Raw genomic sequence first — 57,671 nt, forward strand, 5'->3', positions numbered from 1 at the left:
AAAAGAACTGTCAGCTTATGTAGGACTGATTCCTAATAGTCATGACAGTGGAGAAACCAAAAGAGTGGGAAGAATTACTAAAAGAGGGAATGTATATTTGAAATATATCCTTGTGGAGGTCAGTTGGATGTGTATCAGATATGATGCCTCCTTGTTATTGGCTTATAAGGCTGCCATCAAAAAGATGGAACCTAATAAAGCTATCGTCAAGGTAGCCAGAAAATTACTGAACAGAATTCGATTTGTACTAAAGAATAAAGAACCCTATCGAATCAATCAGGGTCTGTAGAGAACATATATCTATTAAACCATTATCAGGTGGGGTAACGCTTGAGGCCGTCTGTGACCTCTAATAAAGAGTGTTCACTATTTTGAGTTTGCGTCCCACACCTATATAACATAATAGCTAACTTGTGACTCTCCATTGGAGATGTTCACTCATAGAAGATTGGTTTATAGTTAAAAAAAGTTCTGTTGAAATATGGATAAGCTTGCAGCTTACCCACATTCCAACAGAACAATAACAACTATTGCCTATTATTTAAATAAACCAAAAAAAATCAACTCGAAGCTTGTTTTTCAACATAGAAGACGACCTCTTCTATTTTCAGGCAATCTCCATCATTTTACTCTCCCAAACCTCATTCAGTTTCACTAATGCTGCTTTGGTTTGTTCGTAGTCAATGTTTGTTTTTTGCAGTGTCTGACTATCACCAAAAATCGTTGGGTCAGCTAATTTTTCCTCTAAAAGCGTTTTCTTTTTTTCTAAATCAGTAATTTTTGCCTCTATCTCTTCAATCTCACGCTCCAGTTTCTTGATTTCGTTCTGATTTTTATTGTTTACTGCTGCCACCGGAGCAGGTTTTTCTTCTTTTTTCACAGGTGCAGGCGGAGGTGGCGGTGCGGACTGTTTATTATTTTTGTTTTCCTCTACCCAGGTTTCGTATTCGTCATAAGTACCCGGATATTCTTTAATCTGGTAGTCTTCAATGTACCAGATTTTATTGGCTACCTGACTTACAAAGTGACGGTCATGGGAAACAACTACATACGTACCTTCATACTGGTCTAAAGCCTGAATCAGGATATTGACCGACTGCATATCCAAGTGGTTGGTAGGCTCATCGAGCAGCAAAAAGTTTGCTTCTGAAATTAATACTTTTGCCAAAGCAACCCTTGACTTCTCCCCTCCCGAAAGTACCTTGATTTTCTTGAAAACATCTTCTCCCTGAAACAGAAAACAGCCCAGAACCAATCGCAATTCCTGCTCTGTTTTGGCCGAATCTGCATATTTCAATTCTTCGAGCAAGGTTTCATCCATATGCAAAGACTCTAACTGATGCTGTGCAAAGAAAGAGAAATTAACATTATGCCCTAACTTTCTGGTACCCTGTATCTGCTCTGTTCCGGCAATGATTCTCAACAAGGTTGATTTACCCTTACCATTAGCTCCAATCAAAGCAATTTTATCACCTCTTTCAATATGAACGGTACTGTCTTTCAGAATCACCTTCTCGCCATAAGCTTTATTAACGTGCTCTAATGCCATCACATGCCGCCCCGGATTCACACTAAATCTGAACTTGAAGTGAACACGTGCATTGGCATCAATTACATCATCAATCAGTTCTAATTTATTCAATGCTTTTACACGGGATTGTACCTGACGGGATTTAGAGGCTTTGGCTTTGAAACGCTCAATAAAACGTTCGGTCTGGCGTATCTGTGCCTGCTGGTTTTCAAAAGCACTCTTCTGAATCTCGCTTCTCAGGGCTTTTTCTTCTACAAAAAATGAATAATTGCCCGGATAAGACCATAGTTTATTCTGTGTTACCTCAACAGTCGTATTACACACATTATCCAAGAACTCACGGTCGTGAGACACAACTACTACCGAATTTTCGTAGTTCACAATATATTTCTCAACCCACTGAATCGATGGTAAGTCCAGGTGGTTGGTAGGCTCATCTAATAATAATAGCGATGGTTTTTGCAGAAGCAATTTGGCGAGCATTACACGCATACGCCAACCTCCCGAAAACTCTTTCAAAGGTTTATGCAACTCTTCGGTCTTGAAGCCTAACCCTTCTAATATTTCCTCTGCTTTCGACTGAATCGTGTACCCCCCCAGATGGTCAAACTCTTCTTGCAGATGCCCTAATTTATCTACCAGTTCATCCCGATAATTTACTTCCATTTCATGGAGCACCTTATCAATCTCTATTTGCAGGTAGTTTTCACGCTCAAAAGCCTGCATCGCTACTGCTAAAATAGAATCCTGCGTTTGGTAAGACAATAAGTCCTGATTTAAGAAACCGATGGTTGTATCCCCCGATTTAGAGATGCTACCCCCGTCAGGTTGGTATTCACCTACAATCAGCCTCAATAGGGTTGATTTACCCATCCCGTTCAGACCAATCAGTCCAATCCTGTCTTTAGGCTTAATCTGTAAATTTGCTCCATCAAAGATGGCTCTTCCACCAAAATAAAACGATAAATTATTAATTGTAAGCATTTAAAAATTCTATTAAATCACCGGCAAGCCGATGCAATTTTCTTTGGGTATGTTTTTATTCGTCAATATATCTTTTCAGAATCGGGCCATAACTGTCAATTCTTCTGTCTCTCAGGTAAGGCCAGGTGGTACGATATTTATCTGTCAGTGCCAGGTCTATTTCCTGCACATGTACTTCTTCTTTGTCGTGAGAGGCCAGATACAGGAGGCTTCCAAATGGATTAGCTACAAAACTACCTCCCCAGAATTGCTGGTCGGCCTCACGTCCTACTCTGTTTACCGAAACCACATGTACCCCATTGGCTACTGCATGGCTTCGCTGAATGGTCTGCCAGGCATTGTATTGTTCAATATTGGCTTCATTTTCTTTTTCATTGGTATCCCAACCGATGGCTGTAGGGAAAAACAGCACTTCTGCACCCATCAGAGAGGTAATGCGTGATGCCTCAGGGTACCATTGGTCCCAGCAGATTAGTACGCCTATTCTCGCAAATTTGGTATCAAACACTTTATAACCTAAATCGCCGGGTGTGAAGTAAAATTTCTCATAATATCCGGGGTCGTCAGGAATGTGCATTTTACGGTATTTACCCAGATAAGTACCATCGGCATCAATCACAGCAGTAGTATTATGATACAGTCCGGCGGCCCGTTTTTCAAACAATGAGGCAATAATTACCACATTATGCTCTTTGGCTACTGCCGATAAACTCATGGTAGTAGGCCCCGGAATGGCTTCTGCTAATTTAAAGTTGTCGTGGTCTTCTACATCACAAAAGTAAAGAGAAGTAAAGAGTTCTTGCAGACAAACAATGTTTGCACCATTTTCTGCCGCTTTCTTAATCCCTGCTATGGCTTTGTTTGTATTTTCGGTTACATCGGCCGAACAAGACATTTGTACTAAGCCAACCTTAATTTTTTTCATGTACTATGCGTTCTGTGAACTGCAAAATTACTAAAAAAATATCAGAATATTGTAGTTAGTATCCGGCTTGCTGAATCTTCTTGCTGTATTTATCAACTACATTTGGCTATACTTTCAAGTTTAAGAAGGAATATATTAAAAATTGATTATTCATTAATTTCAGCAATACGATTTCCGCAACGACGAACCGGAAGAATCGCGATACAAACGAAACGTCTAAAATCAAAACCTCACATTAAACCGCTCGCCTAATCCTTTTAAATCTTCTATTACTTTTTCATTCAAAGGGATTCCGTCGGTTCTTCTGATTTTTTCTAATTCTCTTTCAGGGTCGCCCGGAATAAGTACAGGATTCCCGCTGATATGTTTGGTCTCTCTGAATCGCTTAATCCAGGTATCCATGCTTTCTTTAAACTCTTCTTTCGGGCGGAAACCATCAATACGCATAGCACCTAAAAAATGTCCTGTACCTTTACCGACCTGCTCGGCAGCTACCCCATGAAATCCGGCAGTTGCAAAAGGTGGCACCCAGGGCCCAAAATTAGCCCCTGACAAAACCCCTGAAAAAATATCTACAATAGCCCCTAAACCATAACCCTTATGGCTGCCATGCTCACGGTCGCCACCCAAAGGCAGAAGCCCTCCCCCATTTTTAATAGCGTTCGAGTCATCGGTTGCTCCTCCATTGGCATCCTGAACCCAACCAATGGGCGCAGGCAAACCTTTGCGTTGCAGTATTTCTAATTTGCCGTAAGCTACTGCCGTAGTGGCAAAATCGGCTACAAACGGGGGTTGTTCTCCGGCAGGAACCGATACTGCAATCGGGTTAGTACCTAACATTTTCTCGGTAGCAAAAGTAGGCACTACCAATGGTGCCGCATTAGTCATGGCCCATCCTATCATATCGTTCTGCAAGGCAAGCATAGAATGGTAGCCTGCAATTCCAAAGTGATTAGAGTTCTGAACCGAAATCCAGCCCGAACCATATCTTTTGGCCTTTCGCATGGCTACTTTCATGGCAAAAGGAGCTACAACTAATCCTAAGCCTTTGTCTCCGTCAATCACAGCCGTAGAAGGCGTTTCATGAATAATTCTGATTTGTGGCGTAGGATTCAGACGGCCATTGTCATATAACCTTACATAGCCTCCCAACCGGGCTGTTCCATGAGAATCGACCCCTCTTAAATCGGCTGAAACCAGTACATCAGCCGCAAGTCTGGCATCTTTGCCCGAACAACCCAGAGCTTTGAATATTTTTTCTGTAAAACTTCTTAATCTTTTTTCTTTAATCATCTTTTCAATCAGCTAACAGATAAACTTCATTACAACGCTTTTCTAACGAAAAGGCACTTGAAAATTATCTTCTCATTATTTTTTCAGCAAAGGAAAATAAAAAACGGCAAACCCAATATTTTTTCTTAAAATTGTCTTTAAAATTGGTATGTTTTCACCAATCAGTATCGTTATTGGTATAATTAATCATACCTGTTTTACCACCTTTGTTCTAAGAGCATTTTTAAATTTTGTTATTCTGACCGCGCGACGGCCGCCGAAAAGTACATATTTTTTGGATAGACAAGCGGACGTCGCACGGGCGCATTTTGCAGATGTAGCCATCGGACCGCCGAAGCGGCAGCTACATCGAAAAAATGCAACACAGTATAGCTAAAAAAGATGCCTTTGCAGGTCGAATCATAATTTTTAAAAATGCTCTAAACCTATTTGTTATGAAAAAATCTTTTTTCAGAGGCTTCCCTTTCTTTGTCTTTTTGCTGGGTATGCGAATCTTTGTTTTCTCTCAGAATCAGGTTCGTGTAGAGGCTGAAAATCAACACATTACCGTATTTCTGAATCGTGCGCAGATTGATGCAAAAGTAAAAGCAACTGTACAAACAGGTACCACCAAACTGATTATCAGCAATATAGCCTCTACCATCGATGCCAATAGTATTCAGGTAGGTGGCAAAGGAGATGTGGTAATAATGGGGGTAAAATTCAAGCATAACTACCTCGGCAATAAAAAACGGAATGTATTGGAAGATTCTATCAGAATTACCCGTACTGAGGTAGAAACGATTGATATGCTGATAAAAGTGGCCGACAACGAGCGCAATATGCTGATGGCAAATGCCAGTATTAAAAACGAAAAAGATGGCGTAACACCAGAGGATTTAAAGGAAATGCTTGATTTTTTCCGTACGAAACTGACAGAAATAGGTACCCGTCAGATGCAACTGGCCCGACAATCAAAAGAAGCTAATGATAAACTGGCTCGCTTGCAACGCCAGCTTACTTCACAAGGTGGAAATCTGAATCAACCTGCCGGAGAAATAGAGTTAACCGTATCATCTAAAGCCAATGCTACGCTTGATATTAATTTGAGTTATGTGGCTAATGCGGCAGGTTGGTCGCCTGTGTATGACATCAGAGCCAAAGATGTGCGCAGTGATATTGCCCTGGCTTACCGTGCCAATGTCTACCAGAGCACAGGTATCGACTGGAAGAATGTAAGACTGACTCTCTCAACCTCAAACCCATCGGAAGGCGGTACAAAACCGGAATTAAGTGCACAGTATGTGAGTGTTTATGAGCCAGTGCCTTTGGCGAGAGGAGGCTCAGTAGACGGACGTGCAATGTATGCTGCACCCAAAGCGGTAATGGCGGAGGAAGTCAAAGACTCGGCTGATAATTTTGCAACAACCGCAGATTTTGTCAACACCATTCAAACTACCTTAGCGGTAAATTTTGATATTACCACGCCTTACACAGTTATTTCAGGAGGAAATCCTGAAATGGTTGATATTCAGAATTTCAATCTGCCTGCTACTTACAAATATTATGCGGTTCCTAAATATGATAAAGATGCCTTTCTGACGGCAATCATCACAAACTGGGAAAAATATAATCTGCTTCCGGGTAGTGCTAATATTTATTTTGAAGGCACCTTTGTGGGTACTTCAAACATTGGGAACAGCGATACCAAAGACTCTTTACTGATTTCGTTGGGACGTGATAAAAAAATTATCACCAAAAGAGAAGTCATTGAAGAATATAAAGCAAGAAGAAATATTGGCTCTAATGTCAGAGAATCATTTGGCTACCGCATCACCTTAAGAAACACCAAAAGCGAGCCAATCGATATTGTGATAGAAGACCAGATACCTATTTCTCAGGATAGCCGCATTGAAGTAGAAACTGAAGAGATACAAGGCGCAGAATACAATAAAGAAACCGGAAAACTCATCTGGCGTTTAACTTTGCAACCATTAGATAACAAAGAACTGACGTTGAAATATAACGTAAAATATCCTAAAGGGAAAAATATTCAGGGTTTGTAATTACGTCTTAAAACTAAAAAGAAGAATAGGCTAACGGGACGTTCGCACCACATAATATATTATGAATTTAGAAAAAATCTGTCAGGATGTTATTCTGGTAGCACAAGAGGCAGGGCAGTTTATCGCCACTGAGGCCCAAAAATTCAGTACCGCATCGGTTGAATACAAGGCAGTTAATAACGTAGTATCGTACGTTGATAAGGAAACAGAAAAACTCATTGTCAGTCAGTTAGAGAAGATTCTCCCAGAAGCAGGTTTTATTACCGAAGAAGGAACTGCCGACACCAAAGACCAGAACGGCCTCAACTGGATTATAGACCCATTGGATGGTACAGCCAATTTTATCCATAACTTACCTAACTATTCGGTGAGTTTAGCTTTGGCACAAGGAAAAGATGTGTTGGTAGGGGTAGTTTATAATGTTTGTACGCAGGAAATTTTCTCTGCTACCAAGGGTGGTGGTGCTTTCAGAAATGGAGAAAAAATCAGTGTTTCGCCTAACAAGCATTTAGGAGAAAGCCTGTTAGCTACCGGATTCCCTTATTATAAATTTGACAATCAGGACAAGTATCTGAAAATATTAGAATCGCTGATGCAGAAAACACATGGTCTGCGCCGGATGGGTTCTGCCGCCATAGATTTAGCCTATGTAGCCTGTGGATATTTTGATGGTTTTTATGAATATAACCTCAATGCCTGGGATATGGCTGCGGGCATCTTGTTAATCACCGAAGCAGGTGGAATCGTTACCGATTTTTCAGGTACCGACGAGCATCTTTTCAGAGGCGATGTAGTAGCAGGTTCCGCCGTTCATGCAGAACTATTGGCCGAAATACAGCGTTATTGGAATTGAAACACCTTTTACTAAACCTACTCCCTGTTTATGACTCTTGAACAATTGAAATACCCGATTGGTGATTTTGTCTATGGCAAAAAATACACCATGCGTGATACCAAAGCACATATTAAGGTGTTAGAAAAACTCCCTCAACGGTTAAAAGCCTTGACCACCAGTCTCAGCGATGCCGAATTAGATACTCCTTACAGACCGGAGGGTTGGACAGTGCGTCAGGTAGTGCATCACATAGCTGATAGCCATATTAATATGTTTACACGCATTCGTTTTGCCCTGACTGAACAAAATCCGCCCATAAAAGGTTATGATGAAGCAGCGTGGGCGCAATTACCCGACCATCAGTTGCCTGTAAAACCTTCATTACAAATTGTGGAGGGGGTACATAAACGGATGGTGTTTTTGTTTAAAAGTCTCGATAAACAAGCATTAAAAAAGACTTATTATCATGGTGGGTATCAGAAATCTTTTGAGATTCAGGAAGTGATTGCGCTATATGCCTGGCATTCAGAACATCACTACCAACATATTTTACAAGCCTTAGGAAGAAGATGATAGAAACTATTGTTATAGGTATTGTATTTATAGGCGCATTAGCTTATTTGGGCAATACCGTAAGAAAACAGTTCACAGTAAAAAACAACGCAGGATGCGCCAAAGGCTGTGGCACATGTCAGGTCGATATGTCGAAATTTCCTACTATAAAAGAGCAGTAATAGCTTTTAAGCGCAGGAAATTATATTCGTTTGAACTACTTACATGGGTGTAAAAGTAGCTTCATCAATAATTTTATGTGCGTGTTCTTTGCCTAAATATTTATCTATCAGGTTATGTGCCAGATAAATTACGGGCGTTAAAAGTACAGCAACTGTAAATTTATAGATATAGTTATTGGTACCTGTAGTAAATACCTCGGTCAAAGTCCAGTTATTGAATACGTAAAACGCTATAAATACTACTACAAAACTATCTATTAGCTGCGAAATAAGCGTTGATCCTGTTGCTCTTAACCATATCATCTTATTTTTAGTACGGGTACGCAACCAGTGAAACACGGTAGCATCTAACACCTGCCCTACCAAAAAGGCGGTAATAGAGCCTAAAATTATGCCCAATCCCTGACGAAAAATGATTTTATAGGCATCGTTGATATTTAACGGATTGCCGGATAAATCTTTACTGTTATGGTTGACCCAGAATCCGGCAGGTGTAACAATGGTTGATATATAGATAATAATAAAGGAATAAGCAATAAGAATAGCTGTCAGGTAAGAAATCTTTCTTACACCACTCTTCCCGAAATACTCATTGATAATATCAGAAGTAATAAATACAAAAGGCCAGTTTAATACCCCAGCCGACATATTAAAATCAAATTTCTGTCCGAAAAGTGGCAATTGCATGGGCGCAATACCTAATGTTTGTTCAACCGAAAAGATTTTTGAGCCTATGATTTCTGCTACAATGGCATTAGTCAGAAAAATGCCACACAAAATGATATAAAGCGTTTGTTTCTTCGAACTGATTGAATCTGTTGTCATGGTAGTATTTAGTACATGAGTAATTGAGCTAAGGCTATTCAGCTTTATTTGTCTAAAATTAAGGGTAAATCTCTTTTTGTCAAATACCTTTCGGTTTTTTATTCGTTTATACAGCTAATTTTTAATGTCCGGATAAAATAAAAATCCCAGACAAAGTTAGCTTTCGTCTGGGATTTTCAGTTCGTTCTACCTTAACTTACGCTTTCTTTTTCTTAGAAGGCGTTTTTTCTACCGGAACAGCCGCAGGAATTTTTGCTTTCATATCAGTGATACCTTTTTCGATACCATCTTTGAAGAAAGGATAAATACCATCACCATCGCCTAAAGCCTGTGCTTTCAAAGCAAAGCCTAATGCTTCTGACGGACGACCTAATTTATCAAGAATCTGTGCTTTAATCCAGTTATTACGAAAATTCTCACGTAAGGCTAAAGATTTGTCAATTAAAGTCAAGGCTTTATTCAAATCCAATCCTTTATTCACCATGTATTCAGCTGCTTGTTGATAGGCATTAGAAGCATCGTTACTTTTTTGTGTCAGAGCCACATCCATAGCGGTGATGTTATCAACACCAATGGTTAGAGAAACTTTTGTTTTTTCCCAAGAGATATTCAAAGTAGCTGCATCGTCTTTTACATCTGAGAAATCGATGGTAAATGATTCAACCGTTGGCACTGATTGTGCTGGTGCCGTTACTCTCAATACATCGTTTGATTGGCTATAACTCTGCTCGCTTACGTTCAGGTCTTTGCTGAATATCACTGTCCAGTTAGAAGCCGAAGGAATAGACATAATGGCATATTTACCTGCTTTCAATGTTTTTCCTTGTACGGTAATATCGCTTGAGGTTTCAATTTTTGTAGCAGCATTGGCACCTGTACGATACACTTTATCGAAAGGAATTAATTTTCCAAAAATCTCACGTCCTCTTAACATAGGGCGAGAATAATCAACAGATATTTTTGCAGTGCCTACTACCTGAGAAACTGAAGCAGCGGGACTTGGGGCAGGTGCTACCTGAGCAAAAGCATAAGTTGCTGACAATAAACAACTTACCAAAAGACATGTAATTTTTTTCATTTAATTGTGATATTTCGTTGTTTTAATAAACTAATTTTCGCCGCAAATTAATAATAATTGTTGAAGTATGCACCGAAAAAAAATACTTGAATTACTGAATCAGTATAAAAGCGAAGATATAAATGAGCAAACTATGACAAAACAAGCCATTGACTTCGTAAATACACATACGAATTGCTTTGACCGGGAGTTGCTCATCGGGCATGTAACAGGTTCGGCATGGATTTTAGATAATTCAGGAGAATTTGTTTTATTGACACATCACCGGAAACTGGACAGATGGTTTCAACCGGGTGGGCATTGCGACGGAGACAGCGATGTGCTGGCTGTAGCCTTGAAAGAAGCAATTGAAGAAACAGGCGTAAGCGAGATACAGGTAGATAACGAAAGTATTTTTGATGTAGATATTCATACAATACCCGAGCGCAAAGGCATACCAGAACATCTGCATTATGATGTCCGGTTTTTATTTCGGGCAGATAAAGAATTACCTTTGCTAATAACAGAAGAATCTACCGACCTGGCATGGATTGCTTTAACTAAAGTTGAAGAATTGAATAACGAAGAGTCAATGATGAGAATGGTAAGAAAAACTTTAAAAACCGTATGAAAGTTACAGGATTTACCATCGTTCGTAATGCCATTAAATACGATTATCCTGCTGTTGAAGCCATTACTTCGGTATTACCGATGTGTGATGAATTTGTGGTAGCAGTAGGTCAATCCGAAGACAATACATTGGCATTGATTCAATCCATTAAGTCAGATAAAATCCGAATTATCGAAACTGTATGGGACGATTCTCTCAAAACTGGGGGTAGAGTCCTGGCTGTTGAGACCGATAAGGCATTGGCGGCAATCAGTGCTGATACTACCTGGGCATTTTATATTCAATGTGATGAAGTAGTGCATGAGCAATACTACCACACCATCAGACAAGCCATGCAACAATACGAGCATGATTTAACCGTAGAAGGGTTACTTTTTAAATATACCCATTTCTATGGTTCTTATAATTATGTAGCCGATTCAAGAAAATGGTATCGGAATGAAATCAGAATTATCAGACATACAAAACAGGTAGCTTCTTACCGTGATGCGCAAGGTTTCCGTAAACTGGATAATACCAAATTGCATGTAAAACCTATTAATGCCCACATTTATCATTATGGTTGGGTACGGCCACCCAAGAAAATGGCTGAAAAAGTGCGCAGTTTTCATGCCCTTTGGCATACACAGGAGGAGATTGATAAAATGCAACCTGATAATATAGACTTTGACTATTCAAAAATAGATTCACTCAGGATTTTTGAAGGTACGCACCCGAAAGTCATGCAGAAGCGTATTGAAAGTGCTACATGGAATTTTAAATTCAATGTAGCCGAAAAACGATATAGCTTAAAAAATAAAATCCTGTTTTTTATTGAAAGCCTGACAGGATGGAGAATCGGAGAATATAAGAACTATAAGACTATTTAAAGGCCACCGCATAGTGATAATATATATCGCAAAATTGTGAAACTTTGTGTATCTCGTGTACATTGTGGCAAGAAAATCATAGCCACCATGTACATTAATAACACAAGGTTTCACAATTTCAATAAATCCTACTAATTTCTTGCTACTTTAGAAGTAAAGTTCAGGTTTTCTGAAGTTACTTTCAGAATATAATTGGTTTGCCAGTAGTCAACTTTAGCAGGCAATGTAATGTTTTTCTCGGTAGTTGCCATTGACCAGATTACTTTGCCAGTCATATCTACCAGTTTATATTCAAAATTCTGTCCGGCATCATCTTTCAGTACCCATACTTTTACAGGTTCATTCTGGGTATTGGCAGGATTCGGGAATACCACCACATCTTTACCCTGTTTTTTCAGATTGGTTATTAACTGATCCAACTCAGCTATCTGATACGCTTTTTCAAAATCCGGTATGCCATATCCCACCCTATTATCAGGATTTTCGTACTGGCTGGCCGAACGAATCAGGTATTGTCTTACCTGCATATTGGTTAACTCAGGAAATGCCTGCCAGAAACTGGCGGCAAACCCGGCCATTAACGGCGAAGAAAAAGAAGTACCATTGCTATACCCTACCGAATTACCAGGAGTGCCTACTAAAGTAGTTTGACCCTGTGCGGCCAAATCCGGTTTGATTCTTCCGTCTCCCGATGGACCATAAGAACTAAAGGTAGCCACACTTCTGGTACCTGTAACTGCTCCTACTGCAATAATCGAATCGGCATCCGCCGGAGTACCAATGTATTTCCACGAACCGTTACCCTCGTTTCCTGCCGATGCTACAACCAGTATTCCGGCCTGTGCGGCCCAGTCGGCCGCTCTTGTTGCCAGTGCACGGTCGCCGTTCATATCCGAATACTTATAGTTTTGTGCGGGGTTATCAAAGGTAGAATAGCCTAAAGATGTATTAATCACATCTACACCCACACTATCAGCCATTTCGGCCCCAAATAGCCAGTTGGCTTCTTCTCGCTTGGTCTCTGAGTAAACATCCTCTGTGCGCAAGAGTACATAACTGGCTTTATAGGCCGTACCTACTATTTTTCCGCTTTCATAGGCAGCCATACAAGAGAGCACATTGGTTCCGTGCGAGTGGTCGTCATAGACATTTACCTCACGGTCAACAAAATCGAATGTACTTACCACTCTTTTATCTGCAAACAAATCCTTGAAGAAACTCAACTGGTCGGCATTCTGAAAACCTGAATCTAATACACCTATCAGCATACCTTCTCCTCTGAAACCCCTCGTGTGCATTTTGTCAGCCCCTAACATGGCTAACTGGGTTTGAGAATACCCGTTATCGGTTACCTCTTCTGAATCAAATTTATTTCTTGGCTCCGACGATTCACTTACTCCACCTGTGCGTGCATTTCTGATGTCGCCTGTACCCTCCAACCCTTTTACAAACGAAAGTTTCAGTATCTGCGTAAGAATGGCAGGTGTTGCCTGAACTAATACGGCATTTAACCAACGAGATTTGTATAAGATTTTAGCCCCTGTTTTGCTGATTTCTGTCAGATAAGCCACATTAGGCGGTAAATCACGCTCGGTGATGGCAATGTTCTGTCTGGTGCGTCTTTGAATAGAACGGTCAGATAGAAACTGCTTCGGATTGGCAACAGAATAGGTCGAATTAGCTTTGTCTTTAAATACGACCAGGTATTGATTCTGTGCAAAAGCTGACAATTGAAGCGAAAGCAATAAGCATACAAGTAAATTCTTCTTCATAGATTATCCGGTAAATACTTCAAATATAACGATACAGGCTGATATTTGTTATTTTGGAGCAAAAAAAAGTGCCAACCTCTGTGAGATTGGCACTGATTTATCTTTCTGTAGCTTAATTACAACCCGGACTAACTTTGGTCTGAAAAGTACTTCCGGCTTCAATTTTAAAGCCCGGATTCAGCACTACTATATTTTCTGCGAAATACTTATTGGTCGAATTATAATGTTTAAACAGGCTCTAACCTACTGCTTGAAACTTTTCAGAATCCAGCCACCTCCTATTACATCATCGCCTTCGTAGAAAACGGCTGCCTGACCGGGTGCAATACCTGTTACAGGTTCATGGAAGATAACTTTCATTTTCTCACCTTCCTGTACAATTTCAGCAGGTGTACCCTCGTGTTTATAACGCACCTTAGTTACCGTTTCCAGCGGTCGGTCAATCAGATTTTCGTATTTTTGCATCACCAGTTTGCCCACCATCATCCCGTCTCTTTCAAGGTCTTTTTCTTCACCCAATACCACTTCATTGGTATCTTTTCTGATTTCGGTTACAAATACGGGCTTGCCTAAAGCAATGCCTAATCCTTTTCTCTGACCGATGGTATAAAACGGATAACCTTCATGTTGACCTACTACTTTACCATCCTGCATTACAAAATTTCCACCTCTTACCCGGTCTTCCAGACCCTCTACCCTGCGTTTCAGAAAACCTCTGTAATCGTTGTCAGGCACAAAACAGATTTCGTAAGACTCTGATTTATTAACTAAATCATAAAAGCCTTTTTCGGTAGCCATAGCTCTGATTTCTGTTTTTTTCAGATGCCCTAACGGTAATTGTGTACGTGAAAGGCTCTCCTGCGATACTCCCCATAGTACATAACTCTGGTCTTTCCAGGTATCAACCCCTTTAGAAATAATATAACGACTATTCTCCTGTCTGATATTGGCATAATGCCCTGTGGCAATAAACTCACAGTCGAGCTTATCTGCTCTTCGCAAAAGGGCATCCCATTTAATATGCGTATTACACAATACGCATGGATTGGGCGTGCGCCCTTCCAGGTATTCGCCTGTAAAATGGTCGATTACATAATCGCCAAACTCATTTCTGATGTCGAGAATATAATGCGGAAAACCTAAATTTACGGCTATATTACGGGCATCGTTGATAGAATCGAGGCTACAGCAGCCCGTTTCTTTTTTGTTTCCGCCAGATGAAGCATAGTCCCATGTTTTCATGGTCATTCCTATCACTTCGTATCCTTGCTCATGTAGAAGTACAGCTGCAAGGGAGCTGTCGATACCGCCACTCATGGCGACTAAAATTCGTCCGTGTTTGCTCATGTGTATAACTGCCGCAGATTCAAAGTCTGCCGTTTTTGTGAAATAATATGCAAAATTAGTCAACAGAATTTGATTCTGAATAGTTCTGAGCTAATTTTGAGGCTCTATTTTCAATAATTTTCAGAATGGCACTTCAAACTCTTGTAAAAGTAAGTAATATCACCAATTTATCTGATGCACGTTATTGTGCAGGTATGGGCGTTGATTTGGTTGGTTTTGTGATGGATAAATTTTCTGATGATTATATGCCTGCCGAAAAACTGAAAGAGATTCAATCGTGGCTGGCAGGTGTGCAGATTGTCGGAGAAACACAATCTTCAGATTATGACGAGATAGCTGCATTGCTCCAAACCTACCAGATAGACCTGCTTCAAATCTCTGAGCCTGCTTTACTACCCAAAATAAGTGCTTTAGGTAAACCCATTATTCTTAAACTGGACAGCGACAGTACTTATCTGGAAGATTACCTGAAGCTTTATAATTCTTTTGTTACCTATTTTCTGATTGATGGGCAGGAAATGACTGAGTTCTTTTTGTATAACCTGAAAGAATATGCCTTTGATAATCCTGTTATTTTAGGTTTTGGCATTAATACTGACAATCTGCAACAGGTTTTATCAGAAATACCTATCAAAGGCATTGCTCTGAAAGGCTCACACGAAATCCGCCCCGGTTATAAAGATTATGATGAGTTGAGCGAGATTCTGGAACAATTAGAAGTTGAATAGACTTATCTAATGCCTTACAAAGTCCCGGAAAAACTAATGCTTTGATAATCAGCTATTTAATTTCTTAAATCAGCTTTAAATCCTATATTTGTTAAGCCAATATTTGATTCCGGCACCGCTCAAAAGGTAATTGAAGGATTCAGCGTTTGTAAATCGTCCTATAAATTTTCCCTTTGACATTAAAATTTTCCATTCATGTAGTTTGCTATACATAGTACCGTCTTTTGCCTATATCTTTGTTTCATCAATCACACAGCAGTGGTTGAAATAGTAAGAAAAACAAAACATAAAAATATTTAAGAAAATGGAAAAGCGATTGTATAGAATTAAAAACAGCAAAATGTTAGGTGGTGTAGCCGCCGGATTTGCCGAATATTTCAACATAGATGTAACATTGGTTAGGGTATTGTTTGTAGTAGCTTTCTTTGCTCCTATCCCTGCCATTATTCCTTACATCATTTTGTGGGTGATTATGCCAACAAAAGAATCGTTGATGACAAACAATACAATTATTATTAACCCCGAGCGGGTATAATACAAACTGACAGGCAGCGGCCTGAATCAAGCAAACACATAAACGGGGCAAGCAGATGGCTTGCCCCCTAACCAACAAGAAAATGGAAAAGAGACTTTATAGAATCAGACAAAATCAGACCCTGGGAGGAGTTTCACAAGGTTTAGCCGAATATTTTAATATAGATGTAACACTTATTCGTGTAATTTTTGTATTATTATTTTTCACTCCGTTTCCATCAATTCTCACATATGTTATTTTGTGGATAGTATTACCTGTAAAAGAAACATACGGTTATGCCGATGTACCAATAAACGAAACTATTAATTCTGAAACCTCAAACTTTACAACTATGAGCAGTCGCAATCAAAACAACAATTTGGTTGGAGGAGCCGTCCTCATCATTTTAGGTATTATTTTCTCTTTTAAAACTTTCTTTCACATTAATCTATGGAGATACATTGGTCAGATGTGGCCATTGGTTCTGGTTGGTTTGGGTGTCTGGTTAATTGTGAGAGACCGCAAAGACGATAATTTCCCTGATTATCCGAAAAACGATATAGACACAAATCTTTAATAACCCCCACTTCCCTCCCTTTCTCGTTCAGGTTCGCCCAAAAATGGGAAAGGGTTTTTATTACCCTTTTTAACCGATAAACGGGTAATACAGGGAGTTCTAAACTCTTAAAACAATGGAAAAAAGAACAAGTAATATTTTCTGGGGTGCTATCCTGATTGTGGTGGGTATCCTGTTTTTAGGCACAAATCTCGACTGGTTTGATTTGCATTGGACATTTGGCGGTATCGCCCGCTTCTGGCCTCTTCTCTTGATTCTGGCAGGTGTCTTTGCGTTTCTCAATCGCCGCCGAACTATTTACAATGCCACCTCGGCGCTTTTAATTGCCTTTGCTATCCCATTAGGAATTTTTACCTGTGTAGACGATGGCGTGAATGACTGGAAAGATGGCCACGACTGGCACGTAGATTTCGATGATGATGACGACGATGATAACGATAATCATTTCGACCACAAATCATCAAGCACAGATACAGTTGATGGAAATGGTTATAAAAACTTTTATTCTGTTCCGATTGCCACCGGAATAACCGAAACCAAATTAAAAATTGGTGGCGGAGCAGCAGAATTTGACCTCGAAGAATCAACTTCTAATCTTTTTGAAGCTTCTACTCACCTACAATACAGAAGTGGTTATGTATTGACCGAAGACCTGGCAAATGGTGTAAAAACTATTGAATTTGAGCAAAAAGGCAAAAAAGGCAACTTCCATTTTGACAGCGATGAGAATTTTGACAATGATGTGATTATCAGGCTGAATAAAGCTCCTATCTGGGATATTGATTTAGGTATAGGTGCCGGAGAGGTAGATTTCGATTTCAGTGATTATAAAGTAAAAAAACTGAACATGAATTCGGGTGCTGCCGATATTGATGTAAAATTAGGCGATAAAGTAGATAATGTAGAGGTAGATATTAACTCTGGCGTAACAAGCGTAAAACTGAGTGTTCCTGAAGGCGTAGGTTGTGAGTTAAGAATGGACGGTGCCCTGAGTTCGAAAGACCTTGATGGTTTTGAAAAAGTAGGAAGCGGGGTATGGCAAACACCGGGCTTCGATAAAGCTACCAAAAAAATCAAGGTTGATGCCGATACAGGTTTATCATCAATCAAGATTGTACGTTATTAAGATTACTTAACACAATGAAAAAGCACACAGGTTTTGAAACCTGTGTGCTTTTATTTTACCTTTGTAAGAAAACAACCCTTACATGAAAAAATATACCCTGTTTATATTCTTTGCTTTTATTTCTGTTTTTTCTTCTGCTCAAACCCTTTCACCAGATGCTACCATTAGCCTACTGACTATTGCCCCCGGCGATGAGCTATACTCTACGTTTGGACATAGTGGTATCAGAATAAAAGACCCTATGCAAGGAATAGACGTTGTATATAATTATGGTGCTTTTGATTTTGGTGCAAAAGGTTTTTATATTAAATTTTTAAGAGGAACACTACCTTACAAAATAAGTCTTGTTGATTTTGAGATTGAACTGAATGGGTATGGAAGATACCCGGGGTGGAGTCAGGAAAAAAGGCTTGTAGAGGAACAGGTTTTAAATTTATCAGAAAAACAAAAACAGGGAGTAAGCGATTTTTTGGCAACTAATTATTTGCCGGAAAACAGAGAGTATGCCTATAAATTCTTTTACGACAACTGTTCGAGTCGCCTGAGAGATGTATTGAAAAAGGTGTGTGGAGATAGTTTAAGTTTTTCAAACAAACTACATGCCGATAGTAGTTACCGGCAATGGATTGATGTGTATGCCCGCAAAAACAATAAGCTATGGGCTGATTTCGGCATGGATTTAGCAATCGGGCAACCGTCTGATTGTGTAACAGGAGCGAATGGTGCCATGTTTTTGCCTGATAACCTTAAAGACGCTTTTGATAAGGCAAAAATCAAAAAAAATGGGGTGTGGCAGCCATTAGTCGCACAAAAAACAGTAATAAATCCGGAGGTTCTGAATGATGTGGTGAAAGAAAAAGAAGCCATTACTCCGAATATGCTGTTTTGGGGCCTTCTCATAGTAACAGGTGGACTTACCTTTTTTCAACTGAAAAAAGACTATACAAACTTCTTGTTTGATAAAATACTGTTTACCATCACGGGCATTGTAGGGTGGTTAATTGTTTTCTTGTGGTTCTTTACCAATCATGGTGTTACAGAATATAATCTGAATATCATCTGGGCCTATCCTCTTTTGTTTCCAATGGCCTTATTTATCAAAAAAGATACTACTCGTACCTGGTTAGCTAAGCATTTGTTAGCTTATGGTATTATACAAATACTATTTTTGCTAAGTTGGGCATTTCTGCCACAGGAAATTAATTATTCTTTGATTCCGGTTGTGCTGATTTTAGCGATGAGAGCCTTCTTTGTTTGGTGGCGTTTGAGGAATAAATTGAGTACTTTTTAAAGATATTGATATAAACTAAATAGGGTCTTAAAAGTTTTTTGTACCAAATAATATTGGAGATAACCCCACCCTAACCCTCCCGCACGGCGGCCGCCCAACAATGGGGAGGGGACGAAAAAAGCCCCTCTCCCCACAGTTGGGGCGGCCGCCGCGCGGAGAGGGGTTGGGGTGTGGGGTCGAGGCTTCGCCAAAAATTATTTTATATTCGAGACAACCCCATTTCGTTTTATTATCATCTACAATTACTTCTTCTCAGGCAACAATACAAATTTGGCATAGTTATCGTTTAAGAACTGATTAGCGGCTTTCTTCACGCTCTCTACACTTATTTTATCAATCATTTCTTTGCTGTAACGGTTGATAAAATTCAAATCTTCGCCAGAAAAGTACTGGTCAATTAAATAGGAGTTCCAGAAACTGTTTTCTTTTACCTGTAATTCGGTTGAACGTTTTTCTTCGGCTTTTACCTTATCAATATCTGTCGATTCCGGACCATTGGTTTTGATTTTCTGAATTTCGTCCAATGCAATTTTAGCCAGTTTTTCTGCATTGGCAGGCGAGCATCCAAAGGCTATGGTAAGATTATAGGTTGGAGTTGGCAATTTATTATAAGAGGCACTGATACTTGGCGAATACACTCCCGCAGCTTCCTCCCGTAGTTTTTCTGTCAGTTTAATATCTAATACCTCAGCCAATGCATCTAAATTAACTTTTTCTTCATCAGTAAAATTAAATGTACCGTTGAATTGCAGGTTTACCGACGCTTTTTCTTCTAATCCTTTATAAACTGTTTTTTCTACTTTCCCTTTTACTTTATCAATATGCAGGTCTTTATAAGATTCTATACGCTTAGTTGACGGCAACCCACCAATATATTTCTCTAACAAAGGCTTAATTTTTTCTACTTCAAAATTACCCACAAAAACAAAGGTAAAGTCACTTAAATCACTGAATCGGTCTTTGTAGATTTCAAAGGCACGGTCAAGGTTCACCCTATCAATATCTTCCGGTTTAATTGGCATACGACGGAAGTTCTTCTGATAAAGTGTTGTTGTGATAGTATCGTTAAATACTTTTTCAGGGGTAAGCGTTTTATAGGAGTTAGCAATTAACTCTTTCTGATTTTTCAGAAAACCTTTTACCACTTCATCATCTCTTCTTGGTTGCACAATATACCCATACATCAATTGCAAAGTGGTTTCCAAATCTGTTGGTGTTGTATTTCCTGAAACCCCCTCATTTAATTCATCAATATAGGTATATACATTTGCTACCTTACCCGATAGAAATTTATCTAACTGTACATCTGATAGCTTACCAATCCCTCCTTGTGAAACAGCCGTAGTAGCCAGTTCTGCCGAAAAATAGTCTGCATCGGTATATAAAGAGGTACCGCCTTTACTTACCCCTGAGAACAAAATCTGGTCGTTTTTGAAGTTGGTTGGTTTCAGGGCAACTTTAATACCATTGCCAAAAGTCAGTTCTGTTACGCCAATTTCCTCAATCTTCTTTTCTGCTACTACTTTGGTTCCGGTTGGTACCTGTTCTAAAATTGAAGTCGCAACGGCTTCATCTTCATAAGGTTTCAAATCTGGGTTCTTCGTATTAATCAGTTCAAGAATTTTCTTCTCATCTGGCAATTTATCCTTGTCTTTTTCTGAACCGATTACCATACCTACGCTGTTATCCTCCTTCATCACTTTGGCGGCTATCGCATTTACTTCTGCTAATGTGATGCCTTCGAGGTGGGTTTTTACAAAATTATATCTGAAATCAGCATCAGTATAGGCACTTCCATGCAGGTAGTTCTGAATCATTCCGTTTACAAAAGCTGCAGATTTGGTTTTATCCTTTTCTTTATAATTTTTTTCTACACTGAGCATATAGTCTTTCTTGGCTCTTTCCAATTCGCCTTTGGTAAAACCAAAACGTTTCACACGTTCTTTCTCATCTAATACAGCTTTTATTGCCGCTTCAAGGCCATCGGCGTTCTTTGGCACGGTTATGACCTGAAAAGCATCTAAACCAGCAAGAAAAGGGCTATAGCTCATAATAGCAAACACAAATGGCGGATTTGGTTTTTTGGTAATATCCTGTAAGCGTGTAGAAATTATCTGATTAAACAGGCTCTCTGCTACATCTGTGCGATAATCGGCCTGTGTTTTGGTTTTGTCACGTGGCAACTTCGTAATAAACTGAAAGCTTGTCTGAGGAATTTCCTTGTCAACAATCAGGGCCGTTTGCGTTCCTTTAGATAATGGAATTTCATAAGTTACACGTTTAGGTCCTTTCTTATTTTCAGGAATACCGCTAAATTTCTCTTTAATCAGGTTCTCAACCTGTGCCGGGTCAAAATCGCCTACGGCTACCACCGCCATCAAATCGGGGCGATACCAGTCTTTGTAGAATTTGATAATCTGTTCCGGCTTGAACGATGTCAGTACCTCAACCTTGCCAATTGGAATCCGTTGTGCATATCTTGAATCACCTAATAAAAGTGGAAGCAACTTTTGTTGCACACGACCTTGCGCATTTTTAAATCTGGCTCTTTCTTCTTCTAATACAATGCCTCTTTCGTTATTGATTTCGGTAGTATCTAAGGTAGCATATTGCGACCAGTCGGCTAAAATCTGAAAAGCACGCTCAAACAATCTGGCTGAATCGGTGGGTACCTGTAACTGGTAGATAGTTTCATCAAAACTGGTAGAAGCATTCAAATCAGCACCAAATTTCATCCCCGACTTTTGCAGAAAATCAACTAATTGATTTTTAGGAAACTCTTTGGTACCATTAAAATTCATGTGTTCCATAAAGTGGGCAATTCCTAACTGCTGGTCGGTCTCCAGAATTGACCCGGCATTTACGACCAGACGCAACTCCATACGGTTTTTAGGTTCAGCGTTTTTCAGGATATAGTATTTAATTCCATTTTTCAGTGTGCCGGTCTTCACTGCCGGATTATTCGGAATAGGAATGTTGAGGTTCTGTGCAAATGTCTGTGAGGTCACGAGCAAAAGCAGCAGCAGGTTTTTCATCTTTTTCATAAATTATACTGAATTAAAACTTGGTTTTGATATTTATTAAAGTTCAGGAATAGAGTAAATATGGCCGGATGTTTTCCTGCCAGTTTTTTGCAAGAGTAAGGTTTTTTATTTGCTCTGCAAAATCTTTTATTGGTAATTCAAATAATGACTCGCTCTGCGGAAAGCCCAGCAATAAATCTAAATGATTTGTACCATTCGGATTAACGTTTGTAGGATAAGGTTTCCAGCTAAAATGCTCAGGGTGCTGGTCTTTAATCCGTTTTATCAGCATCAATCCATTATTCACAGCTTCAAAATCAGTACTAATTTTCACTGATAATTTTATACCATAGCACAACTCTCCTGTATATTTGCTTTCAGTCGGCACAAAAGTTATCGGCTTTATTTCCATCATCGCATTTAATAACTTTTCTATCAGCAAATTATTGTCTAACCAAGGCGCACCAATAATTGTAAACGGCATTTCGGTGCCTCTTCCTTCGCTGATATTGGTGGCTTCCAATAGTCCTAAACCGGGATATAACAAGGCAGACTGAAAACTTTGCATGGCCGGAGAGGTCGGAACAAACGGCACTCCCCAGTCAGGTTGAAAAGTATCTCTCTGCCAATGCTGGCATTTGATTATTTCAATATTGGCGTGAATACCCTTTACCTCATTCAAATACAAAGCCAATTCGCCTAAAGTACAGCTATGTCGTAAAGGGGTAGCCCAGCGACCGATAAATGAGGAACAGGTATTTTCGTCAAGAACAGGTCCTTCTGCCCTACTCAGATTCCCTGACACCGGATTGGGCCGGTCGGCAATCATTAAAGGTTTGTTAAATTTAGCACAGGCTTCTATTACATACGTCAAAGTCCATAAATACGTGTAAAATCGTGAACCAATATCTGGTATATCAAAGAGTACTATATCTATATCGGCCAAATCTTCTGCCTGTGCTACTAATTTATCACCATAAAGGCTGGTAACTGGCAACTGTGTAAGCCAATCTATGCCATCAGCCATTTTAGCACCATCAGCACCTTTGGCGTCCAGCCCATGTTCAGGAGAAAACAATTGGGTTATATTGAAGCCTTTTTGCAGCAAAGCCTGTCTTGAAGGTTGCAGAGAACTGGTAGTAGCGGCATGATTGGTAACCAAACCGATACGTTTATTTTTCCATACAGGATTTTGCGTCAACAACACATCAACACCGAATTGAATCATATTTTACGGGGTTTAAAAACTTTTATTTTTACATTAGCGTTTCAATTAAGAGCTACTACTGGCTTTACGCTATTTACTAAATACCTTTTCTTTATGTCCGGCAGATCTATTCTTAGTCGTTTATTTTCCTATTTTATTCGTGGATTACTTTTTGTAGCACCTCTTGGCTTTACATTCTTTATCTTATTAGGCGCATTTGACTTTGTTGATAACCTTATACGTATCAGGATTCCGACGAGCGACCCTAACCGTGACCTGTTTATTCCCGGGTTAGGCTCTTTAATTGTTGTTTCGGGCACCATGCTGATAGGCTTTGTTTTTTCGGTTTTACTGCCTCAGACTCTTCAGAATATTATTGAAAATGCCATCAGTCATCTGCCACTGGTACGGATTTTTTATTTTGCATTCAAAGATTTAATTTCGGCCTTTGTCGGAGACAAACGGAAATTTAATCAGGGAGCCATTGTGCTGATAAATAAAGAAGCACAAGTTTATAAAATTGGTTTTATTACACAAAATGATTTAAGCAATTTAGGCGTTAGTGATTTGGTAGCTGTGTATTTTCCGCATAGTTATGCCTTTTCAGGAAATCTGGTACTTGTTCCCAGAGAAAACGTACAGATGCTTGATTTGCCAAGTGCCGAAATCATGAAACTGATTGTTTCGGGAGGGGTATCTGTCAACGAAAAGATGTAATAAACCACATAAATTTCTGACCTTATTTCATAGCTTTTCACGGAATACCATTCCGTGTTACCACATAAATCTCATGACTCAATTAAGATTTTGTATATTACTGTTTTTTCTTTGTGTATCGTTTGGTAGTTTTTCTCAGGATGTGCATCAGAGAGAAGCACAATCGGTAGAAGAACTGATGTATAAAAAAGACCCTTCTAAAGCCCGCAGTATATTTAATAAAGACCGTTATCTGGTGCTTGAAAAAGTAAGAAGTGGTAAGCGGACAAAGTTTTATAAAGGCGATGTTTTCAGGTTCAAAACGAGAGATAACACGGTTTATGAAGACAATCTGTACGACATTACGGATTCATCATTTGTCATTACCTCATTAAACGAAGTAATGAACCGCTACGAATATGTTGAAATAAAGCTAAAAGATGTAGAACGGATTTATAAATACCCGAAAAGACCTATCCGTTTTGGGATTGCCAATTTTTCACCATTTGCTTACATCCTTATAGAGTGGGCAGCCTGGAATGTGGACCCTATCACTAATCCGAAATTAATATTGGCCGCAGGTCTGACTGCCGCCTCTCCGCTATTCACAGTACTCCAGAATGGATTAAGAAGCAAAAAACTAACAGATAATTACCGATTAAGGGTTTTTCAAAGTTTTTAATGCTTTTGAATAAACTTCGCTACGACGTCGTACTATTTTATTTGATAAGTATGATTTATCAAACTCATATTATTAATCAAATAGAATTATCTCGAAGAAAATATTCAGTTATGAAAGATTCTTTATCAGTGCAATCAAACAGATCAGATAAAACGGTCCGCCGTCGCGGCATAGTTCAAGATAAAACGGTCCGCCGTCGCGGCATATTTCAAGACTTACTCACTTAAAACCCCTTTTATCAAATCCTTACTCCAGTTTTTAATGGTGTCTGTCATGGCTTCAAACTCAATCAGGAATCCATCGTGGCCGTAAAGCGAGTTGATTAAAGCATATTTTGCGTCAGGAATATGTCTGGCAATAAATTCCTGTTCTTCGGGTGGAAATAATACATCAGAAGAAATGCCAATCACCAGTGTTTTTGATTTTATGGTACCTAAAACCTCTTCTACTTTCCCCCTGCCTCTGCCTACATCATGCGAATCGAACATTTTTGAGAGTGTCCAGTAAGAAAAGGCATTGAAGCGTTTACCTAATTTTTCACCCTGGTAATTCTGATAAGTATTGGCACGGAAGAAATCAATCTGCCCCTCGTCTCTCGATTGCGTGCGATTATAAGTAGCGTAATTACGGTAAGATAAGAGCGCTATCGAACGGGCTACTTTCATGCCGTTCATTCCGGCTTTCGGGCTTCTTTCTATCCAGGTCGGGTCGGCGGCAATAGCCATCCGTTGCGACTCGTTAAAAGCGATACCCCAGGGCGAATGAATGGCATTGGTTGAAAACAGTATCATATTTTCAATCAAATCAGGCTGCAACACCGCCCACTCAAGGGCTTGTTGCCCACCCAGAGAACCACCCAGAATGGTATTGATTTTATAGATACCGAGGTGCTGACGTAGTAAATCTAATGACCTTACTACATCTCTGATACTGATAAACGGAAAATCGTGATAGTATGGCTCGCCACTGATAGGATTTTTGCTCAGAGCATTGGTAGAACCATAATGAGAACCGATGATATTGGCACAAACAATAAAATGCTCGGTTGGGTTATAGAGTCGTTTTTCTCCAATGAGGCCGTTCCACCAGTCAGTCGGGTTAGCATTGCCCGTAAAAGCATGGCAAACCCATATCACATTATCCATTGCGGCATTTAACTGTCCGAAAGTTGTATAGGCTAACTGAAACTCAGGTAGCCATTGGCCTGATTCTAACTTAAATGGTTCGTCGTAGCGAAATATCTGTTGGTTTTCCATCGTTTTAAAGTACTTACAAAATCTACCTGATTGGCTGAAAATCAGATAACACAAAACGCATACCCCTCGGTAATACGGCAAACAAAACCAATTTTAAAACGATTTGTCTATGATTGGTTTATAAGTCCGAATGGTTTTGACCCTTCCGGTAGGTTTTGGCACCTTATCGCAAGTAGCGGGACAGGTTGCCCGAGGTTCACAGAGCCTATTCTCTCCTCTCGTCTGTATAAATCAACCCATTAGTTACAGAATGTATCTGACTGAATTGATGGTGCAAATATGGGGCTTGAATTTGTAGAAAACAAGGGTTTCAATTCCTTTTTTATTACAATGTATTTTGTCAACGCTTCTGAAAGTACTCATTTATATCCTTAATTCCATCGGGCAGGTACTTTCTGCCAACTAAAATACCATTTAAGTGCATTTCTTCCATGAGGTCTCTCGTACCGTTTTGTCCGGCAAGGTCGTTGTCAAACCATATCCATACTTTAAACTTTTTAAAAACCTTTATCCATTCTTTTTTAAAAGTCTTGGCACTTCCCAGACTCACAGCAACCATGCCATGTCTGACCAATGTCATACAATCAAAAGCACCTTCGGTAACGAAAACTTCCGCATTGCCCCGCAGGTTTTTCAAAGAATCTATATTAAAAATAGTACGGGGAATACCTGTCAGAAACTGGTATTTATTAGTTCCTTCCGATGGTTCTCCAATGGTTCGGCCTTGCAGATAGGTGATGCGGCCGTTCTGATAATAGGGAATAATAATCGGATGCTTGAAGAAAACGAGATTCCCCCTGTCGTTAACAATTCCGCTGGCCATGAGGTCGTCTATGCTATATTTCTCTTTCAGGTAATCGTTTGCCAAACCATAATTCTTTAATACAAATAACCTGAAAAGCCTGATAGTCCAGTCGTCAATACCTCTGCCTCGCAGATACTCTGCAGCCTTTCTTGCAGATTCAGTAGCTGGCAGATTCAGACAGAATCGCTGAAAATCTTCGTAGATGGCACTAAATACTGGTTGAAATACAAATGGTTTTTCTTCTACGGGCTTTCGGGTATAAATGCTTTTTATATCTATTTTCCTTGTTTTTTTAGAACCATATCCCTCGTAGTTTGGTACATACCTGTTACCCAGTTCTTCAAGAGCTGTTTTAAAATCTATCTGGCATACATCGGCATACAAATTAATTACGTCGCCACGTTTGCCACAGCCAAAACAATGAAACTCATTTTGCGGTGGAGGATAAAATACCAGCGACGGAGTATCTTCCACATGAAACGGGCAAAGCATTCTACGGGTCTGAATCACATCAAATCCTAAATCTCTTGCCACCTGTCTGATGTCTACCTCCTTAACCCGCTGTAATAAATCATTCATGTTTTTTCTTATGAATCACCGTTGGTGCTGATTGCACACCCGCATATAAAACAATATCCGCAATAGTTACCCTTGCCGGAGTATTTACCGCGTAAAGAATAGCATCGGCTACATCTTCTGGTTGTAATGGGTCAAAACCCTCATATACTTTTTCTGCACGCTTTTTATCGCCTTTAAATCTTACCAGCGAAAACTCGGTTTCTACAGCTCCCGGTGCAATATTGGTTACTTTAATTCCGTGTTGAGTCAAATCCAGACGCATCCCTTCGCTCAATGCTTCTACTGCCGCTTTTGAGGCACAATAAACCGCTCCGTTGGCATAAGTATATTTTCCGGCTACCGAGCTCAGGTTAATAATATGGCCTTTCTCCCGCTCTACCATACCCGGAATAATTGCCTTGGATACATACAACAGTCCTTGCACATTTCCGTCAATCATCATATCCCAGTCGTCTGTATCTCCATCCTGAATAGGTGACAATCCATGTGCATTTCCGGCACAATTCACCAATATATCAACGCTTTTCCATTCGTCCGCTAATGAGTTAATGGCATTTACCACCTCAACCTTGTTACTTACATCAAACTTAAGCGTAGTTACTTCTATCTTTTTTGAGAACTGTTCCTGCAAACTATCTAATCGGTCTTGTCTGCGACCACATAAAATGAGATTAATACCATTATTGGCAAAAGCTGTAGCAGTTGCTTTACCAATACCTGAACTTGCGCCGGTGATGAGTGCGATACGAGACATATTCTGTTGTTATGGTTTGGTGTGATAATTAATAATCATTATCTATATTTTTATCATCTGTTAAACTAAAAAGTGTGGTAGCAGGTTGCGCTAATTCTACCTGATTTTTTTCGAGTACTCGCAGTATGGCCACATTTACCTGTTCTCTTATACTTTTACTTTCCCAATAATCTGCGGTTGAAGCCATAAATACGACTAAAATATTTATTGAGTAATCGCCAATGGCATCTAACTTTACATTAGCTCCTGTACTGATTGACTCCTGATTATCTAAGATGGTCTGCACATCTTCTACCACCTGTTTAATCTGCTGTATGGTGGTTTCCAGTTTTAAACGGATAAAAAACTTGTGCCTGCGTTCCATACGCTGCGAAATATTATTGAGCGATTGCGATACAAGCATCTGATTCGGTACTACCACTAAGCTTCCGTCCACATGCCGGATGCGTGTACTACGGAAACCTACTTTTTCTATTTTCCCGACCATTGTCCCTAATTCAATATCGTCTCCAACAATAAAAGGTTGCTCGGTGAAAAGTGTAAACGAAGCAAAAAGGTTTTCGAGGGTGGCTCTTGCGGCTAAAGCCAAGGCAACCCCACCAATACCAAGCCCGGTAATAAGACTGATAACGTCTTGTTTAAAGACAAAACCTAAAATGAGAAAAAATGAGGAGAAGGCTATTAAAACAATAATAATATCACGGAAAAAAGGGACTAATTGTTTCTCTTTATTTGAATCTGCCTCTTCGGCTTTCTTAAGGTAAACCAAGGCAAAAAAACGAATCAGACGAATGATGAGCCAGGTAATGCCGGCCACAAACAGCATATCTAAAGTACGGTCGATAAAATCAGCCACACGCATTTTGCCAAACGGAATGATACGCCACTTGCGTGGAAAAACGATTTCATTAACCGCCGCATAAATAATAAACAAAGCCAGCAAAAACTCTACCGGACCCCTGAGCAGGTTTACAAAGTCGGCCACAGGTACGTTTTTGGTCTCTTTTTTCATCAGTCGGTAAACTATTTTGCTTACCATTACCGACAGAATCCGCTTAAACAAAAAACCTACAATGAGTATTCCAAAAAACCACAGCCAGTTTTCGGCACTATTATATAAAAAACTACTTCTAAGAAATTTATCCATTACAACACTATTTATGAATCTTTCAGCTTGATTCTTTTACCACAAACTATCAATACCATCTTTTACAAAATCACTGACTCTTTTTTCAACCCATGTTTCGTTGGTATCAGGCAGCATAAAACCTACATGGCCGCCAAAATGTAGCAATTGCAGAAAAACGTGAGGATTATGCTCGGCTTCGCCCAAATCTAAACATTCGGGCGAGAGGAATGGGTCATTTTTTGCCTGTATAATCAGCGTGGGTTTAAGAATGTTTTTCAGATAAGGTTTTGCGCCTGCTTTTTTATAAAAATCGTGGGCATCTTTAAAACCATAGAGCTTGGCTGTATATCGGTTATCAAACTCTTCAAAGTTTTTTATCCTTTCGTAGCCCTCGTGATTCAGCAAAGGATTATTGGGGTGCTGAATAGCTTTCTGTTTTATTTTTTTACCTAATTTATTAATAAAGCGCGTCATATAGAAGCGTCGGCCAGGTTTATACAACTCAAAAACCGAGGAAAACAAATCAAGCGGAACTGATACTGCCACACCGCATTTAACCTGCTTGGGTACTCTTTCGGGTTGGTCGCCTAATAATCGCAAGGTCATACTGCCACCCATACTGAAGCCAACCAGTATCACTTCTTCATAATGATGTTTCTGAATGGCATACTCCACTACAAACCTGATGTCTTCTACATCGCCATGATGATAAAATCTTGGCAAGCGATTCATTTCACCACTGCAACTGCGGCAATTCCATCCGAGCCCATCATAGCCATTGTCATTAAATTTCTTAATCATGCCTGTTACATAATGACGGGTAGAGTCTCCCTCAAGCCCATGCGTAACTATAATTAGCTTTTTGCCGGGTTGTTTACCTGCATACGACCAGTCGAGGTCCAGAAAATCACTATCGGCTAATTCTACCCGCTCACGCTGATACTTAACAGGTATTTTTCGGAAAAGACTTGGATAAATGGTTTGTATATGGGCATTAAATTGCCATTTTGGAGGACGATAATCGGTATTGAGTGGTAAAACTGGCATAACACTATAAAAATTAATCTGTCAGACAAAACATCCCAACAATTAGTGACGGACTTAACACTATAACAGCATTTTTATCAAATCCATTTCTTCCGCTTAAAGAAAAACAGGAATATCATTGATGAAAGCACCATCAGTATGATGGCAATCCAGAAACCATAAGGATGATTGGAGGAAGGTATTACCTGATAATTCATGCCAAATATCCCGGCAATGAGTGTCGGAGGTAAAAATATAATGGTTACGACCGTAAAAATCTTGATAATTTCGTTCTGTTCAAGATTAATAAGCCCCATAAAGGTATCCTGTAAATACTCTAAACGTTCAAAATTGAAAGTAGTATATTCAAGCAATGAGGTAATATCTTTTAAAACAATACGCAACCTTTCTTTGCGGTCTTCAGGAAAATAGACACTTCTTAAAATCTGAGACAATACCCGTTGTTTATCTATGATACTCTCCCGAATCAGCATCGTATTTTCCTGCAGATTATTGATTTTCAGCAACGATGCCTGCTTGGGTTTCTTTTCTCTGCTCAATGCCTTGCTGATGTTCTTTACCTCTTTGGTCATGTTCTCCAGCAAATCAGCATCAGACTCAATACGGGTTTCAAGCAAAAGCAGCAGAATGTCCACCCCATCCTTGAATACCTCTTCGCCTAATTTGATTTTCTTTACAGTATCGGCAAATGAACGGGAGTCTCCCTGGCGATAGGTGAACAGCACATTATCCCGAATCATGAACGAAACCGGATAAAAGTGATAACCGTCCTGGTCTGATTTCAAAAAATTGGAGTTGGCATTAATGGTATTATTCTGTTCAAAGTACCGGGCACTGCTTTCAATCTCTACAATTTCCTGTGGGGTCTGAAAACTGATGTCACACTTGGTTTCAATCCATTCTTCCTCTTCCTGCGATGCAGATTGTAAATCGACCCACATCAGGTTTTTAAGATGTCCGAGTTCTCGTACATCTGTTTCTTTCTTGACTTGTTTGCCTTCTTTATAAAAAAAACGTACCATGAGTCAAAGATTTTATTAGTTTCATAGGCAGAGGCTGCCTACGCTAAAATCAGTTTTTCTATCACTTCCGGAAAGTGCTTGTGCTCCAATACCTGCACTTTTGCCGCTATGTCATCAGGCGTATCGCTCTCTATCAATTCACACTTTGCCTGAAAAATCACCTCGCCTTCATCATAGTTTTCGTTCACGTAATGAATCGTAATGCCCGACTCGGTATCTTTATTGGCATGAACAGCCTCATGCACAAAATGCCCCCACATACCTTTGCCGCCATATTTTGGCAGAAGCGCAGGGTGAATATTGATAATTTTATTCGGATAGGCTTTTACCAGATTTGTTGGTATCAACCATAAAAAACCAGCTAAAATCACCCAGTCAATGCCCTGCTTTTGCAGAATTTCAACAATTTTATCAGTTTTGGCAAATGATTTCTTATCAAAAATCAGAATCGGTACACCAAGCCTTCTTCCTCTTTCAATAATACCTGCCTGCGGATTATTTGTCAATAATAAATCAACCTGAATTGATTCACTGTTCTCAAAATAATTAATAATTTTTTCGGCATTACTCCCCGACCCCGAGGCTAATATGGCAATACGTTTCATTTTTTCAGCTGATAATTTCCGGCAAATAGCTAACACTCTTCTATGTACAAGGCCTATACAGACAGCAAGGCTTACAAAGTGCGAATCACGGTATTTTTTTTTAAAGTAGGAATTTTTAACTTATAAAAATAAAGTAACCTGAAAAATCTATATACCAAATAATATTTGGAGGTAACCCCACCCTAACCCTCCCCAACAATGGGGAGGGGAAAAAAAAAGCCCCTCTCCCCACAGTTGGGGAGAGGGGTTGGGGTGTGGGGTCAAAGCCTCGCCAAATAATATTTCGTGCGCTTATTTTCTAAGATAAAGGCATATCACAATTTCCCCTTATAAAGTTCGTCCTGCCATTTTTTCAGTTCATCCCATTTGCCATCACGGGCAAGTACAGCCTGGTCTGCCCAGGTAGTCGGGTCATGAATCTGGAATCTGCTTCCTGCTTTATCCAATATTTCTTTCATTCGGGTTACAGGCGTATCAGCCAGTTGAGCAAAGGTATAAATCCCTGCTTTATTAAATAATTCTTCAATTTTCGGCCCGATACCCTCTACAATTTTCAGGTCGTCTTTTACAGGCGGAACAACTGGTACAGGTGTAATACCCACGCCAGCAATTACACCGGTTGTTACTGCCACAGGGCTTGGCTCAACAGCTACCGATACTCTATTTTTGCGACAGGCATCTAATTCATTTTCCAGAAATTTTATTCTGTCCTGCAATTCTGTATTATAGGCTTCTAAATTTTTAACCTTTTTACCCAACAACCACCAAAGCAACAAAGCCAGCAATAACAAAGGTAAAAGCCAGAAAAGAAATATATCCCAGGGGAAATTATTAAACAGACAATGTAAATTTTCCATTATATAAAAAGCATTTTAATCGTTTCAGAATAATTTAAGATTGGGGTTCAGCTTCGGTTCACTACTTCAGCCTGATAGTTGCCCGACGATTTTTGGCTTTGCCCTCGTTGGTTTCGTTAGATGCAATCGGCTCTTTTTCGCCTTTACCTTCGGTTGCCATCTGGGTAGCGCTTATGCCTTCCGTTGTCAACAGGCTTTTTACCTTAGTGGCTCGTATTTCTGATAGTTTCTGGTTGGCGTCTTCGGCTCCATCACCATCGGTATGGCCTGTAATCAGTAATTGTTTTTCAGGATACTTAGCCAGATACCTTTTGGCTGTTACCAGAAACGTGTCAACCTCGGGCGTATGCAGAATACCCGTTTGTCCTGATACAAAATAGACGTCGAGCGGTTTAAAGAGAATCTGTTCTTCGGGTGTCAGTTGAACGGTATCAGGCGACTGACTGGCAGGAGTATCCACACTATCTATCACAGGGGTATTGTCTAATGAAACCACTGTACCACTGTAGCAATAGGGTTTACGATGGCAGTTCCAGAACCAGCTATAAGCCAGAGACCATAACAGAATCAGTAGTAAAATAAGGAGTCTGTTCATTTTGATTGCCGGGTTTGGGTAAATAATCTATTCAATAGTTTTGGGAGGGGAAATGTAGTAAAAAGTAAATAAACAACCATCATCTGTATAGGTTTTCTTTATAATTTTAGTAAAAAGCGGTTAATGACTTCAAAATTTGGTAATAACGATTAAATCACAAAATAAATAATTTCTTAAAATCCATCAAAAACAGTAATTTTGGGCAAACCAAAACCCGTTTTTATTTTTAATGGAATCAATTAAAGTTTTCGCTCCTGCTACTGTTGCCAATGTTGCCTGTGGGTTTGATATTTTCGGCTTTGCAGTAGATGCTCCCGGTGATGAGGTTATTGTAAAAAAGCGTAATGATAAACAGATTGTCATTACGAAAATTAGCGGAGATGAAGGCAAACTTACCCTTGATGCCAGTAAAAATGCAGTTACGGTTCCTATTATAGCTTTTCTTAAAAAAAATGGCATCGAGCAAGGGTTTGATGTAGAGTTGCATAAAAAAATGCCATTAGGCAGTGGTCTGGGCAGTAGCTCGGCCAGTTCGGTAGCAGGTGTATTTGCTGTCAACGAAATTTTAGGTAAGCCCTGCACTACCAAATCTTTGCTTCCGTTTTCGATGGAAGGCGAACGTATAGCCTGTGGATCGGCTCATGCCGACAACGTGGCTCCGGCACTAATGGGTGGCTTTGTGGTTATCAGAAGCTATAACCCGCTCGATATTTTCAGTGTACCTACTCCTTCTGAACTTTTTGTTACTATCGTTCACCCCGATATTGAAGTCAATACAAAAGATGCCCGCCATATATTGCGTAATGAGGTATCGATGAAAAATACCATTGCGCAGATGGGCAATGTGGCAGGTATGATAGCAGGTCTGATGCAGTCAGATTATGATTTGATTGCCCGCTCAATGGTTGATTTTATTATCGAACCCGTGCGTGCCATATTGATTCCTGAGTTCTGGGAGGTAAAACATGCTGCTTTAGAGGCAGGCGCCTTGGGGTGTAGTATATCCGGTGCAGGCCCTTCTGTATTTGCGTTCAGCAAAGGACAATCTACGGCTGAAAAGGTTGCGATGGCTATGAAAACAGCTTTTGAAAAAGCCAGTATTCACTGCAATGCCTATGTTTCGGGGGTTAATATTCATGGGCCAAAAGTCATCAATTAAAATAAAAAGGCTCGTTTGAACTTTATCTGTCTGTGCTTATGTTATGTTACTGTCAGGTGATGAAATAATGTCTGCATTAGTTTATCCGATTGAAATCCAGCTTCAATTGTTGAAATATGCGTAAAAAAAATATTGTCAAAATATATTGACAAATAAAAATAAACGTTATATAATTGCATTCAAATCCGAGTAAAAACTTCAATAGGCTTTCTGTAGTAAGAAATCACCCTCTTTGAATCAGTCCAATTGTTTCTGAAATTACAATCCATAAATAGCTTGCTAATTTCTTATTCCGGGAGTTTTCCTAAAATTTAAATGTAGCATAAGGTATAAAGAAAAAGCTCCAGTTAAAGTAAAATACTTATAACCAAATAGTTTCGCTTACTGCTTGTGGTTTACTTTCAACTGTTCACTAACTTATAATATCCATTTCTTATTTTCAGCATCGATAATAATCGCTAACCATCGCATAAAAACGTATCGTTAATTCTCACGTATGTACACATCAGAAGAACTGAATCTGAAACTTTTATCAGAGTTAAGAAAAATTTGTATAGAACTGGGCATAAAAGATGTCCGCAATGGCTCAAAAAATGAGCTCGTTGAAAAGATTTTAGAGCATCAAGCCAATAAATCCACTTTTAACATGCCAAAAGAAGTAGCTGCTCATTCGTCAACTACAGATTTTGAAGTACCATTATTTAATAATAGTAACAAAGCACCTAAAAACCGCACCCGATTGTCGAAACCCGGAGATACCAAAACAGAGGAAAGCCCGTTTTCAAAAGAGCCTGTAAAAAAGGTCGGAGGGAAAAAGCCTTTTGAAAAACAACCACCCAAAGAAATTTTCAGTGAAACTCCTCCTGCTCCGGTAACTGATTCGCATCCTCCCCTCAATACCGATATTCCTTTTGACCCAGATCTGGAACCCCTGTTAAATTTAGAAGAAGCAGAAGATTTTGATTTATCACAAATCGATGCAGAAATGAGCGAATTTGAAGGGCTGATTGATGATATCGTACCGGATATTACCGAGCCGAAAGAAGATAAAAGATTTGTTGACGACTACACCAAGGTTATCAAAAAGCAATTCAATAATTTAATCAAAGAGTTTGACGGGCTGATTGAAAACGAAGGTGTACTCGAAATCATGCAGGAAGGTGGATATGGTTTTCTTCGCTCGGCCGATTATAACTACTTAGCCAGTCCTGACGATATTTACGTATCGCCATCTCAGATAAAATTGTTTGGTTTAAAAACAGGTGATACCGTTAAAGGTGCTATCCGTCCGCCCAAAGAAGGTGAAAAATACTTTGCCTTACTGAAAGTACTTTCGGTAAATGGCAAAACTACCGAAGAGATTCGTGATCGTATTCCGTTTGAGTACCTTACGCCTCTGTTCCCTGAAGAGCACATCAAATTAAGTAGTAAACCAGATGTTTATTCAACACGGGTATTAGACTTGTTTGCCCCTATCGGTAAAGGTCAACGGGGTATGATTGTGGCGCAACCTAAAACAGGTAAAACGGTATTATTGAAAGAAATAGCCAATGCCATCACCCGGAATCACCCTGAAATTTATCTGATTATCCTGCTGATTGACGAACGTCCGGAAGAGGTTACTGATATGCAACGTAGTGTACGTGCCGAGGTAATATCTTCTACTTTTGACGAAACTGCCGACAGACACGTAAAAGTATCAGGATTAGTTTTGGAAAAAGCCAAACGTCTGGTTGAGTGCGGACACGACGTAGTGATTCTATTAGATTCCATTACCCGTCTTGCCCGTGCCTACAATACCGTTATCCCATCGTCAGGCAAAATACTTTCCGGTGGTGTAGATGCTAATGCCTTGCACAAACCTAAGCGTTTCTTTGGTGCGGCCCGTAATGTAGAAAATGGTGGTTCATTAACCATTATTGCTACTGCCCTGATTGATACAGGTTCTAAAATGGACGAGGTAATCTTCGAAGAGTTTAAAGGTACAGGTAACATGGAGTTGCAGCTTGACCGGAAACTATCAAACAAACGTGTGTATCCTGCTATTGATATTCTGGCATCGGGTACCCGTCGTGAAGACTTGTTGATGGATAAAGATACCTTGCAGAAAGTATGGTTGTTACGCAAATATATGGCTGATATGAATCCTATGGAAACAATGGAATTCTTATTAGACAAAATGAAAGGTACCCGTAACAACGAGGAGTTCCTGCTGACAATGAACAGATAATCTCAGGTATTTTTGACAATTTTCTTAGAACGGATAATGTCGTCCTGATTAACGATTACAAAATAAATACCTTCCGGAAGCCCTGCTAAATCAAAATCATGCAGGGCTTTTGTATGTACGTCTTCTTGTAATATCTTGCCCGCCAGATTTGACAACTGATAATGGGTTTCTATACCGGGTGGCACTTTCACATATACCTTTTCGTCGGGTTCGTTATAAAATATCACTAATTCGTCTTTTCTCATGTTTCTTTGGTTTAGGGTCTGCTCTGATTAAAACTTCTCTATCTTTTTAGAAGTAAACAGGTAATATTGTCCGGCTTTCAGTGTCATGCGTTGGTATTTATCAGTTACATGCCAGATTGTTTCGCTAAAAAATTCATACCATACGCCTGCTTCCAAGCTACTTTTTACTTCTACTTCTTTCAGGTTAAAACTGGCAATAATTCTTACATTAAGGCTTGGATGATTAATATTGATTTTCTTCACCAGACTTTCTGATACTTCTACAAATTTCCCTTCTTTAAAAGCAACAATATTTTTTCTTAAACGAATCATTTGTCGGTAAACTTCAAACAAGGCTTGTCGGTCTGGGTCTTTCAGATACTCCCATCTAATCGGCTTTACACCTGTGCGGCTATTGTAATCTATTGATATATCATACCCAAATTCACCAAACTGCCAGAATAACTTAGGGCCGGGATAAGCAAAAAACAGTACTGCTGCCGCTCTTGCCCTGGCCAACGCCAGGGCAGTATCTTTAAACTTCTGGTGGGCATCATATATGAGCCTTTCTTCATCATGGCTTTCCATATAGCCAACCAGATGTGCTTTTTCCCAACCTCGGTTTTCAGCACTAAGCCACGATATACTATCATTTTTACCTTTCAGCAGATTTCTGAACTGATGATTCAAATGCCCCCACAATAAAAACCCATAATCGGCCAGTTCGGTTTCTTCATCATTGGCCGAAAGATGTTCTAAAATAAGGTAACAATGCTGATTATAATGCCTGATTTTATTGTACATCCGTTTCAGCAATTTCACCCGACTGGCATCATAGCTCGACCATTTCAATACATCAGGGTAAGATTGTACCTGTGTAAATCCTTTGGTAAGGTCAAACCTGAAACCATCTATTTTATATTCGTTGAGCCAGAAATGACATACCTCGTCAAAGAACGCCTGTGTATATTTACTTTCGTGATTAAAATCAAAAAAAACAGAATAAGGGTGCGTGGCTTTTTCGTTGAAAAATGGGTGAACTCCGTTTACAGTCTTATGCCCCTTGTAAGCCTTGTAGTATGAAAATTTCTTATCGGCATGGTTAAATACAACATCTAAAATAACTGCTATGCCATTTTCGTGGCATTTGTCTATCAGGTATTTCAGGTCGTTTTTAGTACCATAGGCCTTATCAGCCGCAAAATAAAAAGTCGGGTTATAACCCCAGGAGTCATTCCCGGTAAACTCCTGTACAGGAAGCAATTCAATGGCATTGATGCCTATATTCTTAAAATAAGGAATAAATCCGGCTATATCTCTGTATTTGCGAGACTCAACAAAATCTCTGATAAGTAACTCATAGATTACCAGTTCTTCTGCCGGAGGTGGTATAAAATTTTGAATTTTCCAGTCATAAGGTTCCTGTGCGGTCTGCAAAACAGACACACTACCTTTGAATGGATTTTCAGAAGGATATTTTTTTAGGTCAGGATAAACATTGGGCGAAATCTGGGAATCGAACTGAGGGTCAAGTATTTTTTCGGTATAAGGGTCAGCCACTACTATTTTTTTATCAATCAGAAACTGATAAGCATATTCTTTTCGGGGTTCTAATTCGTCGATAATTATACTAAAAGTTTCTCCATCAGCTTCCTTAGTCATTGCATATTCCTCAGAAACCTGCCAGTTGTTGAACTCCCCTACTACATGAACCGATTTTTTATATGGTGCTTTAAAAGTCAGTTTTACGCTATGGTCATTAATGTATTCTATCATTTTCCCCTTAACGAATCATATATTTTTCAAGTTCTTCATATACTTTATGAATCGGTAAGCCCATAACTGTATAGAAAGAGCCTTCAATTTTAGTGATACCAATCATCCCGATAAAGTCCTGCACGCCATAGCTGCCTGCTTTGTCAAACGGTTGGCATTTCTGAATATAGTATTCAATTTCCCAATCGCTTAACTCCTTGAATGTAACATAGGTGGTATCTGCGAAGGTAATAGTTTCTTCTTGAGTCATGATACAAACTCCGGTTATAACCTTATGTACCTTGTTGCTTAACAATCTGAGCATTCGCCGGGCATCTGCTGTATCCACAGGTTTATTGATGATTTCGTTAGCTACCACCACTACCGTATCAGCACAAAGAATAATTTCGTTGGCTAAATTTTCTCTGAAACAAAGTGCTTTGTTTTTGGCCAGAAAAGCAGGCACTTCGGCAACGGGCATATCAGCCGGAAATGTTTCATCGGTAGGTATTACTTTTACTGAAAACGTAAATCCTGCATTGTGCATGATTTCTTTACGACGTGGTGAATTGGAAGCTAATATGAGTGGTCTGTCTAATTGCATGACAAAAGTATTGAAATGCGAAATAAACAAATCTGCCTTAGAATTACGAACATTCGGAAAAATTTCACATTGAATGAGCTTACGTATATATATGTTAATACATACAATAAAAAAAATTAGTTCATTCGTTTTTGGCATTGGTTTCAGGCACCTGATTAAATGGGTTAATTTTATTAACAAATTTCGTACTAAACTGTAATTAGCTGAAAATCAAAAAATTATCATGTATCCACTGGATAATTTTTCAAAAAAAATATTCAATAAATTTCTTAACTAACGGCATTATATGTAATAAAAATACAATTTTTAAGTAACATAATACCATTCAATAAAAAAATTGGCATAATTATTTCTTGTATCATAGTAGAATATAAAAATACTCTTGAATCTTCTAACTAATCATAAAAGAGTATATACCATTAAAAACAATTTTTTGCTAATATTTAAATAACTTTTGTTGTAAAGAATTAAACCCCATTTGCAGTAGTATGCTACAAACTGATAAAATATCATTTTCCGGGTTTTCAATCCTTAACATAGTAACCAATTAATGTTTACTTGGTTTAAGCTAAGGCCGAATCTGCTATCTGTTATTTTGTATCCTCTTCTCCAAATAGGTTTGATGAACCTGAAACAACTTTTGCCGAACCGATGAACCTGGTAAAAAAACATATCTCCTTTTACATTCCTTTTTCAAGGAATTGTTTGCGTGAGAAATCACGGGGAAATCTGTTGCACTATGTTTATCCATTTTTAACTTTTGCTGAAAAATGCTCGTATCAACCAAAATATCTTTCCTGTATTTCTTTAATTAAAGAAACGCAAGTCTTGTAGCTGAGACTGTGAAGATTTATTTTGTCTGTACTGTGCATTGAATTTTAAAAACTTTTGCTCATTAAAAACAAAACTTTTGCTGTCGGATGCCCGAATGGATTGTCATATCTCCCGATTTATTTCTTAATGATTTAAGAACTGAGAAACTTTTAGTTAAAAGTTTCTGAGAGAACTGCCATATTCCGGTTTATGTATCTAACACTAAAGACTTTTGCTGAATATTATTTGCTGTAAGATGCTTTACATGACCGCCACGCTTCCTGTTTACTAATGTATAAAAATAGTGAATCAAGGGTCTTGAAAAAGACGCTCATGGAATTGCTATGTCATGCTATTGCATCAATTAAAAACTTTTGCTCGGTTTTCTAAAGTAATTTTTGCTGTAATCGCCACAGAATAGGCAACACAAGCCTTTAGGTTGTGTTTTTATTCAGGCACCGTTAAATCTTTTGCTAAACATTCATTTAAAAACTTTTGCACATGGTAACAATGAAAACTACATGCAAGCTACTCTTACTTGTACTTCTGGCTTCTGGTATGGCATTCGGCCAGCAAACCATTGAAAACAATCGAATTTGTCTTGACCCCATTGCGGGTACAGGTGCTTATGTAGGCACCCCATTAGGCGGCGGTGTATGTGCCCTTTGTAACATACAAAATCCCGGTAACGTGGTAGATGGTAATCTGGGTAATTACGCAACTGTAACCCTCGGTGCTCAGGTGCTAAGTAATTACAATATGATGATTGTCAGAGACTCATTGCAATACTATCCGGCTGGTAATGCTGCCGGTTTCATCATCGGTCCTGATGCAGGCTTGTTAAATACAGCCATTTTAAGCAACCTTAGTATTCAGACTTATCGTAACGGTGTACTTCAGCAAACAGCTACTGTTGGAGGGTCTCCTGCACTTAATCTGGCCGTTCTACAAAATACTTCTACCGGAAAACAGGTACTGAGCTTTATTACCAGCTCCGATTTTGACGAAGTAAGATTAGTTGCCAACGGCACAGTTTCATTGCTGACAACCCTTCGTATCTATGAGGCTTTTGAAGGGCCTGCCTCTTGCGCAATAGATTGTACAACTGACCTTACAGGGTCGTTGGCTTCAGGTGCGCCAACAACGGGTTCATCAGGGCTTTGTCTTGGTGCTTCAACCAACAATCCCAATTTTCTCACAGATGCCGATTCAACCAATTTTGCCAATATTACTATTCCTTTAGGTGTGGCTTGTACACGTTATATACAGATGACTGCCGCCTCCACTTATCCGGCAGGAACTTTTGCGGGCTTTGTGGTGCAGAATGCAGGAACCTTGCTAAGTGCTACACTCTTAGGGGGCATCACCATAAGCACTTATGAGAGTGGCACTCTGCGTGAAAGTTTTTCAGGTGCTTCGCTGGCCTCTGCTGTGGCATTGTCAGGAGCCTCTCCTATGTATCAGTTAGGGTTTAAAACTACTCTGGCGTTTAATCAGATAAGAATAACAGTGAGTGGTGTATCAGTATTAGCTGACTTGAATATCTATTATGCTTACATTAAACTTGACACCGACAATGACGGTGTTCCTGATTGTATTGATAAATGTGCGTCAGGCAGTGATTTATTAGACACTGACGGAGATGGAACGCCCGATGGTTGCGATACCAACGCTATTGATTTATCTCTTGCTAAAACTGTTAATAACTCAACGCCGGCAGAAGGTGGCACAGTGGTTTTCACGATTACAGCTACACGTGACAACACAACACAAAATGCCACAGGGGTCAGGGTAACGGATATTTTACCTGCCGGCTTGACTTACGTTTCGCATAGTGCCGGAACCGGAACATTCTATACACCGGGAACAGGCATCTGGAACATTGGTAGTGCTTTGGGTGGTACAACCAACAGCATTGCGCTCACCATTACGGCAACAGTAGATACAGTAGGCGTATTATCAAACGTGGCACAGATAACAGCCTCAAACGAAACTGATACCGACAATGCCTCGGTGCAAGACCATATTGCAAGCGCCTGCGTTTCGGTTCCGGTTCAGATCTGTCAGGGGCAATCTATCACACTTATTGCACCATTAGCAGGCTCTTATCAATGGTACAGAAACGATACTCTGATAGTAAGTGCTACCAACGATTCTCTGATTGTAACCACAAGCGGTAATTATACAGTCAATTTTACCTCAACGAGCGGCTGTCTTTCCGGAAACTGTTGCCCGGTTATTATAGATGTCAATGCTTTACCGAGTATCAGTGCCGGAGCCGACGTTGCGGCCTGTGCAGGTACAACCAGCACACTTACTGCCACAGGTACAGGTACTTTCCTCTGGAATACCGGGGCAACTACTGCTACTATCAGCGTTTCTCCTACTTTAACTACCAACTATACCGTTACGATTACAGATGCGCTCGGGTGTTCAAATTCCGATACTGTTACAGTAACATCAAACCCTGCTCCGTTATCGGCTAATGCCTTAGCTATTTGTAATAACAATGGCACAACCGGAGATGCATCTGATGATACCTTTACCATTATCCTGAATCCATCGGGTGGTAGTGGTGGCAATTACAGCGTTACACTCAATGGTTCGGCAGTACCGGGTACCTTTACCTATGGGGTGGCAAGTGCGCCAATTTCAGCCGGACTCATCTCTACTGGTAGTAAAACTTTAATTATTACAGATAGTAATACCTGTGCACTAAGTACCTTGGTCAGTCCTCCGGCGGCCTGTTCAAGCTGTCCTCCTAAGGTCTGCGTACCAATCACCATAGTCAGGTCTGAGTAACTCAAAAAGTAAAACTTCAGTTCAAACAAACCAATGGCGGGTATCGGTTCACACCGGTATCCGCTTTTTTTTGGTTGCTTATAAACAATATGCCTCTCATTCTGCTTATAGCTATACTGAATCCGGCAATGATACTTTTGTTAACATGCTTGTTAATATAAGCCATTAATGTTGCGATTTTGTGAAAAAATCGTATCTTTTCAGCATGATTAAGTGGTCTATTATATTCTTACTGCTAACGCATTTCAGTTTCGGACAAAATCCAGACTACGAAAAATTTGATATTGACAAGTCTGCCAAAGACAGCATAATGTACACTAAACTGAAGGCCAAAATGGGCAAAACTAAAATTGGCCGACAGATATATGGTTTTTTGTTCAGAGATGTGTATAATTCCAACGTACTGAAAAATGAGATTAGTAAATTAGAGGCTAACCCGTTTGCCCAGTATGAAGGCAAGACCATCGGTAAAATCATTATCAGGCAATTAGATATTTTCGGACCAAGTGTAAACGATACCACCCGCAGAGGCAATCGGTTCGAACGCTTTGCAAGCAAGAATTTCCATACCAATACCCGTGAAAAAGTTATCCGTAAATCTTTTCTGTTATTCAAAGAATGGGATAAACTCAGTTCGCAAACCTTAAAAGATACCGAGCGCCTTCTGCGAGCCAACCCTATTATTCACGATGTGCGTATTTTAGTAAATGAACGAAAAGAAAGCCCCTGGATAGTGGACATAACCGTTATCATACAAGATGTTTGGTCTATTAACTTTGATGTAGGAGCCAGTAGCCTTAAAGACTTTAAAATAGGTATTGAAGACCGTAATTTTCAGGGTAACGGGCATTCGTTTCTTAATAAGGTAACGTGGCGGAAAGATGACCCTTATCAGGATTTTGGTGCCAGAAGCATCTACACCATTCCATACATTGGCAAAACTTTTATTACCGGACAAATCAGTGCTATTCACGAACGGGATTTGACCCAGTTTTCTGTCAGGGCTTTTCGTCCTTTCCTTACGGTAGATACCAAAGATGCAGGAGCGGTTGAGTTGGGATATTATAAAATCAGAGAATACAAACGGCTCGACTTATTGGGTAAAGAACTGGTGTATCAGACAGGCTATTATTATTCAGACATCTGGTATGGGCATGCCTTTAAACTAAAGGGCGCACGTGCCAGCCAGCGGTTGGTAGTGGCAGGTCGCCGCACAAGTTACGAATATGGCACCCGACCAGAGGTAAGGCCTGATACCAACAAAATTTACTGGAACCGCACTACCATTCTGGGGAGTGTGGGCTATTCAACCCGTTATTACAAACGAGATATTCTTATCTACGGCTTTGGACGTACGGAAGACGTGCCCACAGGTAGTTTAATATCATTTACATTTGGCCGAGAACAAACAGAGTTTGGGGCAAGAAATTATGCAGGGTTACAATATGCCAATGGAACTTATCTGAATAATGATAAAGGCTATCTGTATTATTTGGCCAGTGCAGGCACTTATCTGAAAAAGAAAGAAGCCCAACAAGGAATTTTAAGTCTGCAAAGTTTTTATTTCAGTCCGCTCATGAAATTAGGCAATGCGCAGACCCGTAACTTTATTAATCTGGGCTTTACTTACGGCATCAACCGCGACCCTGTTGACTACCTGAACATAAGTGGGTCAGACGGTATTGTGGGGGTTAATAATAGCTCGCTCATTGGCGACAAACGCTTAACCTTAGGTTTTGAATCGGTTTTGTTTTCTAAGAAAAGCCTCGTTGGGTTTCGTATTGCTTATTTTACTTTTGCTAATTTCGGGCTTGTTAGTTTGCGGAGTGTACCGCTTTTTAACAGTACACTTTATCAGGGATACGGCATCGGTTTAAGAATCAGAAACGAGAATCTTACCTTTAAAACATTCCAGATACGGATAGGCTACTATCCGAATCTTCCTAATACCAATTCTCTTTTCCGGTTTGGCTTTGATAGTATTCAACCCCTACGCTTGCGTGATTTTGATATTTCTGCGCCTACTATTATTCCGCTCCGGTAATTTTTTTTCAATCATTGGAACTATCTTTCATTGACACTTGTATTATATGTACTAACATATATTGTTAGTGTATAATAAACCTCATTAGTTATTTACGAAAATATGTCGATTGAAAAAGACATAAAACAACAAAAACCCTTTAAGAGTCCTTATCAGAAATTGGTAGTAAACATACTTTTTACCAATAACTGGATGAACAGCGACCACATGAATATTCTGAAACCGTTTGATTTGACGGCACAGCAATACAATGTGTTGCGTATCTTAAGAGGGCAATATCCCAATCCGATTACGGTGAACGGAATCATCGAGCGGATGTTGGATAAGATGTCAAATGCGTCTCGTCTTGTTGACAAATTATTAACCAAGGATTTGGCTTCGAGATGCGATAACAAAGATGACAGACGGGCATGCGATGTAAGAATTACGCAGAAGGGGCTGGATGTGCTGAAAGAAATTGATGTATTACAGGAAAACTGGGAAACATCTTTTTCTAACCTGACACCCGAAGAAGCAGAGAGTTTAAGCAACCTGCTTGACAAGCTCCGAGGCAGTAATTAATGGATTTTTCCAGATTAGGTTAGGTAGGTTTTAATAATCTATGTAATCTATTGACTATAAAGAGTTTTTTTTATTTTAGTTATTAATGCGTAAACCAAATTATCAAAACCAATGAAAATTTTTAAAAGTTTATTTACAGTAGCAATCGCAGGATTAGTAAGTGTTTCAGCAATGGCTGATAATGGCAAAAAGGCTCCACAAAGTTTAAAAGTTGATACCAAAGCAAGTACTTTCAACTGGCTTGGTAAAAAAATTACAGGTGAGCATAATGGTACAATTGATATTAAAACCGGAAATCTGATTGTAGAGGGAGATAAATTGACAGGTGGTGATTTTGTGATTGATATTAACAGTATCAAGGTATTAGATGTGAAAGATGAAGGATACAATGCCAAATTAGTTGGTCACCTGAAAGCACCGGATTTCTTTGATGCAGCCAAATACCCGACAGCTACATTCAAAATTACCAAAGCTACGCCTAAAGGCGGTACCAATTATGACATTGCGGGTAATCTTACCATCAATGGCGTAACGCAACCTATTTCGTTCCCTGCCACTGTCAACATCAATAAAAACGGTTCGGCAAGTGCAACGGCCAAATTTGAAGTTGACCGCACCAAATTCGGCAGCAAATATGCGTCTAAATCATTTTTTGATACCATTGGCGACAAAGCCATTTATGACAACTTTACAGTAGAAGTTAAATTGGCTGCTGGTAAAACCGGAGTTTAAGCTACCGTAAATTATACAAATAGCCTTTTTCTAAAAAGCCGCAGATGAATATTTCATCTGTGGCTTTTTTATTTTAGCTTTACGCCCATGATTTCAAGCAAAATTTTCTTGAAATCGTCCAAATTATCTTCAACAATTAAAACAAAATCGATAATGGCCTATAATGAACCGATGCTAAGAGCAGGTGCTTTAGAAGGAAAAACCTTTGTGGTAACAGGGGGTGGAACCGGACTTGGCAAATCAATGACCAAATATTTTCTTGAATTAGGTGCAAATGTGGTAATTACCAGTAGAAAATTACAGGTATTGGAAGAAACCGCCCATGAACTCACGCAGGAAACAGGTGGCAAAATAGTACCCATTGCCTGCGATGTGAGGGATTATGGCGCCATTGAAGCCATGAAAGACAAAACTATTGCCGAATTTGGCAAAGTTGATGGCTTGCTGAACAATGCCGCAGGGAACTTCATCTCCCCTACCGAACGCCTCTCGCATCGTGCTATTGATACAGTGGTTGATATTGTATTAAAAGGCAGTTATTACTGTACCTTGGCTTTTGGTAAACACTGGATTGAGCAAAAACAGAAAGCTACTGTACTGAGCATTGTAACTACCTACTCATGGACAGGTTCTGCATTTGTGGTACCTTCAGCAATGGCTAAATCGGGGGTTTTGGCTATGACACGTAGCCTGGCTGTTGAATGGGCAAAATATGGTATCCGTTTCAATGCCATTGCGCCGGGGCCATTCCCGACTAAAGGTGCGTGGGATAGGTTATTTCCGGTTGATGCCTTCCCAGAACACTTGCGAGAGCGATTCTCTGAATTTGGCAATGTCCCCTTGAAACGGGTAGGTGAACATCAGGAATTAGCCAATTTAGCCGCTTATCTGCTATCAGATTTTTCTTCTTATATCAATGGTGAGGTGGTTACCATTGATGGTGGCGAATGGCTGAATGGTGCCGGAGAGTTTAATCATCTGAATGCTATTCCCAATGAAATGTGGGATGTGATACAGGCAGTTATCAAGAGCAATACCAAAGCCAAAAAGGAATAATCAGCAAACTATCCTCCTTTGAAAAACTCCTTTATTTTCTGGCAACGATGGCTTTTTTACAGCAGTCTGCTTATTGCATTAATGGGAATTTTGTTTGCTTCGAAGACCGATTTGCCGTTTTTTAAGTATTATGACCACGCCATCGCCAGAATTTTCTGGCAGACAAACGTGATTCCTGCCAATGTGAAAGATTTCCGGCAATTTGTGGCGGGGCCTTTAGGTGGCTCTATTGCCTGTTGCTATTTATTACTCGCCTATATGGCCTGGTACCCGTTTCAGCGGAAAGAAAAATGGGCAAGAAATGCCATTATAGTGGCTTTTACAGTCTGGTGTATCATTGACTCTTATATCTGTTTTATGTTTGAGGTTTATTTTCAGATTTATGTCATTAATGCCTTATCAGTTTTGCAAAAAGCCTTACCCATTATTTTCACATGGAAAGCATTTAAAGACTGAATCGTCCATAAATCTCTACTTATACGTGCGGAGATTCTGCCCCAAATGGTTTAAAAAAGGGTTTCAGGCATGTATTTTTCGATATAGGAATAGTTTTTTTAGTAGTTATAGTAACAGAGTTAATTACTCAGATATGTTGAAATTAACAGATTAAAACTATGGGAATAGTACAGAATAGGCAGAGAGACATTAAGAATGTATATCAGCCGGATAGTAAAAATAAAGCCGCCAGAGATACCTCTTCGGGTAACAGAGATGAGCGGCCTGATTCGAGAGATATAAAAGATGAGGTTGAAAAACCAAAATCAACCGATAATGATTAAACATCGAAAGATGGATAAAGATTTCTTCTATTTGTGATGGAACACCACTTCTTCTCATTCGTGTGTTTCATCACATTTTTTGTTTATTCTTTCCTTTCGCTCATAATTCTCCGCTTTCTTCAAAAGATTATCCCATCGATTTCGTTATAGAAAGGCCTCTATAAGGCTGATTTTATTTTTAACCAGGCACTCTCATTCTTCCAAAAAAGAACTTTTACAGGGTCTGTAATCCAATAAATTTAATAACTTTGTCATTACAATCACCGAACACTATGAAAATCAAATTTTTCAGGTATTTTCTTGTATCAATTACCCTAACAGTATTTGTATGGTCGTGCGATAAAGCACCTACAGAACCAATTCCACAACCTGTTGTCTTAGTAAAAGCCACTTTGGTACACGAATATACCAAAGAACAGCTATTAGCTTCACTTGGCTCACAGGCATCCGACTTCGCTTTATTTATACGTGGCGGTGTGAAACAATATAAAATCATTTATAAAACCAAAAACACCGATGGTACCGAAATTCAGGCTTCGGGTGCACTGGTAATTCCGTCAATTCCTAATCTTACCACCCCCCTGCCATTAGCCAGTTATCAGCACGGCACCATTTTTTCAGATAGTGAGGCTCCATCTTATTTCAATGCTAATGGCGAAGGCACGCTTGCTTCAGTACTGGCAACCCTTGGTTATATAGTCTCAGCACCTGACTATATCGGTTATGGCAATACCAACAACCTGCCGCATACCTACGAACACCGCGAGGGTTTAGCCACTGCCAGTTTAGATATGCTGCGAGCCGTAAAAGAGTTTATTATACAAGAGAATGTCAGTTGGAATAAAAATGTGTATCTAGGTGGTTATTCTGAGGGCGGTTTTGCTACCTTAGCCCTACAAAAGAAAATAGAAGAAGAAGCCCCAACCGAATTTACGCTGAAAGCCTCCAGTTGTGGTGCAGGCGCCTATAACAAAACCCTGAGTTTTAAAACCATTGCCAGCGAGGGTTCATCAGGCGACCCTACCCACAATGCTTCTTATATCTGGGTAATACTTACTTATGATAGGGCTTATAAACTCAATCGAGATATGACAAGCTATTTTAAAGAACCTTACGCAAGTCAGATTCAGAAAGACAAACAGAATGTAAGAATACAGGGCAGCTTCAATACCCTTATTTCAGATGCCATTAAACAAAGCTTGGCTAATGACTCAGATGCTGCATTGACTAATGCGGTAAAAGATAACGATATTTTTGACTGGAAACCCAAAACGCCTACCATGCTGACTCACGGTACGGCAGATACCTATGTACCGTCTTTCAATACGCAAACAGCTTATGATGCGATGGCAAAACGAGGTGCTACCAATGTAAGACTGAATCTTGTAACCAATGGCACGCACGGTTCTACTATTCAAAGATATTTATTAGATACCATTTCTTTTTTTGCTACCAATCAATAATTCATATTTAAACATCAATTAAACCGTTTCCTGACATGGCTAACTTAAAAAAAGGACTTGTTCACACCGTATTTTTCTGGTTAAAAGATAAAAACAACGAAGCCGACCATAAGGCATTGCACGAAGGTTTGTTGGAGCTATCAAAGATTGATTTGATTCAGACAGCTTATGTAGGTACGCCTGCTAATACCAACCGTGCCGTTATTGATTTTACCTATCAGTTTTCTATCACTTTTATTTTTGATACGCCCGAACAACAAGCCGATTATCAGACACACCCCGACCATCTCGCTTTTGTAGCTAAATGCTCACATTTGTGGGAAAGAGTTCAGGTTTATGATGCTGAAAGCTAAGAAACGGTTTTTAACAAACTGCTTTTCAGACATTCGCATTTTAAACCAGGTTATACTAAACATGAAAAAATTCTTCGTCCCACTATTTTTATTCGTTAGTATTACTTCTTTTTCACAGAATTTATCCTTTGAAGCCAAAGGAATTATTGCTATTTCTGATGCCGATATGGCGGCATCTGCCTTTGCAGATGGAAAACTATACAAAGAAAAAGGAGCCAAAGACGCTTTTACTACCATCAAACTGCCTTTAGAGAAGTCGTATGATGAAGTAAAAAGTGCGATTGTATCCAATTCGGCAGCCAATCATACCAAGGCTATGGTGGTTTCAAATACACATCATCTGGCTTATGTAGTTGATACCAGAGGCATGGTGGCTGACAATGTATCTGAACTGACCAACCTCAACAGAGAACTACCCGCAGGCGGATTTATAACAGTAGTAGATATAGCCGATATAGCGCACCCGAAAGTATTGTATAAGTTTCCGACAGGCAAAAACCCTATCGGCATAGACATAAGCCCGAAAGGAGAATACCTCGTGCTTTGTACAGAAGAAGAAGGCAAAGAATTACAGGTACTGGAATTAGACCCGGCAGGCAAGCCCATCCGCATTATTCACCGTCCGCAGAATTTACCGGCCGGAAAAATTTCAGACGTAAGCTGGCACCCTAACGATAATTTCATTGCCTTTACCTTTGATGAAACCAAAGAAGTAGGATTATTGAAAACCACCCGTGACGGACCAACAAACAAAATTATCAGATTGGAATTGCAAGGCAAGCCTGTAAAAATAGGCACCTCGCCGGGGGCAGGTCAGTTTACACCTGATGGTAAATTTTATATAATCCCTGATTTAAAACAGGGAGAAGAAGGAACCGACGGCGAAATATTTGTGATAAAGTTTAACCTTGATGGCGCTTCAGACCATTCGCCATTAAGCAGAATTAAAGTAGGACAGAATCCTGAAGGATTTGCCATAAGTCCTGATGGTAGCCTGATTGTAGTAGCCAATATCAAAAAGACTTACTACGCCTGGGAAAGTGCCGACCTGACCCGAAAGGCGTCTTTAAGCCTGCTCAGACTGACACCTGATGGCAGCCTTTTACCTCATGGCGAATATGAATTTGAAGGGATTCTTCCTAAAAGCCTTTCTTTCGACCAGAGCGGTAAAAATCTGGCGGTATCTGTGTATGATTACTTTAGTTATGGCAAACACTTCGGTGGCGTTGAATTCTGGAAAGTAACACAGGGTGATAAACCCAGTTTACAAAAACAGGACTTTAAACTATTCCTGCCAAGAGGCTGCCATTCAATCAGAGTGATTAAGTGATTTAGTGAATGAGCGATTGAGTGATTAAAATTGATTGTTACAATACAGTTAACTCTCTTTTCATTAGCATAATTTTTTAATCACTCATTCACTAAATCAATCAATTACTAATTCTCCTATTCAACCCCTATCATATTCAACTCAAATTAACTTATGAAACGTAGAAATTTCCTTAAAAACTCTTTTTCAATGGCCGGAATGGTGGGGGTATCTTCCCTCCCGTTTGCCAATAAACTCGATATTTTTTCAGACCATCGTACAATTGCAGGGCAGAATAACTTCAAAATCAAATATGCACCTCACTTTGGCATGTTTAAAAACTCTGCCGGAGAAGACCTGATGGACCAGTTGAAGTTTATGGCAGAAGTGGGCTTTACTGCATTAGAAGACAATGGCATGATGGGACGTACCCCCGAAATGCAAACCAAAATTGGTGAAACCATGACCAAATTAGGTATGGCAATGGGCGTATTTGTGGTTGATAAAGGAGGAAATGGTGCCAATACTTTAGCCGCAGGGAAAAAAGAGCACGTGGATATTTTTCTGAATGGCTGTAAACGTGCCATTGAGGTAGCCAAACGCTGTAATGCCAAATTTGTTACTGTAGTTCCGGGGGATTTTGACCGTAATTTACCTATTGGTATCCAGACCGGAAATGTAATTGATGCACTAAGAAGAGGCGCAGAAATATTAGAGCCACACGGAATAGTAATGGTGTTGGAACCTTTAAGCGATACCCCGAACCTGTTTCTGAGAACATCAGACCAGACTTACGAGATATGCCGTGCCGTAAACAGCCCTTCATGTAAGATTCTGTATGATATATATCACCTGCAAAAGAATGAAGGTCATGTTATCCCACACATTGACTGGGCATGGAATGAAATAGGCTATTTTCAGATTGGGGATAATCCGGGCAGAAAAGAACCTACTACCGGAGAAATCAATTACAAGAATATTTTTAAGCATGTCTATAAAAAAGGCATGGCCGAAAACAAAACCTTTATCTGGGGTATGGAACACGGCAATGCCCGACCGGGTAAAGAAGGCGAACAGGCACTGATAAAGGCTTATATTGAATCGGATAGTTTTGAGGTGTAAAACATTATCGACTGGCCTATGATTTTCCTGAAATTAAATCATAGGTCAGCTATACTTATGACTACTCATAATTGCCCCTGTAAAAATCCCCCATTCTCGTACCTGAATTATGACACAGTTGAATTGGGTATTGATGAAACTAATGGACGCTTTGCAGAAGTAAGCATTCAGAACTGTAAGCATTGCCAAACTATATGGCTGCATTATTTTGTTGAGATAGAAGGATTTTCGGGCAATATTAAGTGGTTTAAGGCAATCATAGACGATACTGTATTAGATAGCTTAACTGTAGAGAATGCACTTGAGCATATTGAAAGAGCAGCATGGTATTTTTACGGAGGTTCGTATTATGGCTCAGGTATTTCAGTAGGTAGTGGCAAAATAAATGTTGATTGATAAGGATTCGTGTTAAATATCAATGAGTCAAAACATTAAGAATAAAATAGAAGCCGACGGTTTTGCCGTCGTAAACGAAGTTTTCAGCGAAAGCGAAATTGATACACTGCTAAAAACTATTGCGGACATTGATATTTCAAAACCTACCTTCCGCAAAACAAATGATTTATTTGCTATCAGACAGTTTCTGAAAGAAGTACCGGAAACAATTGTTATTATCTTTAATAAAACCCTGATAGCACTCATCAATTCTATTTTCGGAGAAAACTATTTTGTAGTTAAATCTATCTATTTTGATAAACCGGAAGATTCTAACTGGTTTGTAGCCTATCACCAGGACCTTACTATTTCTGTTGATAAAAAACTGGATATCGATGGCTTTGGTCCGTGGACAGTGAAGCATCAGCAATTTGCCGTGCAACCTCCTCTTTCAATTTTACAGGATAATTTCACTATCAGAATCCATTTAGATGATACCGACGAAGGAAACGGTGCATTGAAAGTAATTCCTCAATCACACTTGAAAGGCATATACCGACCTGAAACGATTGACTGGAATATGGAAAAAGAAGTTACCTGTCCGGTTCAAAAAGGTGGAATCATGTTTATGAAACCACTTCTGCTTCATGCCTCTAACCGTACAAGTAACCACCGCAAAAGACGTGTAATACATATTGAATTCAGCAGAATCACTTTACCTGCCAACCTGCAATGGTCAGAAGCATTACAGGCTGAAACCACATTAAATTAATTGCTACCTACACCAAACCCAACTCCTTAATTGTTGCCAGTACCCCATTTTCATTATTTGAGTATTTGGTGATATAACTGGAGGCTTCTATAATTTTCGGGTGTGCATTTTTCATGGCGTAACTGTATTTGCCTGCGCCCATCATTTCCATGTCATTCAGGTAATCACCGAAAACCATCGTTTCATCAAAAGAAATCCCGAATTTTTCCTGCATTTTCCTGATGGCCGTACCCTTGTTGGCTCCCCAATCGCTTATATCAAGCCATAGTTTTCCGGCTACTGCTACTTTATACTTTTTTTCAAATTGTTTATAATGCAGGTAGCTATTGGTTTCTGAATTATTGAAATCACAAATAGTTATCTTCAGTACTGTATCTTCAACTTTGGTTAAATCGTGTACGATTTCCATTCGTTTAAAGTACTTTCCAACTTCTTTCAGAAAACGCTCGTCTGTACTCTCTACATAAGCCGAGTTTTTGGCACTTACCGTTACGTAAGCTCCTTCTATCTTGCGGCCAATTTCTATAAATTTATCGGCTGATACTTTGTCCAGTGAATCAATATGCACCTGTTCATTGCGATAAACCACATAAGACCCATTATCTGCAATAAAAATCAGATTATCTTTGATACGGTCAAATCTATCAACTAAATTATAATATTGTCGGCCGCTGGCAATAGCAAACCTGATTCCTTTTTCAGCCAATTTGGGTTCCAGTTCCCAGAATTCTTCATTCAGTTGCCCCTGATTATCAAGAAGCGTCCCATCCATATCGCATACAATCAATTTAATCATGCTGTAGTTGTTTTTTTGAAGCGGCAAAGATAGGAAGAATTGAGTGATTGTCTTGAACTTTGATTTAGCTGATTTTATGATTTATATGATTCTTAAAAGTAGCTATTAGCTAATGATAAATTATTCTGAATAATCAGATTAATCCGGTAAAATGGTACGCCGTCACGGCAAAGTTCAAGACATTTTTTGTATCTTTGTTTAAATTACACTAAACTATAAATACACATGGCAAAGAATAAAACTACTGAAACTACTGTAAAAGTTGAAGATTTTCTGAATCAGATTGAGGACGAAAACAAAAGAAAAGACGGCTTCCGATTGCTTGAAATCATACAGGAACAAACAGGAATGGAAGGAAAAATGTGGGGGCCAAGCATTATTGGTTTTGGCTCGTATCATTATAAATATGCCAGCGGCCACGAAGGCGATGCACCAGTAGTAGGTTTCTCGCCCCGCAAAGATGCCATTAGCCTTTATCTGGGCTTAGACCCTGAGACACGAGAAGCTACCTTACAAAGGTTTGGTAAGCATAAAGCCGCCAAAAGCTGTATTTATGTCAAAAAACTGACTGATATTAATCTTGATGTACTGAAAGAAATGATTGACGAGACAGTAAAAACTACGCTTTCGTCTGATTTTGTGCCTGTTAGTTCATGAAAAATTTAATGATTAGACCCATTACCGAGGGAGACATTCTCCCTCATGATTTATTATTGTCGGCCGACCCCTCGGAAGAGGCTATTGAACAATATCTCCCCTATTCTACGCTTTATCTGGCACATCTTAACGATTTGCCTGTGGCTGAGTATGTGCTTTATCCGCATAATACAGAGGATATTGAAATAAAAAATATTGCCGTGGATGATGCTTTTCAGGGTCGGGGAATTGGCAAGGCGCTGTTAGAAGATGCCGTTCAAAGAGCCATTGATGACGGATACAAATGTCTGCTTATTGGCACTTCAAATGCCAGTGTCGGACAGTTATACCTTTATCAGCGACAAGGTTTTGAGATTTCGTCTATAAAAATGAATTTCTTTACTGATAATTACCCAACACCCCTCTACGAAAACGGCATACAGTGTCGCCACATGCTTATGCTGACCAAAGTATTGAAACCATGACCGCCATTCATTTCACTATCAGCGAGGTAAAACCAGAAGAACACGACCAATTACTGGACATCTGGGAATCGTCAGTAAGAGCCACCCATCATTTTCTGAAAGAAGAAAACATTCTGTTTTTTAAGCAGACCATTCACGAACATAAGTATTTTGAAATGGTTGAATTGGCTTGCGTAAAAGATACCAACGATCAGATTTTAGGTTTCTTAGGTACCAATGCCGACAGCCTCGAAATGCTATTTGTACATGCCGATGCCATTGGCAAAGGCGTAGGTAAAGCCTTACTGAGTTATGCCTTGAATACCCTGAAAGTAACCAAAGTTGATGTAAACGAACAAAATACTCAGGCCGTTGGCTTCTATCTGCATCACGGATTTAAGACTGTCAGCCGTTCTGAATTAGATGGGACTGGTAAGCCATTTCCTATTTTGCATATGGAGTTGGGGTGAAGAATATTTTATATCATTTCCCCTATCGGTTTAATCTCCCAATCAGTTCCTCTAAGCCTTGTCGCCATAGAGGATAATCATCTTCATTTTCTGACCACAGCTCGTTTAGTTCTGAGTTTTCGCATAAAACGCTATGCAAGGCTTGTATTGCTTTTTCACGAAGGTCTGATAAATCTACCTCTGGGTGTCTATCTGCAAAAGTATCAACGGAATAAGTATCATTTCTGCCAATAGGCGTAAAGATAGTTCCGTTTATTTGTCGGTCAATGTAAGTAGCTGACACAATTATAGCGCACCCTTCCTCAACGCCTAAATATTCAACATCAATCGGAATATCTAAAGCATAATTAATCGTTTCCTTTGGATTTCCTTCTCTTTCAAGCTCATCTACGAAGTCTAATGCGCAATCATCTTCAAAGTAACCTGTTCCCCAAGCTCCCATAAAATTTGTGTGTTTTAGTTTAAAAATTTTATAATTTTAATTTATCAACATGTCCACAATATAAAGATTTTCAGAGGTAAAAACAAAGAATATTTCAGCAATTTTGTAGAGACGTATTGCGATACGTCTCCTGTCAGCGAATCTGTTTTTTAAATGATTAATGGTATAAATTGACTGATAATCTCAAAATTATCCACCAAAATGTATTCAAAAATTAGACAGGCCAATTGAGACGTATTGCAATACGACTCCTGTCAGCGAATCTGTTTTTTAAATGATTAATGGTATAAATTGATTAATAATTTCAAAATTATTCACCAAATCTATTCAAAAAATTAGACAGGCCCACGGAGACGTATCGCAATACGTCTCTACGACACGAATAATATTTTGCTGCATATTTCTACAAATTTTTATTAATTTCGATACTATCATTTATCCCTCACCTATATTTGATGACTGAATTATTTGATAATAAATACCGTGTGCCATCAGTTCGTTTGCAGTCGTGGAATTATGCCAATGAAGGTTTTTATTTTGTTACTATCTGCACGAAAGATAGAACCTGCTATTTTGGTGATGTTATTGGGTCAAAATTTATTCCTAACGGAATGGGCAAAATCGCTTTTGAGGAATGGCATAAAACCATCGAATTGCGACCTGATATGAATATCGAATTAGCTGAATTTGTAGTGATGCCTAACCATATACACGGAATTTTGATTATTGGTAGGAATGAATTTAATCAATCCTATAATTTTAGTTTTAAAAGTCAGTTTAAATCTCCGGCTAAAGATTTGGCTTCTATCATCCGTGGCTATAAAACAGCCGTTACCACCTATGCCCGAAAGAATAACATAAAATTCGATTGGCAGGAAAGATTCTACGAACATATCATCCGTTCAGAAGAAGATTACCAAAAAATTGCTAACTATATTATCAACAACCCTGCAAAATGGGAAGAAGACCTTTTGTACAGCATTTAGAAACTATAAATTGTAGTCCTCAGTCCCCAACAAAAAAAGCGAAGAGTCACCCTCTCCGCTTCTCATATCTACTTCTATCACTAATTACTTAGGGTCTAAACCGTTTTCAATACGTTTTAATACGTCTTGCAAATGGTATTTGCTCATTTTGTCGGTAGTTAAAGGTAAAGCGGCCTTAATTTCCGTTTTCAATGATTCTAAATGTGCTCTGGTGATTGATGGTAAGTCGGTTTTTTTCAAATCAACTACACGGGTATCGTATCCGTAAGTTACTCCCGGAGGAATTGACAATACAGTAGTAGTAGTAGGTGTCAACAAAGTAATTAATTTCTCTGTAAACACTTTTTGCAAATTACGACGATATACATCAATTGCCTTTTTGG

At 39.4% G+C, this 57,671-nt stretch carries 58 protein-coding genes and 1 riboswitch (1 of these 59 running past the window's edge); of the genes, 33 read left to right on the forward strand and 25 right to left on the reverse strand.

Going from position 1 to position 57,671, the window contains the following annotated elements; genetic code table 11:
* Positions 1–289, forward strand: a 289-nt coding sequence (locus EWM59_RS09945) for a transposase (protein ID WP_130020817.1), incomplete at its 5' end; no start/stop codon positions are given.
* A gap of 318 nt (positions 290–607) precedes the next feature.
* On the opposite strand, the gene EWM59_RS09950 is transcribed toward EWM59_RS09945, so the two are convergent.
* The 3 genes from EWM59_RS09950 to EWM59_RS09960 all read right to left on the reverse strand — a co-directional run bounded on the left by EWM59_RS09950 (position 608) and on the right by EWM59_RS09960 (position 4,733).
* Positions 608–2,515, reverse strand: coding sequence for an ABC-F family ATP-binding cassette domain-containing protein (locus EWM59_RS09950; RefSeq protein ID WP_130020818.1), 1,908 nt, complete (start codon positions 2,513–2,515; stop codon positions 608–610).
* A 55-nt stretch (positions 2,516–2,570) separates the two neighbouring features.
* Positions 2,571–3,440 (reverse strand): carbon-nitrogen hydrolase, encoded by an 870-nt coding sequence (locus EWM59_RS09955; RefSeq protein ID WP_130020819.1) that lies wholly within the window; start codon positions 3,438–3,440, stop codon positions 2,571–2,573.
* Positions 3,441–3,662: 222 nt separating this feature from the next.
* Positions 3,663–4,733 (reverse strand): Ldh family oxidoreductase, encoded by a 1,071-nt coding sequence (locus tag EWM59_RS09960; RefSeq protein WP_130020820.1) that lies wholly within the window; start codon positions 4,731–4,733, stop codon positions 3,663–3,665.
* 434 nt (positions 4,734–5,167) lie between these two features.
* On the opposite strand from EWM59_RS09960, the gene EWM59_RS09965 reads away from it, so the two are divergent.
* The 4 genes from EWM59_RS09965 to EWM59_RS09980 all read left to right on the forward strand — a co-directional run bounded on the left by EWM59_RS09965 (position 5,168) and on the right by EWM59_RS09980 (position 8,347).
* On the forward strand, positions 5,168–6,778 hold the full coding sequence (locus EWM59_RS09965; protein WP_165372149.1) for a DUF4139 domain-containing protein: 1,611 nt from the start codon (positions 5,168–5,170) through the stop codon (positions 6,776–6,778).
* Between the two features lie 61 nt (positions 6,779–6,839).
* Positions 6,840–7,631, forward strand: coding sequence for an inositol monophosphatase family protein (locus tag EWM59_RS09970; protein WP_130020822.1), 792 nt, complete (start codon positions 6,840–6,842; stop codon positions 7,629–7,631).
* 30 nt (positions 7,632–7,661) lie between these two features.
* On the forward strand, positions 7,662–8,186 hold the full coding sequence (locus EWM59_RS09975; protein ID WP_130020823.1) for a YfiT family bacillithiol transferase: 525 nt from the start codon (positions 7,662–7,664) through the stop codon (positions 8,184–8,186).
* Complete coding sequence (locus EWM59_RS09980) at positions 8,183–8,347, forward strand: FeoB-associated Cys-rich membrane protein (RefSeq protein WP_130020824.1); 165 nt, start codon at positions 8,183–8,185, stop codon at positions 8,345–8,347. The genes EWM59_RS09975 and EWM59_RS09980 overlap by 4 nt, the downstream gene beginning before the upstream one ends.
* A 39-nt stretch (positions 8,348–8,386) precedes the next feature.
* Here EWM59_RS09980 and EWM59_RS09985 read toward each other — a convergent pair whose 3' ends face one another.
* On the reverse strand, positions 8,387–9,172 hold the full coding sequence (locus tag EWM59_RS09985) for a queuosine precursor transporter (protein WP_130020825.1): 786 nt from the start codon (positions 9,170–9,172) through the stop codon (positions 8,387–8,389).
* 196 nt (positions 9,173–9,368) lie between these two features.
* Positions 9,369–10,250, reverse strand: a complete 882-nt coding sequence (locus EWM59_RS09990) for a DUF2911 domain-containing protein (protein ID WP_130020826.1) — start codon at positions 10,248–10,250, stop codon at positions 9,369–9,371.
* 67 nt (positions 10,251–10,317) lie between these two features.
* Between EWM59_RS09990 and EWM59_RS09995 the strand changes: the two genes are divergently transcribed.
* A complete protein-coding gene (locus EWM59_RS09995) occupies positions 10,318–10,860 on the forward strand; it encodes an NUDIX hydrolase (protein WP_130020827.1) in 543 nt (180 codons plus the stop codon).
* Entirely contained in the window at positions 10,857–11,729 is an 873-nt protein-coding gene (locus tag EWM59_RS10000) for a glycosyltransferase family protein (protein ID WP_130020828.1), read from the forward strand. The genes EWM59_RS09995 and EWM59_RS10000 overlap by 4 nt, the downstream gene beginning before the upstream one ends.
* Before the next feature lie 131 nt (positions 11,730–11,860).
* On the opposite strand, the gene EWM59_RS10005 is transcribed toward EWM59_RS10000, so the two are convergent.
* The 3 genes from EWM59_RS10005 to mnmA form a co-directional block, all read right to left on the reverse strand.
* A complete protein-coding gene (locus EWM59_RS10005; protein ID WP_130020829.1) occupies positions 11,861–13,501 on the reverse strand; it encodes a S8 family serine peptidase in 1,641 nt (546 codons plus the stop codon).
* Between the two features lie 112 nt (positions 13,502–13,613).
* Positions 13,614–13,736 (reverse strand): 3-coathanger stack domain-containing protein, encoded by a 123-nt coding sequence (locus EWM59_RS28775; protein WP_374755942.1) that lies wholly within the window; start codon positions 13,734–13,736, stop codon positions 13,614–13,616.
* 8 nt (positions 13,737–13,744) lie between these two features.
* Positions 13,745–14,848, reverse strand: a complete 1,104-nt coding sequence (gene mnmA / locus EWM59_RS10010; protein WP_130020953.1) for a tRNA 2-thiouridine(34) synthase MnmA — start codon at positions 14,846–14,848, stop codon at positions 13,745–13,747.
* 125 nt (positions 14,849–14,973) lie between these two features.
* Between mnmA and trpF the strand changes: the two genes are divergently transcribed.
* The 5 genes from trpF to EWM59_RS10035 all read left to right on the forward strand — a co-directional run bounded on the left by trpF (position 14,974) and on the right by EWM59_RS10035 (position 19,084).
* Positions 14,974–15,576 (forward strand): phosphoribosylanthranilate isomerase, encoded by a 603-nt coding sequence (trpF, locus tag EWM59_RS10015; RefSeq protein WP_130020830.1) that lies wholly within the window; start codon positions 14,974–14,976, stop codon positions 15,574–15,576.
* 304 nt (positions 15,577–15,880) lie between these two features.
* Complete coding sequence (locus tag EWM59_RS10020) at positions 15,881–16,111, forward strand: PspC domain-containing protein (RefSeq protein ID WP_130020831.1); 231 nt, start codon at positions 15,881–15,883, stop codon at positions 16,109–16,111.
* Positions 16,112–16,193: 82 nt separating this feature from the next.
* Complete coding sequence (locus EWM59_RS10025) at positions 16,194–16,667, forward strand: PspC domain-containing protein (RefSeq protein WP_130020832.1); 474 nt, start codon at positions 16,194–16,196, stop codon at positions 16,665–16,667.
* Between the two features lie 115 nt (positions 16,668–16,782).
* On the forward strand, positions 16,783–17,793 hold the full coding sequence (locus EWM59_RS10030) for a toast rack family protein (protein WP_130020833.1): 1,011 nt from the start codon (positions 16,783–16,785) through the stop codon (positions 17,791–17,793).
* Positions 17,794–17,875: 82 nt separating this feature from the next.
* Positions 17,876–19,084, forward strand: coding sequence for an Lnb N-terminal periplasmic domain-containing protein (locus EWM59_RS10035; protein ID WP_130020834.1), 1,209 nt, complete (start codon positions 17,876–17,878; stop codon positions 19,082–19,084).
* Positions 19,085–19,326: 242 nt separating this feature from the next.
* Here the strand turns inward: EWM59_RS10035 and EWM59_RS10040 are convergent, their stop codons facing one another.
* Both EWM59_RS10040 and EWM59_RS10045 read right to left on the reverse strand, forming a co-directional pair.
* On the reverse strand, positions 19,327–22,119 hold the full coding sequence (locus EWM59_RS10040; protein WP_229239328.1) for a M16 family metallopeptidase: 2,793 nt from the start codon (positions 22,117–22,119) through the stop codon (positions 19,327–19,329).
* Positions 22,120–22,171: 52 nt separating this feature from the next.
* Positions 22,172–23,335: an exo-beta-N-acetylmuramidase NamZ family protein gene (locus EWM59_RS10045; protein WP_130020836.1), complete on the reverse strand. Its 1,164-nt coding sequence runs from the start codon at positions 23,333–23,335 to the stop codon at positions 22,172–22,174.
* Between the two features lie 93 nt (positions 23,336–23,428).
* Between EWM59_RS10045 and EWM59_RS10050 the strand changes: the two genes are divergently transcribed.
* Positions 23,429–24,031: a DUF502 domain-containing protein gene (locus tag EWM59_RS10050; RefSeq protein ID WP_130020837.1), complete on the forward strand. Its 603-nt coding sequence runs from the start codon at positions 23,429–23,431 to the stop codon at positions 24,029–24,031.
* Positions 24,032–24,104: 73 nt separating this feature from the next.
* Positions 24,105–24,692, forward strand: coding sequence for a hypothetical protein (locus EWM59_RS10055; RefSeq protein WP_130020838.1), 588 nt, complete (start codon positions 24,105–24,107; stop codon positions 24,690–24,692).
* A 215-nt stretch (positions 24,693–24,907) separates the two neighbouring features.
* Here EWM59_RS10055 and EWM59_RS10060 read toward each other — a convergent pair whose 3' ends face one another.
* The 9 genes from EWM59_RS10060 to EWM59_RS10100 form a co-directional block, all read right to left on the reverse strand.
* A complete protein-coding gene (locus EWM59_RS10060) occupies positions 24,908–25,948 on the reverse strand; it encodes a homoserine O-acetyltransferase family protein (RefSeq protein ID WP_130020839.1) in 1,041 nt (346 codons plus the stop codon).
* A gap of 115 nt (positions 25,949–26,063) precedes the next feature.
* A riboswitch (SAM riboswitch) is annotated at positions 26,064–26,181 on the reverse strand.
* Between the two features lie 107 nt (positions 26,182–26,288).
* The gene (locus EWM59_RS10065; protein ID WP_130020840.1) at positions 26,289–27,332 is read right to left on the reverse strand and encodes a CHC2 zinc finger domain-containing protein; all 1,044 of its coding nucleotides are present in this window, start codon (positions 27,330–27,332) and stop codon (positions 26,289–26,291) included.
* Positions 27,325–28,086 (reverse strand): SDR family NAD(P)-dependent oxidoreductase, encoded by a 762-nt coding sequence (locus EWM59_RS10070; RefSeq protein ID WP_130020841.1) that lies wholly within the window; start codon positions 28,084–28,086, stop codon positions 27,325–27,327. Before EWM59_RS10070 ends, EWM59_RS10065 begins: the two co-directional genes overlap by 8 nt.
* Positions 28,087–28,114: 28 nt before the next feature.
* The gene (locus EWM59_RS10075; RefSeq protein ID WP_130020842.1) at positions 28,115–29,233 is read right to left on the reverse strand and encodes a mechanosensitive ion channel family protein; all 1,119 of its coding nucleotides are present in this window, start codon (positions 29,231–29,233) and stop codon (positions 28,115–28,117) included.
* 36 nt (positions 29,234–29,269) lie between these two features.
* Positions 29,270–30,262, reverse strand: a complete 993-nt coding sequence (locus EWM59_RS10080) for a YheT family hydrolase (protein ID WP_130020843.1) — start codon at positions 30,260–30,262, stop codon at positions 29,270–29,272.
* A gap of 77 nt (positions 30,263–30,339) precedes the next feature.
* A complete protein-coding gene (corA, locus tag EWM59_RS10085) occupies positions 30,340–31,284 on the reverse strand; it encodes a magnesium/cobalt transporter CorA (protein WP_130020844.1) in 945 nt (314 codons plus the stop codon).
* A gap of 38 nt (positions 31,285–31,322) precedes the next feature.
* The gene (purN, locus tag EWM59_RS10090) at positions 31,323–31,889 is read right to left on the reverse strand and encodes a phosphoribosylglycinamide formyltransferase (protein WP_130020845.1); all 567 of its coding nucleotides are present in this window, start codon (positions 31,887–31,889) and stop codon (positions 31,323–31,325) included.
* Positions 31,890–32,203: 314 nt separating this feature from the next.
* Positions 32,204–32,746: a helix-hairpin-helix domain-containing protein gene (locus tag EWM59_RS10095; RefSeq protein WP_130020846.1), complete on the reverse strand. Its 543-nt coding sequence runs from the start codon at positions 32,744–32,746 to the stop codon at positions 32,204–32,206.
* 61 nt (positions 32,747–32,807) lie between these two features.
* Positions 32,808–33,341, reverse strand: a complete 534-nt coding sequence (locus EWM59_RS10100; RefSeq protein WP_130020847.1) for an OmpA family protein — start codon at positions 33,339–33,341, stop codon at positions 32,808–32,810.
* A 229-nt stretch (positions 33,342–33,570) separates the two neighbouring features.
* Here EWM59_RS10100 and EWM59_RS10105 point away from each other — a divergent pair, with 229 nt between their 5' ends.
* On the forward strand, positions 33,571–34,500 hold the full coding sequence (locus tag EWM59_RS10105) for a homoserine kinase (protein WP_130020848.1): 930 nt from the start codon (positions 33,571–33,573) through the stop codon (positions 34,498–34,500).
* Between the two features lie 496 nt (positions 34,501–34,996).
* The gene (gene rho / locus EWM59_RS10110) at positions 34,997–36,730 is read left to right on the forward strand and encodes a transcription termination factor Rho (RefSeq protein WP_130020849.1); all 1,734 of its coding nucleotides are present in this window, start codon (positions 34,997–34,999) and stop codon (positions 36,728–36,730) included.
* A 2-nt stretch (positions 36,731–36,732) separates the two neighbouring features.
* Here rho and EWM59_RS10115 read toward each other — a convergent pair whose 3' ends face one another.
* From EWM59_RS10115 to EWM59_RS10125, 3 genes are read right to left on the reverse strand one after another with little or no spacing between them, the layout of a single operon-like run.
* Positions 36,733–36,975: a T9SS type A sorting domain-containing protein gene (locus tag EWM59_RS10115; protein WP_130020850.1), complete on the reverse strand. Its 243-nt coding sequence runs from the start codon at positions 36,973–36,975 to the stop codon at positions 36,733–36,735.
* A 27-nt stretch (positions 36,976–37,002) separates the two neighbouring features.
* The gene (locus EWM59_RS10120; protein WP_130020851.1) at positions 37,003–38,730 is read right to left on the reverse strand and encodes an alpha-amylase family glycosyl hydrolase; all 1,728 of its coding nucleotides are present in this window, start codon (positions 38,728–38,730) and stop codon (positions 37,003–37,005) included.
* A gap of 7 nt (positions 38,731–38,737) precedes the next feature.
* The gene (locus EWM59_RS10125; protein WP_130020852.1) at positions 38,738–39,313 is read right to left on the reverse strand and encodes a Maf family nucleotide pyrophosphatase; all 576 of its coding nucleotides are present in this window, start codon (positions 39,311–39,313) and stop codon (positions 38,738–38,740) included.
* A gap of 1,323 nt (positions 39,314–40,636) precedes the next feature.
* Between EWM59_RS10125 and EWM59_RS10130 the strand changes: the two genes are divergently transcribed.
* The 13 genes from EWM59_RS10130 (at position 40,637) to EWM59_RS10185 (ending at position 53,494) form a co-directional block, all read left to right on the forward strand.
* On the forward strand, positions 40,637–42,928 hold the full coding sequence (locus EWM59_RS10130) for a DUF11 domain-containing protein (RefSeq protein ID WP_165372150.1): 2,292 nt from the start codon (positions 40,637–40,639) through the stop codon (positions 42,926–42,928).
* Positions 42,929–43,109: 181 nt separating this feature from the next.
* The gene (locus tag EWM59_RS10135; protein WP_229239329.1) at positions 43,110–44,972 is read left to right on the forward strand and encodes a BamA/TamA family outer membrane protein; all 1,863 of its coding nucleotides are present in this window, start codon (positions 43,110–43,112) and stop codon (positions 44,970–44,972) included.
* A gap of 102 nt (positions 44,973–45,074) precedes the next feature.
* A complete protein-coding gene (locus EWM59_RS10140) occupies positions 45,075–45,533 on the forward strand; it encodes a MarR family winged helix-turn-helix transcriptional regulator (protein ID WP_130020854.1) in 459 nt (152 codons plus the stop codon).
* Positions 45,534–45,644: 111 nt separating this feature from the next.
* The gene (locus EWM59_RS10145; RefSeq protein WP_130020855.1) at positions 45,645–46,265 is read left to right on the forward strand and encodes a YceI family protein; all 621 of its coding nucleotides are present in this window, start codon (positions 45,645–45,647) and stop codon (positions 46,263–46,265) included.
* Between the two features lie 153 nt (positions 46,266–46,418).
* A complete protein-coding gene (locus EWM59_RS10150; protein ID WP_130020856.1) occupies positions 46,419–47,321 on the forward strand; it encodes an SDR family oxidoreductase in 903 nt (300 codons plus the stop codon).
* A gap of 18 nt (positions 47,322–47,339) precedes the next feature.
* The gene (locus tag EWM59_RS10155) at positions 47,340–47,777 is read left to right on the forward strand and encodes a hypothetical protein (RefSeq protein WP_130020857.1); all 438 of its coding nucleotides are present in this window, start codon (positions 47,340–47,342) and stop codon (positions 47,775–47,777) included.
* A gap of 158 nt (positions 47,778–47,935) precedes the next feature.
* Complete coding sequence (locus tag EWM59_RS27600) at positions 47,936–48,100, forward strand: hypothetical protein (RefSeq protein ID WP_165372151.1); 165 nt, start codon at positions 47,936–47,938, stop codon at positions 48,098–48,100.
* A 272-nt stretch (positions 48,101–48,372) separates the two neighbouring features.
* On the forward strand, positions 48,373–49,563 hold the full coding sequence (locus EWM59_RS10160; protein WP_130020858.1) for an alpha/beta hydrolase family protein: 1,191 nt from the start codon (positions 48,373–48,375) through the stop codon (positions 49,561–49,563).
* Between the two features lie 35 nt (positions 49,564–49,598).
* Positions 49,599–49,916, forward strand: coding sequence for a Dabb family protein (locus EWM59_RS10165; RefSeq protein ID WP_130020859.1), 318 nt, complete (start codon positions 49,599–49,601; stop codon positions 49,914–49,916).
* A gap of 61 nt (positions 49,917–49,977) precedes the next feature.
* A complete protein-coding gene (locus EWM59_RS10170; RefSeq protein WP_130020860.1) occupies positions 49,978–51,246 on the forward strand; it encodes a YncE family protein in 1,269 nt (422 codons plus the stop codon).
* Between the two features lie 153 nt (positions 51,247–51,399).
* Entirely contained in the window at positions 51,400–52,347 is a 948-nt protein-coding gene (locus EWM59_RS10175; RefSeq protein WP_130020861.1) for a hydroxypyruvate isomerase family protein, read from the forward strand.
* A gap of 57 nt (positions 52,348–52,404) precedes the next feature.
* Positions 52,405–52,743 carry a hypothetical protein gene (locus EWM59_RS10180; RefSeq protein WP_130020862.1) on the forward strand — a complete coding sequence of 113 codons (339 nt, stop codon included), beginning with the start codon at positions 52,405–52,407 and terminating at the stop codon, positions 52,741–52,743.
* 22 nt (positions 52,744–52,765) lie between these two features.
* Positions 52,766–53,494, forward strand: a complete 729-nt coding sequence (locus EWM59_RS10185; protein WP_130020863.1) for a phytanoyl-CoA dioxygenase family protein — start codon at positions 52,766–52,768, stop codon at positions 53,492–53,494.
* Positions 53,495–53,501: 7 nt separating this feature from the next.
* Here the strand turns inward: EWM59_RS10185 and EWM59_RS10190 are convergent, their stop codons facing one another.
* Positions 53,502–54,290 (reverse strand): HAD family hydrolase, encoded by a 789-nt coding sequence (locus EWM59_RS10190; protein ID WP_130020864.1) that lies wholly within the window; start codon positions 54,288–54,290, stop codon positions 53,502–53,504.
* Between the two features lie 225 nt (positions 54,291–54,515).
* On the opposite strand from EWM59_RS10190, the gene EWM59_RS10195 reads away from it, so the two are divergent.
* From EWM59_RS10195 to EWM59_RS10205, 3 genes are read left to right on the forward strand one after another with little or no spacing between them, the layout of a single operon-like run.
* Positions 54,516–54,947, forward strand: coding sequence for a DUF1801 domain-containing protein (locus tag EWM59_RS10195; protein WP_130020865.1), 432 nt, complete (start codon positions 54,516–54,518; stop codon positions 54,945–54,947).
* Positions 54,944–55,411 carry a GNAT family N-acetyltransferase gene (locus tag EWM59_RS10200; RefSeq protein WP_130020866.1) on the forward strand — a complete coding sequence of 156 codons (468 nt, stop codon included), beginning with the start codon at positions 54,944–54,946 and terminating at the stop codon, positions 55,409–55,411. Before EWM59_RS10195 ends, EWM59_RS10200 begins: the two co-directional genes overlap by 4 nt.
* The gene (locus tag EWM59_RS10205; protein WP_229239330.1) at positions 55,369–55,860 is read left to right on the forward strand and encodes a GNAT family N-acetyltransferase; all 492 of its coding nucleotides are present in this window, start codon (positions 55,369–55,371) and stop codon (positions 55,858–55,860) included. The genes EWM59_RS10200 and EWM59_RS10205 overlap by 43 nt, the downstream gene beginning before the upstream one ends.
* A gap of 22 nt (positions 55,861–55,882) precedes the next feature.
* On the opposite strand, the gene EWM59_RS10210 is transcribed toward EWM59_RS10205, so the two are convergent.
* On the reverse strand, positions 55,883–56,302 hold the full coding sequence (locus EWM59_RS10210) for a DUF4259 domain-containing protein (RefSeq protein WP_130020867.1): 420 nt from the start codon (positions 56,300–56,302) through the stop codon (positions 55,883–55,885).
* A 455-nt stretch (positions 56,303–56,757) separates the two neighbouring features.
* Here EWM59_RS10210 and EWM59_RS10215 point away from each other — a divergent pair, with 455 nt between their 5' ends.
* Positions 56,758–57,288 carry a transposase gene (locus EWM59_RS10215; protein WP_130020868.1) on the forward strand — a complete coding sequence of 177 codons (531 nt, stop codon included), beginning with the start codon at positions 56,758–56,760 and terminating at the stop codon, positions 57,286–57,288.
* Positions 57,289–57,372: 84 nt separating this feature from the next.
* Here EWM59_RS10215 and EWM59_RS10220 read toward each other — a convergent pair whose 3' ends face one another.
* A protein-coding gene (locus tag EWM59_RS10220) for a zinc-dependent metalloprotease (protein WP_130020869.1) crosses the window boundary here: on the reverse strand, positions 57,373–57,671 show its 3' portion. It continues 2,260 nt past the right edge of the window; only the last 299 of its 2,559 coding nucleotides appear in the window; its start codon lies off the right edge, out of view; the stop codon is at positions 57,373–57,375.

The organism is Emticicia agri, assembly GCF_004168285.1.
Classification (GTDB): Bacteria; Bacteroidota; Bacteroidia; order Cytophagales; family Spirosomataceae; genus Emticicia; species Emticicia agri.

Coding starts and splice junctions, on each gene's coding strand:
- EWM59_RS09950 (WP_130020818.1), bottom strand. CDS start 2,515: ATGCTTACAATTAATAATTTATCGTTTTATTTTGGTGGAAGAGCCATC.
- EWM59_RS09955 (WP_130020819.1), bottom strand. CDS start 3,440: ATGAAAAAAATTAAGGTTGGCTTAGTACAAATGTCTTGTTCGGCCGAT.
- EWM59_RS09960 (WP_130020820.1), bottom strand. CDS start 4,733: ATGATTAAAGAAAAAAGATTAAGAAGTTTTACAGAAAAAATATTCAAA.
- EWM59_RS09965 (WP_165372149.1), top strand. CDS start 5,168: ATGAAAAAATCTTTTTTCAGAGGCTTCCCTTTCTTTGTCTTTTTGCTG.
- EWM59_RS09970 (WP_130020822.1), top strand. CDS start 6,840: ATGAATTTAGAAAAAATCTGTCAGGATGTTATTCTGGTAGCACAAGAG.
- EWM59_RS09975 (WP_130020823.1), top strand. CDS start 7,662: ATGACTCTTGAACAATTGAAATACCCGATTGGTGATTTTGTCTATGGC.
- EWM59_RS09980 (WP_130020824.1), top strand. CDS start 8,183: ATGATAGAAACTATTGTTATAGGTATTGTATTTATAGGCGCATTAGCT.
- EWM59_RS09985 (WP_130020825.1), bottom strand. CDS start 9,172: ATGACAACAGATTCAATCAGTTCGAAGAAACAAACGCTTTATATCATT.
- EWM59_RS09990 (WP_130020826.1), bottom strand. CDS start 10,250: ATGAAAAAAATTACATGTCTTTTGGTAAGTTGTTTATTGTCAGCAACT.
- EWM59_RS09995 (WP_130020827.1), top strand. CDS start 10,318: ATGCACCGAAAAAAAATACTTGAATTACTGAATCAGTATAAAAGCGAA.
- EWM59_RS10000 (WP_130020828.1), top strand. CDS start 10,857: ATGAAAGTTACAGGATTTACCATCGTTCGTAATGCCATTAAATACGAT.
- EWM59_RS10005 (WP_130020829.1), bottom strand. CDS start 13,501: ATGAAGAAGAATTTACTTGTATGCTTATTGCTTTCGCTTCAATTGTCA.
- mnmA (WP_130020953.1), bottom strand. CDS start 14,848: ATGAGCAAACACGGACGAATTTTAGTCGCCATGAGTGGCGGTATCGAC.
- trpF (WP_130020830.1), top strand. CDS start 14,974: ATGGCACTTCAAACTCTTGTAAAAGTAAGTAATATCACCAATTTATCT.
- EWM59_RS10020 (WP_130020831.1), top strand. CDS start 15,881: ATGGAAAAGCGATTGTATAGAATTAAAAACAGCAAAATGTTAGGTGGT.
- EWM59_RS10025 (WP_130020832.1), top strand. CDS start 16,194: ATGGAAAAGAGACTTTATAGAATCAGACAAAATCAGACCCTGGGAGGA.
- EWM59_RS10030 (WP_130020833.1), top strand. CDS start 16,783: ATGGAAAAAAGAACAAGTAATATTTTCTGGGGTGCTATCCTGATTGTG.
- EWM59_RS10035 (WP_130020834.1), top strand. CDS start 17,876: ATGAAAAAATATACCCTGTTTATATTCTTTGCTTTTATTTCTGTTTTT.
- EWM59_RS10040 (WP_229239328.1), bottom strand. CDS start 22,119: ATGAAAAACCTGCTGCTGCTTTTGCTCGTGACCTCACAGACATTTGCA.
- EWM59_RS10045 (WP_130020836.1), bottom strand. CDS start 23,335: ATGATTCAATTCGGTGTTGATGTGTTGTTGACGCAAAATCCTGTATGG.
- EWM59_RS10050 (WP_130020837.1), top strand. CDS start 23,429: ATGTCCGGCAGATCTATTCTTAGTCGTTTATTTTCCTATTTTATTCGT.
- EWM59_RS10055 (WP_130020838.1), top strand. CDS start 24,105: ATGACTCAATTAAGATTTTGTATATTACTGTTTTTTCTTTGTGTATCG.
- EWM59_RS10060 (WP_130020839.1), bottom strand. CDS start 25,948: ATGGAAAACCAACAGATATTTCGCTACGACGAACCATTTAAGTTAGAA.
- EWM59_RS10065 (WP_130020840.1), bottom strand. CDS start 27,332: ATGAATGATTTATTACAGCGGGTTAAGGAGGTAGACATCAGACAGGTG.
- EWM59_RS10070 (WP_130020841.1), bottom strand. CDS start 28,086: ATGTCTCGTATCGCACTCATCACCGGCGCAAGTTCAGGTATTGGTAAA.
- EWM59_RS10075 (WP_130020842.1), bottom strand. CDS start 29,233: ATGGATAAATTTCTTAGAAGTAGTTTTTTATATAATAGTGCCGAAAAC.
- EWM59_RS10080 (WP_130020843.1), bottom strand. CDS start 30,262: ATGCCAGTTTTACCACTCAATACCGATTATCGTCCTCCAAAATGGCAA.
- corA (WP_130020844.1), bottom strand. CDS start 31,284: ATGGTACGTTTTTTTTATAAAGAAGGCAAACAAGTCAAGAAAGAAACA.
- purN (WP_130020845.1), bottom strand. CDS start 31,889: ATGAAACGTATTGCCATATTAGCCTCGGGGTCGGGGAGTAATGCCGAA.
- EWM59_RS10095 (WP_130020846.1), bottom strand. CDS start 32,746: ATGGAAAATTTACATTGTCTGTTTAATAATTTCCCCTGGGATATATTT.
- EWM59_RS10100 (WP_130020847.1), bottom strand. CDS start 33,341: ATGAACAGACTCCTTATTTTACTACTGATTCTGTTATGGTCTCTGGCT.
- EWM59_RS10105 (WP_130020848.1), top strand. CDS start 33,571: ATGGAATCAATTAAAGTTTTCGCTCCTGCTACTGTTGCCAATGTTGCC.
- rho (WP_130020849.1), top strand. CDS start 34,997: ATGTACACATCAGAAGAACTGAATCTGAAACTTTTATCAGAGTTAAGA.
- EWM59_RS10115 (WP_130020850.1), bottom strand. CDS start 36,975: ATGAGAAAAGACGAATTAGTGATATTTTATAACGAACCCGACGAAAAG.
- EWM59_RS10120 (WP_130020851.1), bottom strand. CDS start 38,730: ATGATAGAATACATTAATGACCATAGCGTAAAACTGACTTTTAAAGCA.
- EWM59_RS10125 (WP_130020852.1), bottom strand. CDS start 39,313: ATGCAATTAGACAGACCACTCATATTAGCTTCCAATTCACCACGTCGT.
- EWM59_RS10130 (WP_165372150.1), top strand. CDS start 40,637: ATGAAAACTACATGCAAGCTACTCTTACTTGTACTTCTGGCTTCTGGT.
- EWM59_RS10140 (WP_130020854.1), top strand. CDS start 45,075: ATGTCGATTGAAAAAGACATAAAACAACAAAAACCCTTTAAGAGTCCT.
- EWM59_RS10145 (WP_130020855.1), top strand. CDS start 45,645: ATGAAAATTTTTAAAAGTTTATTTACAGTAGCAATCGCAGGATTAGTA.
- EWM59_RS10150 (WP_130020856.1), top strand. CDS start 46,419: ATGGCCTATAATGAACCGATGCTAAGAGCAGGTGCTTTAGAAGGAAAA.
- EWM59_RS27600 (WP_165372151.1), top strand. CDS start 47,936: ATGGGAATAGTACAGAATAGGCAGAGAGACATTAAGAATGTATATCAG.
- EWM59_RS10160 (WP_130020858.1), top strand. CDS start 48,373: ATGAAAATCAAATTTTTCAGGTATTTTCTTGTATCAATTACCCTAACA.
- EWM59_RS10165 (WP_130020859.1), top strand. CDS start 49,599: ATGGCTAACTTAAAAAAAGGACTTGTTCACACCGTATTTTTCTGGTTA.
- EWM59_RS10170 (WP_130020860.1), top strand. CDS start 49,978: ATGAAAAAATTCTTCGTCCCACTATTTTTATTCGTTAGTATTACTTCT.
- EWM59_RS10175 (WP_130020861.1), top strand. CDS start 51,400: ATGAAACGTAGAAATTTCCTTAAAAACTCTTTTTCAATGGCCGGAATG.
- EWM59_RS10180 (WP_130020862.1), top strand. CDS start 52,405: ATGACTACTCATAATTGCCCCTGTAAAAATCCCCCATTCTCGTACCTG.
- EWM59_RS10185 (WP_130020863.1), top strand. CDS start 52,766: ATGAGTCAAAACATTAAGAATAAAATAGAAGCCGACGGTTTTGCCGTC.
- EWM59_RS10190 (WP_130020864.1), bottom strand. CDS start 54,290: ATGATTAAATTGATTGTATGCGATATGGATGGGACGCTTCTTGATAAT.
- EWM59_RS10195 (WP_130020865.1), top strand. CDS start 54,516: ATGGCAAAGAATAAAACTACTGAAACTACTGTAAAAGTTGAAGATTTT.
- EWM59_RS10200 (WP_130020866.1), top strand. CDS start 54,944: ATGAAAAATTTAATGATTAGACCCATTACCGAGGGAGACATTCTCCCT.
- EWM59_RS10210 (WP_130020867.1), bottom strand. CDS start 56,302: ATGGGAGCTTGGGGAACAGGTTACTTTGAAGATGATTGCGCATTAGAC.
- EWM59_RS10215 (WP_130020868.1), top strand. CDS start 56,758: ATGACTGAATTATTTGATAATAAATACCGTGTGCCATCAGTTCGTTTG.